The organism is Pseudanabaena sp. PCC 9330, from assembly GCF_055795045.1.
The window spans coordinates 1-44,777 of the sequence record NZ_JAYFES010000081.1; the positions used below are offsets into that span (position 1 = coordinate 1).

Annotated in this window: 37 protein-coding genes and 1 pseudogene; 26 read left to right on the forward strand and 12 right to left on the reverse strand. The window is 52.5% G+C overall.

What is annotated here, in order from left to right; translation table 11 throughout:
* Nucleotides 1-407: 407 nt before the first annotated feature.
* The 3 genes from AC0QKW_RS07065 to nrtS all read right to left on the reverse strand — a co-directional run bounded on the left by AC0QKW_RS07065 (nt 408) and on the right by nrtS (nt 1,724).
* Nucleotides 408-809: a hypothetical protein gene (locus tag AC0QKW_RS07065; RefSeq protein WP_473150358.1), complete on the reverse strand. Its 402-nt coding sequence runs from the start codon at nt 807-809 to the stop codon at nt 408-410.
* A 72-nt stretch (nt 810-881) separates the two neighbouring features.
* On the reverse strand, nt 882-1,394 hold the full coding sequence (locus AC0QKW_RS07070; RefSeq protein ID WP_473150359.1) for a GNAT family N-acetyltransferase: 513 nt from the start codon (nt 1,392-1,394) through the stop codon (nt 882-884).
* A gap of 105 nt (nt 1,395-1,499) precedes the next feature.
* Nucleotides 1,500-1,724 carry a nitrate/nitrite transporter NrtS gene (gene nrtS, locus AC0QKW_RS07075; protein WP_473150360.1) on the reverse strand — a complete coding sequence of 75 codons (225 nt, stop codon included), beginning with the start codon at nt 1,722-1,724 and terminating at the stop codon, nt 1,500-1,502.
* 58 nt (nt 1,725-1,782) lie between these two features.
* Here nrtS and AC0QKW_RS07080 point away from each other — a divergent pair, with 58 nt between their 5' ends.
* The 5 genes from AC0QKW_RS07080 to AC0QKW_RS07100 all read left to right on the forward strand — a co-directional run bounded on the left by AC0QKW_RS07080 (nt 1,783) and on the right by AC0QKW_RS07100 (nt 5,114).
* Entirely contained in the window at nt 1,783-2,682 is a 900-nt protein-coding gene (locus tag AC0QKW_RS07080; RefSeq protein ID WP_473150361.1) for a transglutaminase family protein, read from the forward strand.
* A 367-nt stretch (nt 2,683-3,049) separates the two neighbouring features.
* On the forward strand, nt 3,050-3,523 hold the full coding sequence (locus AC0QKW_RS07085) for a hypothetical protein (RefSeq protein ID WP_473150362.1): 474 nt from the start codon (nt 3,050-3,052) through the stop codon (nt 3,521-3,523).
* A gap of 118 nt (nt 3,524-3,641) precedes the next feature.
* Nucleotides 3,642-3,920 (forward strand): hypothetical protein, encoded by a 279-nt coding sequence (locus AC0QKW_RS07090; protein ID WP_473150363.1) that lies wholly within the window; start codon nt 3,642-3,644, stop codon nt 3,918-3,920.
* A gap of 15 nt (nt 3,921-3,935) precedes the next feature.
* A complete protein-coding gene (locus AC0QKW_RS07095; protein WP_473150364.1) occupies nt 3,936-4,340 on the forward strand; it encodes a type II toxin-antitoxin system VapC family toxin in 405 nt (134 codons plus the stop codon).
* A gap of 126 nt (nt 4,341-4,466) precedes the next feature.
* On the forward strand, nt 4,467-5,114 hold the full coding sequence (locus tag AC0QKW_RS07100) for a hypothetical protein (protein WP_473150365.1): 648 nt from the start codon (nt 4,467-4,469) through the stop codon (nt 5,112-5,114).
* A gap of 132 nt (nt 5,115-5,246) precedes the next feature.
* On the opposite strand, the gene AC0QKW_RS07105 is transcribed toward AC0QKW_RS07100, so the two are convergent.
* On the reverse strand, nt 5,247-6,581 hold the full coding sequence (locus AC0QKW_RS07105; RefSeq protein WP_473150366.1) for a pentapeptide repeat-containing protein: 1,335 nt from the start codon (nt 6,579-6,581) through the stop codon (nt 5,247-5,249).
* 298 nt (nt 6,582-6,879) lie between these two features.
* Here AC0QKW_RS07105 and AC0QKW_RS07110 point away from each other — a divergent pair, with 298 nt between their 5' ends.
* Entirely contained in the window at nt 6,880-8,358 is a 1,479-nt protein-coding gene (locus AC0QKW_RS07110; protein ID WP_473150367.1) for a site-2 protease family protein, read from the forward strand.
* Between the two features lie 30 nt (nt 8,359-8,388).
* On the opposite strand, the gene AC0QKW_RS07115 is transcribed toward AC0QKW_RS07110, so the two are convergent.
* Nucleotides 8,389-9,306 (reverse strand): isopenicillin N synthase family dioxygenase, encoded by a 918-nt coding sequence (locus tag AC0QKW_RS07115; RefSeq protein ID WP_473150368.1) that lies wholly within the window; start codon nt 9,304-9,306, stop codon nt 8,389-8,391.
* Between the two features lie 363 nt (nt 9,307-9,669).
* On the opposite strand from AC0QKW_RS07115, the gene AC0QKW_RS07120 reads away from it, so the two are divergent.
* The 9 genes from AC0QKW_RS07120 to AC0QKW_RS07160 all read left to right on the forward strand — a co-directional run bounded on the left by AC0QKW_RS07120 (nt 9,670) and on the right by AC0QKW_RS07160 (nt 22,121).
* Nucleotides 9,670-10,431 carry a peptidylprolyl isomerase gene (locus AC0QKW_RS07120; protein WP_473150369.1) on the forward strand — a complete coding sequence of 254 codons (762 nt, stop codon included), beginning with the start codon at nt 9,670-9,672 and terminating at the stop codon, nt 10,429-10,431.
* Nucleotides 10,432-10,644: 213 nt separating this feature from the next.
* Complete coding sequence (locus AC0QKW_RS07125; protein WP_473150370.1) at nt 10,645-11,766, forward strand: SLBB domain-containing protein; 1,122 nt, start codon at nt 10,645-10,647, stop codon at nt 11,764-11,766.
* 321 nt (nt 11,767-12,087) lie between these two features.
* Nucleotides 12,088-14,397 (forward strand): GumC family protein, encoded by a 2,310-nt coding sequence (locus tag AC0QKW_RS07130; protein ID WP_473150371.1) that lies wholly within the window; start codon nt 12,088-12,090, stop codon nt 14,395-14,397.
* Nucleotides 14,398-14,467: 70 nt separating this feature from the next.
* Nucleotides 14,468-16,357, forward strand: a complete 1,890-nt coding sequence (locus AC0QKW_RS07135; RefSeq protein ID WP_473150372.1) for a hypothetical protein — start codon at nt 14,468-14,470, stop codon at nt 16,355-16,357.
* 147 nt (nt 16,358-16,504) lie between these two features.
* Nucleotides 16,505-17,386, forward strand: coding sequence for a hypothetical protein (locus tag AC0QKW_RS07140; RefSeq protein WP_473150373.1), 882 nt, complete (start codon nt 16,505-16,507; stop codon nt 17,384-17,386).
* A gap of 681 nt (nt 17,387-18,067) precedes the next feature.
* Nucleotides 18,068-19,378: a glycosyltransferase family 4 protein gene (locus tag AC0QKW_RS07145; RefSeq protein WP_473150374.1), complete on the forward strand. Its 1,311-nt coding sequence runs from the start codon at nt 18,068-18,070 to the stop codon at nt 19,376-19,378.
* Nucleotides 19,379-19,438: 60 nt separating this feature from the next.
* A complete protein-coding gene (locus tag AC0QKW_RS07150) occupies nt 19,439-19,870 on the forward strand; it encodes a hypothetical protein (protein ID WP_473150375.1) in 432 nt (143 codons plus the stop codon).
* A gap of 17 nt (nt 19,871-19,887) precedes the next feature.
* Nucleotides 19,888-21,111, forward strand: coding sequence for a nucleotidyltransferase family protein (locus AC0QKW_RS07155; protein WP_473150376.1), 1,224 nt, complete (start codon nt 19,888-19,890; stop codon nt 21,109-21,111).
* Between the two features lie 26 nt (nt 21,112-21,137).
* On the forward strand, nt 21,138-22,121 hold the full coding sequence (locus tag AC0QKW_RS07160) for a hypothetical protein (RefSeq protein WP_473150377.1): 984 nt from the start codon (nt 21,138-21,140) through the stop codon (nt 22,119-22,121).
* A gap of 12 nt (nt 22,122-22,133) precedes the next feature.
* Here AC0QKW_RS07160 and AC0QKW_RS07165 read toward each other — a convergent pair whose 3' ends face one another.
* The 7 genes from AC0QKW_RS07165 to AC0QKW_RS07195 form a co-directional block, all read right to left on the reverse strand.
* On the reverse strand, nt 22,134-22,613 hold the full coding sequence (locus AC0QKW_RS07165; RefSeq protein ID WP_473150378.1) for a lasso peptide biosynthesis B2 protein: 480 nt from the start codon (nt 22,611-22,613) through the stop codon (nt 22,134-22,136).
* Nucleotides 22,614-22,621: 8 nt separating this feature from the next.
* Nucleotides 22,622-22,903: a PqqD family peptide modification chaperone gene (locus AC0QKW_RS07170; protein WP_473150379.1), complete on the reverse strand. Its 282-nt coding sequence runs from the start codon at nt 22,901-22,903 to the stop codon at nt 22,622-22,624.
* 117 nt (nt 22,904-23,020) lie between these two features.
* On the reverse strand, nt 23,021-24,010 hold the full coding sequence (locus AC0QKW_RS07175) for a 50S ribosomal protein L11 methyltransferase (protein WP_473150380.1): 990 nt from the start codon (nt 24,008-24,010) through the stop codon (nt 23,021-23,023).
* 874 nt (nt 24,011-24,884) lie between these two features.
* Nucleotides 24,885-26,837, reverse strand: a complete 1,953-nt coding sequence (locus AC0QKW_RS07180) for an asparagine synthetase B family protein (RefSeq protein WP_473150381.1) — start codon at nt 26,835-26,837, stop codon at nt 24,885-24,887.
* A 25-nt stretch (nt 26,838-26,862) separates the two neighbouring features.
* Entirely contained in the window at nt 26,863-28,797 is a 1,935-nt protein-coding gene (locus tag AC0QKW_RS07185; protein WP_473150382.1) for an asparagine synthetase B family protein, read from the reverse strand.
* Entirely contained in the window at nt 28,794-30,494 is a 1,701-nt protein-coding gene (locus tag AC0QKW_RS07190) for a cobaltochelatase CobT-related protein (protein WP_473150383.1), read from the reverse strand. The genes AC0QKW_RS07185 and AC0QKW_RS07190 overlap by 4 nt, the downstream gene beginning before the upstream one ends.
* A complete protein-coding gene (locus tag AC0QKW_RS07195; protein ID WP_473150384.1) occupies nt 30,475-31,437 on the reverse strand; it encodes an AAA family ATPase in 963 nt (320 codons plus the stop codon). Before AC0QKW_RS07195 ends, AC0QKW_RS07190 begins: the two co-directional genes overlap by 20 nt.
* A gap of 1,162 nt (nt 31,438-32,599) precedes the next feature.
* On the opposite strand from AC0QKW_RS07195, the gene AC0QKW_RS07200 reads away from it, so the two are divergent.
* The 11 genes and pseudogenes from AC0QKW_RS07200 (at nt 32,600) to AC0QKW_RS07250 (ending at nt 44,450) form a co-directional block, all read left to right on the forward strand.
* The gene (locus AC0QKW_RS07200; RefSeq protein ID WP_473150385.1) at nt 32,600-33,364 is read left to right on the forward strand and encodes an ABC transporter ATP-binding protein; all 765 of its coding nucleotides are present in this window, start codon (nt 32,600-32,602) and stop codon (nt 33,362-33,364) included.
* 39 nt (nt 33,365-33,403) lie between these two features.
* The gene (locus AC0QKW_RS07205; protein ID WP_473150386.1) at nt 33,404-34,702 is read left to right on the forward strand and encodes a cupin domain-containing protein; all 1,299 of its coding nucleotides are present in this window, start codon (nt 33,404-33,406) and stop codon (nt 34,700-34,702) included.
* A 322-nt stretch (nt 34,703-35,024) separates the two neighbouring features.
* Nucleotides 35,025-35,453: pseudogene (locus tag AC0QKW_RS07210) on the forward strand (DUF29 domain-containing protein); the annotation flags it as partial.
* A gap of 190 nt (nt 35,454-35,643) precedes the next feature.
* On the forward strand, nt 35,644-36,510 hold the full coding sequence (locus AC0QKW_RS07215; protein WP_473150387.1) for an ABC transporter permease: 867 nt from the start codon (nt 35,644-35,646) through the stop codon (nt 36,508-36,510).
* Nucleotides 36,511-37,176: 666 nt separating this feature from the next.
* Complete coding sequence (locus AC0QKW_RS07220; protein ID WP_473150388.1) at nt 37,177-38,436, forward strand: ABC transporter ATP-binding protein; 1,260 nt, start codon at nt 37,177-37,179, stop codon at nt 38,434-38,436.
* Nucleotides 38,421-38,987, forward strand: coding sequence for an acyltransferase (locus AC0QKW_RS07225; RefSeq protein WP_473150389.1), 567 nt, complete (start codon nt 38,421-38,423; stop codon nt 38,985-38,987). Before AC0QKW_RS07220 ends, AC0QKW_RS07225 begins: the two co-directional genes overlap by 16 nt.
* A 10-nt stretch (nt 38,988-38,997) precedes the next feature.
* The gene (locus AC0QKW_RS07230) at nt 38,998-39,966 is read left to right on the forward strand and encodes a class I SAM-dependent methyltransferase (RefSeq protein ID WP_473150390.1); all 969 of its coding nucleotides are present in this window, start codon (nt 38,998-39,000) and stop codon (nt 39,964-39,966) included.
* A gap of 149 nt (nt 39,967-40,115) precedes the next feature.
* A complete protein-coding gene (locus AC0QKW_RS07235; RefSeq protein WP_473150391.1) occupies nt 40,116-40,979 on the forward strand; it encodes a class I SAM-dependent methyltransferase in 864 nt (287 codons plus the stop codon).
* A gap of 4 nt (nt 40,980-40,983) precedes the next feature.
* Nucleotides 40,984-41,871: a hypothetical protein gene (locus tag AC0QKW_RS07240; RefSeq protein WP_473150392.1), complete on the forward strand. Its 888-nt coding sequence runs from the start codon at nt 40,984-40,986 to the stop codon at nt 41,869-41,871.
* A 551-nt stretch (nt 41,872-42,422) separates the two neighbouring features.
* A complete protein-coding gene (locus AC0QKW_RS07245; RefSeq protein WP_473150393.1) occupies nt 42,423-43,343 on the forward strand; it encodes a glycosyltransferase family 2 protein in 921 nt (306 codons plus the stop codon).
* A 189-nt stretch (nt 43,344-43,532) separates the two neighbouring features.
* Nucleotides 43,533-44,450, forward strand: a complete 918-nt coding sequence (locus AC0QKW_RS07250; protein ID WP_473150394.1) for a class I SAM-dependent methyltransferase — start codon at nt 43,533-43,535, stop codon at nt 44,448-44,450.
* Nucleotides 44,451-44,777 lie beyond the last annotated feature (327 nt).

Sequence of the window (44,777 nt, forward strand, 5' to 3'; positions counted from 1 at the left end):
CCATGCTCTCCTTCATCCGTCAGGTCGTTGAACGACACTTTCCGCTCGCTCGGGCTGTCTATCTACCTACGGCATCATGAGTTTTCGATCTACTGAGACTGCCTAAGGTTAACGTCTATGGTGGCTTAGACTAACGGGCTGTTCTGTTCTTTTAGCCTATGTTTACAGTTGTCACTTTAGTTGACGGTGGGCAGTGCCCAACCTAGCAGGAGCTTTTTGGGGCCGACACCCCGACATCTACCTCAACGATTCGCCTGCTGGCAAAACATCCCCGCCCGCCTGTGGGGCTACACTTATGACTCAGAGCATATGGTTGGCGATCGCAGCAAATTCTGGATCGAGAACTTCTCCATCAGGCTCGCCAAAAAGCCATCCTCACAAGACGTAGGCTTAAGGGCATTATTCTGCTACGATTTCTGGCCAAATCCCCATGCCTTTTTGGCCCTTTTCGGCTTGCTAGTATCGACAATCTTGACCCCAGTGACTGCAAAAGCGTCATTCACCAGCTCTTTAACCATGCTTGGAAGCAGCATCTCTAGATTGCTCGCATAGTGCGTCTGCCAAATTGCCCTTAGCTCTGCTCTGGCATCTTCATTGACATACACCGTTTTATCGCGGGTAATTAACACCATCGCCACATCGCCGTTGTTCTCTGTCACTACAAAAACAACATCCTCGCGATCGCGTTTAAGCTCCTTATGCCAATAGTCAATGTGTTCTTTTAGCTCATGCTCATACAGAGCCTGGGCCATATCACCCTCTTCAAGCAAGGCCTTTTTCAGCAGTTTGGTGATTTTTGCAGCAGTCATAGGCGCGTCCCAAATATCTCGTTATCCCAAAAAAGTCTTTTAGTGCTAATGCATTTAGGCATCAGAAACCCATCAACACAAATGTAGTGCAAGATATTCCTCATCAAAATAATTGCCATCGATGCAGGTGGCCTCTCGCGCCAGGCCAAACGGCTCAAACCCGCGCGATCGGTAGAGGGCACCCGCCGCCACATTGCCCGCCGTCACACTGAGCGTGAGCTGCTGCAAGCCATCGAGCTGTCGGGCGTGGGCGATCGCACCATCGAGCAGCCTAGCACCCACCCCTTGCCCCCGAAATTCGGGCAACACATACAGGCTCCAGAGCGTAGCAATGTGCCGTCGCTTCAGCCGGGTTTCCCGCGAAAAACCGAGCATACCTGAGAGGTGGTTGCGATCGCCAAAAGCACCAAAAATGCCGCTAGCAGAATCGCCATTGGGGCGCAGCCGGGCGGCAAAATCGCTCAGCGAAAACTGCGCTTCCTGCTCGTAGCTAGAGACAAAAGCCGTTGGTGACTCCCTCAAGGCTTGCAGGCGCAGATCGCGGTAGGCCGCAATATCCTGAGAGCTGAGAAAACGTACGTCCATGGTTACGGGTTAAAAATCTTGCAAAATAGCCTTTTCAGACGTTCATCACTGGTTTAGAGGTCAGCGTTGTCAGTTGCCATGGGTTGAGGCAAAACCGTCTGCGCATTAATCCGATCGCCCCATGCACTGCCCATGAATGCTGACGGCGTAAGGCACCAAATAGGTCAGCCCCGCAGAAATCCACCGCGCCTGGGTCATGGTGCCCGATCGCACCGCTGCTCCATGGTTAATCACAAACAGCAGTGTGCCAATCACCAACGCCACCCGCACCGCTCGCCCTGCCAGGTGCGGTGTTACCAGTGCAGTCAAGTAGCCCTTGATTGCCGTCATAGTGCGTTACTGCAAAACCATAGTAAAAAGGACAAAGCCCCATTCTAGGCCTGCCGCCATGTCCGTCATCTATGAAGTTGAGCACGTTACCACCTACCGCTACGCTAAGCCGGTAACCTTTGGCCCCCACCGGGCCATGTTTTTGCCCCGAGGCAACTACAGCGGGCGGCTGCTGGGCTACTCTCTCGATATCAACGTACCAGCCAAAGTGCACTGGGTCAGCGATACCCTCTCCAACAACGTAGCGGTGATCGACGTGCTCGAACCAGCCCAGGAATTGGCCATTACCTGCCGGTTTCGCGGTGAACACTTTGGCACCCAGGGCATCGACAACTTTCCCCTTGACCCCAGGGCAGAGGAAGTGCCGGTGCAGTACACCCCAGACGAATGGACAGATTTGGCGGTGTACCTGCGCCCCCATGCCGAAGACCCCGATGGGTCGGTGGCGGCCTGGGCCAAGGGCTTTGTCGCTGGTGACCAAGATGCCACCAGCGCCCTGCTGGCGCGCATTATGAATACCATTCGCGATACCTTCACCTACCGATCGCGCGAAGAAGAAGGCACCCAAGCCCCTGGCGAAACCCTGCGGCTGAAATCGGGCACCTGCCGCGACTACGCCTGGCTGATGATGGAAACCCTGCGGCGGCTGGGGCTAGCCTGCCGGTTTGTGTCAGGCTACCTCTACGACTCGGCCCTCGACGGCGGCGACGTGGGCATGACCGGCTCTGGGGCCACCCACGCCTGGCTGCAAGTGTACCTGCCGGGGGCGGGGTGGCTGGTATACGACCCCACCAACCGCATTACCGAAGGGTTTGATTTGATCGCGGTGGCGATCGCCCGTCACCCCGGCCAGGCCATTCCCCTCGCAGGATCGTGGTTCGGCGAGGCGGGTGACTACCTGGGCATGGAGGTATCGGTGGCGGTGCGCAAGCTGGGGGCTACGCCCGAGTTTGAGTAGGGGCAGCTCACCAACCACCCTGGGGAGGAATGGAACTGAATTGTCCTCAATGCCTTTTGAAATGGTTGGTTGAGCCAATAGCAAAGGAAATGGAAGATATGCGGATCTCGCTGCCCAGCTATCCTTGACAGCACTATCATGCAGATTATCCGCCGCCTATCTACGATACAGACTAGCTCGGTCTAATAAGTTGTTAGCTAGCGTAAGCCCCGGTTGTGGCAGGAACCAAAGGACTACTTGTATGTGTCGAGAGTGTGTACCTTTGTGATTTTTCAGATTGAATGTGTAGCTCAGAATTCCTAGCCAGGGTTTGAATGTTAGATTCGCATCAAGATTTTTGACTTCCAAATCGTAGTTTTTCTAATTTATGCCGCTATCTCCCAATCAAATCGAAAAAACCATAGAAGCTATTGACTTTCTAGTTGATCCTTCAAGCGGTCGATATGGGCGGCGGCTGAATTGGCAAAATCCACCTGATCCGTTCTGGCATTACGGGATTGGCTTGTCTGATACTCATATTTTTGATACAGGGCAGGGTTTGTGCCCTTTTGAGCGGGATAAGGCAAGGTTTGTTATTAGCATTGATCATCTTGCCTTTCCACCAGATCAAACCATTAATCGGCTTAAGCACGCTCTTAGTGTTTTTGCAGATTGGGGGTATACCCTACCTGGCTGGAATTGTGAGCATCTTGGTCGATTAATTGCTACCGATCAACCCAGATGTTATCAAAGCAGTCCTATTTGGTGGCTGTGCGACATGACTTCAGAGGGTGATCATAAAACTGCTCAACAGGTTTTCCACAGTTACTTGAGTACGGTTGGTCCTGATCTGATCCGGTAAAAATGCCAATTGCAATTTTAGAGGTGCTGAAGATGCATCCTGCCAAGTTGGCAATTCGGGCATCTTTTGCGGGAGGTTATAATAGCGCTGTGTCGCTCAAGTTGCCTGGAATCCACCTATGAGCCAGCAGTTGACTCTAGAAATCAGTGATGAAGTCTACGCCGACCTACAGCGTAAGGCTAGTGCTGTAGGTATCTCCATAACAGAGTGGATAGTCACCATTCTCAGCAGGCAGGGGGCCGTAGCTAGCAAAGTGGCACTGTCTTCAGAGCAGCAAGAGCAGGCACGGCAGAAGTTTAAAAGTCATGCAGGGGCAATCAGCTTAGGGTACGCAACAGGTATAGACAACGAAGCAATTGACGCAGACCTTGCCAAAGCCTATGCCGATGAGTACTAGCAGCGGAGTGCTTTTGTGCTTTTAGATACATCTGGCTTGCTGTGCTACTTACATCGCGATGAGCCGCAGCATGAAAAAGCTGTTCAACTTGTCAATGATTCAACCAGTGGGCTTTTGACTCACAGCCATGTTCTGGCTGAGTTGGTGGCCCTTGCCCTGGTTCGCCGCTTTCCTCGGGCTAAGGTTTTAGAGTTTGTAGTTGACTTGGTTGATAACCCAGATATCGAAACAGTTTGGGTTGATGAGCAACTGCACCGAGAGGCCATGCAGCTTTTGCTTGCTCGACAGGACAAGGGATATTCCTTGTGCGATGCGGTGAGCTTTATCCTTATGCGCCAGCGAGGGATAACCGATGGATTGACGACAGATCGCCATTTTGAGCAGGAGGGATTTATTAGACTATTACCGCCAGCTAGCTAACACTGCGTTGGTGCGGACGGCGCAGGGGTTATCGGTGAGAGTTGGGGGTTATCTGCCGCGGCACAACTTCACCGTTATGCCGCCTTCATTTGAGTCTGAAAGATTTTGTAGTGGAGAGTGCCGCTAATGAATACTTCGCAGACCCCCGTCACGGCCATTGACATACTGTTGGAGCCGGACGCCACAATGCTGCGCTACGCCCAAGCCAACAACACCCGATTGCTTGAGGCTTTCCCCCAGGGCTTTGCCCTCGATGAGGCGCACCGTCCCCAAATCACCCTGATTCAGTGTTTCGCCCGCACTGAGGATCTTGACAAGGTCTATGCTGCGGCTGGAACGGTCTTTGCCGATGCCGACGTAACCGGCATGACGTTGGAAGCCTTCAAGTACTACTACGTGCCGGGTGGCGGGGTGGGCCTGGCAGGCATCGTCGCTCAGTCAACAACCGACCTGCTCAAACTACAACAGAAAATCGCTACCGCTGTCGCCCCGTTCACGGTGGAGACCGGAGCCATGGAGGCATTTACCGCCAATCACGACGACCCCGCGCTCGACACAGCCCTGATCGACTACGTTTCGACCTTTGTGCCAAAGCACACTGGCGAACACTTTAGCCCTCACGTAACGACCGGCGTTGCGCCTAAGGACTACCTCGACAAAATGCTCACCGAACCGTTTGAGCCGTTCACATTCTCGCTCTTGGGCGGGGCTGTTTACCAGATCGGCCCGTTTGGTACAGCTGCGAAGAAGCTCAAGGAATGGGATTTGAGATAGCCGACAGCGCGCCGAGGAAAACTTAATCGTGGACTTGGGCGATCGCTCCCATTGCTGAATCGTTAATGGAAGCAGGGCAGCCATAGCAGCGATCGCCCCCTGCACCCCAGCCAAAGCTGGCCTAAAACAGCCCTACCGCCCTAGCAAATTGGGCACATCGCCGCAGCCCCCCGGCACCGTGGCGCGGGTGCCTTCGCCACCCCAGGCACAGATGTAGCGGCGCTGCTCTTCAGACAAACGATAAACGCCGCTAAAGTTAGCCCCTTCTACGACAGCCCCCGTGTTTGCTCCGGTGGTGTAGTCAGGGGTGCCGGTGCGAGTGCGGGGGGTGGCGGTTTCGCCATCACCGTAGAAGAGGCGAGCCTCCATCAGGTCGGCCCCGGAGAGGTTGGCCTGGTAGAGAATGGCGCGGGCAAAGTTGGTGCGCACCAGGTCGGCTCGGCGCAGATCGGCGCGAATCAGGTTGGTTTCGCTGAGGTCGGCCCAGCGCAGATCAGTACCCGACAGGTCGGCGGCGGCCAGCATGGCCCCCAGATCGATCACCCGCGTGCCCTGGGGCAGGTCTTCTTCGTAGCCGCCCCGACCGTCGAGAATGGGGCGGCCCAGACGGCTATCGCGACGCAGGGGGGTGAGCAGCTTAGAGCGCGACAAAAAGCGAATCACCTTGGCCTTGCCCCCGGCATCAACGCTGCCCAAAATAGCGGCGGTGCGGGCTTCGGCAATAATCCGTTCCTGGGGCCAGTCTTCGAGCAGACCTTCGTCATCGAGCACCAGCTCTGAAATACCCTGAAAGAAGGCGTCGATGGTCTGCTGCTGGGTGATGAGGTTTTGCTGTTTGGTCAAATCGCGAGAAATCACGTACTGTCGCCAGGCCACAAACAGGGCCAAAAAGGCGATAAAAATCTGCCCGATCGCCCCCATAAAATCGCCCAGGGCACCGAGAATATCCCACCGCAGGTCGAGACTCCAGAGCAAAATGGCGCGGGTGATGCCGGTAATGCTCATCAGCCCCACTAAACCCACCAGTACGCCAGGAATGGCGATCAGCAGCGACTGCTGACGGGGCGACAGCTCCCCCAGCACCTCCTGAAAAAAGGGCCACATCAGGCGAATAGACACTACGGTGGCCACCAGCGAACCTGCTAAGGTAAGCCAAAAGCTGCCGGTGACCAGCCCGAGGCCAATCACCGCCACGGCCACAATGGTCACCGCGCTGGCCGAGGCGATCGCCGGGTCGACCATCAGGGATGGCATATTGGCAGGGTCAGAGGGGTCAAGATCTAGCCGCTGCGGGGCTGGTGCCGCCGCTGCGGGCAGGCTCGTTGGCACCTTGAGAGCCACCGGGGCGGGAGTGACGCCACTGTCTAAGGTAGAACCGTCAGGGTCAAGAACATCAGGGGTAGGAACGTCAGGGGTAGGACTGTCGGGGCTGGTTAGCTGGGTCGGGTCGGGGGGCAGAGAAGTCATAGCGCACAACGGCAGTCGGTGAGGGTAGCCCCTGGGGCCGAGGCCACACCGGGCGGCGAGCCTGGCTTTATTTAAGCATCTCCGCCCAGCAACAGCCGACATTTGCAGGAGCCAGGGGGCCAGTCGCTGGTCTCGGCTCGCCCATCGACGGTAGACTGAGGGAGATTTTGCTCTTTATAACGGGCTAAATCCCAGTCCAGCTTAGGATTTTGTCGTTTTTCCCTCAGGTAAAACTCCACCTCTGGACTGGGATTTGGCTTCGGTAGGATGTCTTGAGGAGGGCGGAGACAGCGGCACTATGGTAATTACTGGGTTGATTTTGCTGGCGGCGATCGCGATTTTAGTCTGGGGCTATCGCCGTGCCCTGCCCTACGGCAATGTGGGGCTTTTGGCCTGGCTCCAGTCTGTGGTGCTGATGGCTCCCTGGCTGCTATTTTTTGGGCTGTTTGCCCTGGGCGTTTACATCAACCTGGCCGGCGTGTTGCTGCTGTTGCTGGTGTCAACGGGGCTGTATATCTACCTGGGGCGGCGACTGCGGGCGTTAGGGCAAGATGCGCTCTCGACCCAGCGCCTAACACCTTTGCCCGTAGCCTCAACGGGAGATAGCGAGGGTGCTCAAACCACCGATCAGCCCATGCCAGCCCCTGGGGCTAGCTCGACGGTGCTCACCATTCCGGCTGAGGATCTAGCGCAGATTGAGGGTATTTTTGGCCTCGACACCTACTTTCGCACCGAGACTATTCCCTACGATCAGGGGGCAATCTTTCGCGGCAACCTGCGCGGCGAGCCCGCCGAAACTCAGCTCAAACTGGCCGCCTTGCTAAAGGAGAGAACGGGCGATCGCTACCGCCTATTTCTGGTCGAAAACCTGGAGCAAAGACCCACGGTTGTGGTGCTACCCGCCACGGCCGACCCAGTCAAAACGACGCCAGCCCAGTGGGCGCTGGCGGGGGTACTGGCGATCGCCACCACCTTTACCGGGCTAGAGGCCGGGGCGATTCTCCAGGGGTTTGATCTGCTGCAAGACGGCTCTCGCTGGCGGGCCGCCCTGCCCTTTCTCATTGCCCTCCTGGTGATTCTCATTGGCCACGAGTTGGGCCACTGGGTCGCCGCCCGCCGCTACGGCATCCGCCTCAGCCCCCCCTTTTTCATTCCCGCCTGGCAGATTGGGGCCTTTGGCAGCCTCACCCGGTTTGAGTCGCTGCTGCCCAACCGCAGCGTGCTGTTCGACATCGCCCTGGCTGGCCCCGCCGCCGGGGGCATTGTTTCCCTGGGTATGCTGGTGGGTGGGCTGCTGCTGTCGCACCCTGGCAGCGCCTTCCAGATTCCCTCCGGGTTCTTTCAGGGGTCGGTGCTGATTGGGGCTCTGGCGCGGGTGGTGCTGGGCAATGCCCTGCAAGAGCCTTTAGTCGATATTCACCCCCTTACCCTCATGGGCTGGTTGGGCCTGGTGATTACGGCTCTTAACCTAATGCCCGCTGGTCAGCTCGACGGGGGCCGCATGGTGCAGGCGATCTACGGTCGCAAAACCGTCAACCGCACCACGATCTTTACCCTGGTGGTGCTGGCGCTGGTGGCGCTGGCTAACCCCCTGGCGCTCTACTGGGCGGGCGTAATCGTAATTTTGCAGCGCACCCTAGAGCGCCCCTGTCTCAACGATATTTCAGAGCCCAATGACGCCCGCGCCGCCCTGGGGCTGCTGGCTCTATTTTTGGCTCTGACGGTGCTGCTGCCGCTAACGCCGAGCTTGGCCGGTCGGTTGGGGATTGGGGCGTAGCTGTGCGCCCCTACCGGATGCTGTGCACCCCTACGCCACCTGAATCTCTCTCAGCCGCTGGGCCAGATAAGCCTCAGCGGTAATTGCTGGAAACTGAGGCACGCCGCCGGTGCGATCGACCAGGCTAGCCACTGGCGAAAGGTCAATCTCAGAGCGGGGGTGCACAAAAAACGGCATCGATAGGCGGGCTTGGCTACCGCTGCGGGGGTTGACAACGCGGTGAGTGGTGCTTTTAAACAGCCCATTGGTGAGGTTTTGCAGCATATCGCCGGTATCGACGACGATCTGGCCGGGGTTGGTTTGTACAGGCAACCACTGCCCCTGCACCAAAATCTCTAGCCCTGGGGCGGTGGCTTCGCAGAGCAGAGTGATCAAATTGATGTCTTCGTGGGGGGCGGCGCGCAGACTGCCAGGGGGCGGGCTGGTCTCCAGGGCTGGATAGTGAGCCAGGCGCAGCACCGTGTTGCCGCCGGTAGCCAGAGACGCCAGCCAGTCCCGAGGTTGCTCCAAGTAGAGGGCACAGGCTTCGAGTAGTGCCTCAGCACAGGCCATGAGCTGTTGGTACAGTCGAGTCATCACGGGGCGAAAGGAGGGCACCTCCTGGGGCCAGAGCGGCTCAGAGCCGACCAAGCTGTGGCGGTTGACGTGCCAAAACTCTTTCAGGTCGGGCAGGGTGTAGCCCTTGGCCTGCTCACTGCCAAAGTTTGAAAAGCCGCCTTCCCCACGCCGTTGGGCGTAGGCGGCCTTGGCGGCGCTCGGCAGGGCAAAAAAATCACCGGCCACCTGGTAGGCGCGCCGCACCACCTCGGGGGCTACGGGGTGCTGTTCAAGAATCAGAAAGCCGACGGTTTCGAGGGCCTGACCGAGGGCGGCGATCGCACGCTGTTGAGCCACTGGCTCACCGATCAGATCGGCGTAGGACACCACGGGAATGATGGGCCGAGTCATGGCGCTACCTAAGGACAAAAAACAGAGATTGGGTGGATTGTAGCAGCCTGGTCAGCTGAGGTTAGGGTTAGCGGGTTATTGAGCCCGTTGGCAATCTTCGCTGGCGGCCCTGGGTCACCCCAAAGCCCTGGCCATAATGCGATAAGGTTGGCTAGGCAATTGATGTTTCCCGTTGTGGTCAGCAATACTAATCCTAAATCCTCCATGGCTACCCCCGATTCAGCAGGGCAAACAACCGTTTGCCCCTACGGTTCGACCTTTTGGGAATCGGGGTTATGGGACTCGGGTTGGGTATAAGGCCACGGGTAGAAGACCACTGCTGGACTCTAGATTTGGTTTAGTTTTGCCGAGAACGTACCCGCTGTGACTAACTCCCTTAGCCAAGACGTTGCCCTAGCTCTCCAGGTGGGCGATCGGGCGATCGCTACCGCTGACCTGGTGCCCCGGCTGCGGGCCTACGGTATGCTACCCGCTCTGCTCAAAGAGCTGGTGATCGACGGGGCGATCGCCCCGATCGCCCTTAGTCCTGAGGATGCGGCGGCAGCGGTAGATCGATTTTTGCAGGCCCACAATATCGCTACCCCCGAGCAGTGCCAGGCATTCCTCACCCAGAGGGGGCTAGGGGAGGCAGACCTCCCCACCCTGGCCGAGCGGCACCAAAAAATACAGCAGTACAAGCTCGACACCTGGGGCAACCAGGTCGAGTCTCACTTTCTTGAACGCAAGGCTAGCCTCGATCGGGTGCTCTACTCCCTGATTCGCACTCAGGATGCGGGGCTGGCCCAGGAGCTGTACTTTCGCGTTGAAGACGACGGGCAACCTTTTGCCGATCTCGCTCGTCAGTACTCTGAAGGTCAAGAGGCCCAAACCGGCGGGCTGATTGGCCCCGTCGAGCTATCGGTGCCCCATCCGGCCCTGGCCCGCATTCTCGCCACCAGCCAGCCGGGACAGCTCTGGCCCCCCACCCGCCTGGGGGAGTGGTTTGTCATGGTTCGCCTAGAGAAGTTTTTTCCAGCCCGATTTGATGAGCCGACCCGCCAGCGCCTGCTGGATGAGTTATTTAACACATGGCTGGTAGAACAGGTTAAGGTGACGCTGCAAGCCAATCTGGCGGCGATGGAGTAACCTTGCTCAGCAGTTGCGTTTTGAGACGTTTGAGCTTAAACATTAGCGATGGTTACGCGCCTAGGACACCGACCTTAGCCATAGTTGAGCCCTCAAACAGCGCAACGACCGACCGTCAGAGCTGCACGAGCAGGCGAAGAATACGTAGAATGTCCTAACCGTTCTGGCGGTGTCTATACGATGAAATGGCTTGCCCGCCTGAGGAGATCAGTGATGCACTACATTTACCCACTGGCCTGGGGGGCTGGGGCTCTACTGGCGATCGCCCCGCTCAGCCTCGACCGGGCCATGGCTCAGACAGACACGCTGCCCCTGGCCCCCGCCGCTGAGCTAGATGCCCCCCCGCCCAGAGAGCAGCCTGTACCTGCTGCGATCGCCAATCCCAGGGCCAGCTTTCCTGAGTCCTACGTGCTGGGACCAGGCGATCGCATCCGCATCGACATCTTCAACATTCCAGAATTTAGCGGTGCCGAAAACGGTGTCCACGAGGTGCTGCTAGACGGCACCCTGGCCCTGCCTCTGGCTGGGGTGGTCGATGTTCAGGGCCGCACCCTAGCCGAAGCCCAAACCGCCCTCACCGCCAGCTATGCCCAGATGCTCGCCCGCCCGCCTCGACTCACTGTCACCCTGCTCTCGGCCCGCCCTGTGCGCGTGGTTGTGGCCGGAGAGGTCAACCGTCCCGGCACCTACATCATTGACCTAGAGACTAGCGACGGCGGCGGCGGGCGGCAGTGGCCCAGCCTCACCCAGGTGATTCAGACGGCTGGAGGCATTACCCAACAGGCCAATATCAAGGAGGTACAGGTACGCCGCCCCCAGCGCCAGGGCGAGGCCGTACTCAACACCAACCTGTGGGATCTGATCCGCACGGGTGACATCAACCAAGATGTGCGCCTGCGAGACGGTGACACTATTTTTGTGCCCCAAGCTGTGGCCATCTCTCCTGAAGAGTCGGTGTCTATCTCCAGCGCCAACTTCTCGCCCATCGACATGCCCGTACAGGTGGTGGGCGAAGTGTCTCAGCCCGGCACCGTCACCCTACCGGCCAACGCTACCCTAAACCAGGCGATCTTAGCCGCCGGTGGCTTTCAAAACAGCCGTGCCCAAGCTGCCACTGTAGAGCTGGTCAGGCTAAACGCCAACGGCAGCGTCGAGCAGCGCACCATAGCGGTAGATCTGTCCGCCTCCGCCAACGAAACCACCAACCCCATTCTTCGACCCAACGATGTCGTCATGGTCGATCGCAATCGGGTGGCTACCGCTGGCGACACCCTCGGCCTCATCCTCAGCCCTCTGACGGCTCTCACCGCCATCTTTCGCCTCTTTGGCTTTTGAGAAAATACGACGCAAAACTTGACTATGCAACCCAGGTCAAATCAACTTCCTTTTCAGGTATTTTTGCAAAATCTACTTCGGTTTTTTAATTGTTTTACGCTATAACTTGGTTGACTCCTGGGGATCGGTACCCAAAGCAGAGGTTAAAGGCTTTACACAGTTTTCCAAAAGGCGCTCAGATGACTCACCTAGGTTAGAGCCTATTGTTTCTGCCAATTTCATGCAGTAGCTCTAGCAACACCCGAGACAAAGCATTGGCTTACCTGCGGTAGGTAGTCATTGCTGAGTCTGCTCTAGACTAACGCCCCCACGATAATCTTCATGCCCTCCTCCAACTCTTCCCTCACCAGCAGCAACGGCAACGGCAACGGCTATGGCCGTACCTCAAATAGCTATATACCCATGCCCCCGCCATCCGTTGTAGAGGCCCAAAGCGACGACTTTGACCTGGCCCAGCTGGCGAATATACTGAAGCGGCGTCTGGGTGTATTTTTGGGCGTTGCAGCTCTGTCCCTGGGTGGCTTAACCTACCGACATCTCAACCAGCCCTCGGTCTATCGCGGCAGCGCCGATCTGCTCGTAGAGCCAGTTACGGCGGTTGCCCCCATCGGATTAGGTACTGTCCTAGAAGGGTCTAGGGCAGGAAATTCTACGCTAGACTACACGAGCCAAATTCGGGTACTGCGTAGTCCTACGGTGCTAGAACCCATCACGGCCAATATTCAACAGCGCTACCCCGAGATCACCTACAGAAAGTTATTGAGTCGGCTTGGCATTGCCCAAGATGGTGACTCTAAGGTACTGCGGGTCAGCTACAGCGACGCTGACCCAGAGGTCGCAGCCTTCGTGCTCGCCCAGGTGGTAGAAGGGTTTATTGCCTACAGCGTCGACGATCGCCAGGGAGAACTGCGGCGAGGGCTGACTTTTTTAGATGAGCAGATTCAGGAGAAATGGCAGGAGGTGGCTGAGATTGAAGACAATCTCAGCCAGTTTCAAAAGGAATATGACCTGGTTAACGTCAATGCCAGCAGCGAGAGCGTCACCCAACGCGTCAACGCCATGCTGGCCAATCAGGAGGCCCTACAGGTAGAGCTGGCGTCGATGGGCTCGCTGTACGACAATCTGCAATCCCAGGTGGGTCTAGATCCCGATACGGCCATTCGGGTGGCCAACCTGAACCAGTCGCCCAACTACCAGGCTCTGCTGGAGGAGCTGCGGCAGCTCGATCAGACCATTGCCACTGAGTCGGCCCGATTTCAAGGCGATACGCCAATGATCGAAGCGCTAGACGATCGACGACAGCAGCTCCTGCCGTTGCTCAATGCCGAGGCTGAGCGGCTAGTCGGGGCCGCGGTAGACACCGATACGCTGGGCTATGAGGGCTCTGTGAGCCTGGGTCTGATGCAGCAGCTCATCGATACCGCCAACCAGATCCAGGTCATGCAAACCCAAGATCAAGCGATTGATCTGGCCGTTCAGCAGCTGCAATCGGAGATTCAGGATCTGGCGGATCTAGCTCGCTTGTACCAGCAGATTACCCGCGAGTTGTCGGTGGCCGAAAGTAGCCTCAACCAGCTGCTAGTTAGCCGTCAAGATATGCGCCTTCAGATGGCGCAGCAGGTGTCACCCTGGGAGCTGATTTCACCTTTAGACCAGGCCACTATTTTTCGCGTCAGCAACCTACCCCGCCAACTGCTGTTCAGTACTGTGGTGAGTTTATTGCTAGGAGGTACGGCGGCTCTGCTGCGCGATCGCATGGATCAGGCTTTTCACAGTGCCGAAGAGCTGGCTCAAATCACCCAGCTGCCTAACCTGGCCCTGGTGCCCAACGCCCCCAGTCTAAACAGTCAGCCACTGCTCATGGATCCAAATCTATCTATGACAGTGAGCGACATGGTCACCGCGCCAGAAAACGCCGATCGGCTCTACAGCTCCTTTAGCTTTGCCGAAGCCTTTTACTCCCTCGATGCCAACCTGCGGCTGCTCAGCTCTGACACTCCCTTGCAGGTGGTGGCCCTGACTTCGTCTGAACCGGGAGAGGGCAAGTCGACCATGTGTGCCCACCTGGCCATCGCCGCCGCCAACATGGGCCGCCGCGTCCTACTAGTCGACGGAGATCTGCGCAAACCCACCCAGCATCTGCTCTTTGGTCTGCCCAACCTAGAAGGCCTCAGCGATCTGATCACCCAAGCGGCCGAGCCTTCTCTTGACATGGTGCGCGAGATACCGGGCAACTCGAACCTACATTTGCTCTCGGCAGGCACCCGGCCACCGGCCCCAGGGCGACTGCTGTCGTCCCGCAAAATGCAGCAGGTGACCGAACAGTTTCGCAACCACTTCGATCTGGTTATCTTTGACACTCCACCCTTGGCAGGCATGATCGATGCCAAGCTGACCGCCGCCAACGTCGATGGCCTGCTGCTGGTGGTTCGCCTACAAAAATCTCTGCGGCCTGAAATTCAGCGGGTGCTAACCGATCTGGGCAATACAGTGCAGGCCCCGCTGCTGGGCGTCGTTGTCAACGGAGTGCCTCAGCGTCGCAGAAATGGAAATTACGATTACTATTACGGCTACGGTGAAGGCGATCGCAGTCAGAAACGGCGAGCCCGAGAGCTTAAAAAAAGCAGCTAGGTTCAAGCAGCAAACCGCCCAGAGCAGAAGTTGACCGGCAGCAACCACCAGGATGTGAGGAGCAAGAGTTATGGACAGTAAGTTAACACTACGTATCGGTGGGGTGCTAAGTCTGGCGGGGCTGGGGCTGCTAGCCCAGGAAGCCCAGGCCAACCCCGAATCGGCTCATCCAGAAATTGATGGGACGGTGACCCTGGCCCCTGATCCTCACCCGACTGTCATCCCCACCCCCTCAGCCCAAACCACTGCCCCCGAGACCGTTGCACCCGAAACCGCTGAGCCCCAAGCCGGCGAGCCAGCTCCTCAGCCCGTCTGGTCTTCTGGCGTCGATGAAGTGGTAATAGCAGCGGCAGCTAAGCCCGACGGTGATGCGATCGCCCCAGCCCCAGCAACACCTCCCCCATCGTCAGCAGAGAGCTCTAAACTCTACCAGGCACCTGAGATAGAAATATCTAAGCCAGGGGAGACAGGGGTCTCAGCTCAGTCAGAAAGCAGTGTAGAAGCGATCGCCCCCATCACGCCCCCAGCGATCGCCCCATCTCCCGTCGCCGCCGAGGCAGTTCCGGATCCCATCGAGCCCTCTGACTCTGGCCTAGAGCTAGTTACGGCTGAACAGCCGAGGGCGGCGATCGCCAGTGCCGCGCAGCCGCCCACCGACAGCGTGGCCGAGCCGCTGGCTGCCGCTCCCGTCGGGGCTCATCCCGCCGCCATGCGCTCTGAGGCTCAGCCTACCGCTCTCCCCGTGGTCGCAGCGACCCCTACCGGGGAAACTCATGCCGCCGCCCCATTGCCTGCCGCCTCTAGCCGTCAGCGCCCCGCCGCCGCTGACGTAGCTGCCCTCAGAGCCCGATCGCAAGCCATTGCCGCCCTATTAGGAGATGTGCGCTCTGCCTCAGGGTTAGAGGCCAGTCCCACCGCCGCCCGCCAGACAACCCAGCCACAGGCGCTCTCCTCAGGCCCCCAGCTACCGCCACTGCCCGGTCAGAGTAGCCTGCTAGCGCCCCACAACGACAGCGCGATCGCCAAACCAGCCCAAGGAGACGCAACACCCTCCCCAAACCGCCGCCTGCCCCAGTTGCCGACCTTGCCCGGCAAGACAGTTTTTCGGGCAACTCCCCAGGCGCCCAATGTAGCCCTAGCGCTGCCCACCGCCCAGCCAGCCATGACCCCAGGAGCTACCGCCCAGGCTGCCCCGGCCACGCCCCCGCCCGCAACTATTGAGCCAGAGAGCGTGCGAAACGATCTGCGCATTGCCCCGCTGACGACCACCGCCAACCCAGCCCGCACCTATGCCCCTGCCCCCAATGCCGGTATTCCCTCGGCCTTTGGTGCCCAGTGGGGAGATGTGTTTGTCAGCGCCTCCCTGGCCGGAGCCGATCGCCTGCGGCCCGAAGCTGACGGCAGTCTTTCCATGGGTTTTGGCCTCGGCGACGCCCGTCAGGCGGTGGGGGTTGAGCTGGCCTACAACCTGCTAAGCGTCCGCGACTTTGGTGCCAACGGCAGCTTTGATGTCAAGGTTCACCGAGAGGTTCACACCAGCGACCAAACCCAGGTGGCCGCCGCCGTAGGCGTCGCCAACGCCCTGCGCTACGGCTCTGATACCGCCACTACGGCAGCGAGTCTCTACGGCATTGTCACTGCTGCTCAACTGCTTCAGCCCGATCATCCATCCAATCGCTTACCGATTACGGCTTCCCTAGGATTAGGCGGTGGCAACTTTGCCGGAGACAACAGCGACGTCGGGGTGATTGCCGGGGTTGGCCTCCAGGTGCACCCACAGTTCTCCATCAACACCGCCTGGAGTGGTGTGGGGGTCAATGTCGGTGCCTCCATCGTGCCAGTATCCCAGATTCCGCTCAGCCTCAATCTGCTCTATGGCGACATCGGCAACAACACCCAGGCGGGCTCTGTGGCGGTGATCAGCATTGGCTATGGCTACAGCTCTGCCCCTCGCTTTTAGCGAGCCTGGGCCCACCGACCTCTCACCCTGATCTCAACCGCTATAAGGAGAGCATCAATGGATAACCTATCCAGCCGTTCCGCACCATACTCTATGCCACTGCTCCTCAATTCCCCAGGCCGACGATGGCAATCGTTTACTGGGCTCATGCTAGCTCTCTTGGTCGGCGGCATGGCCGTGGCCCCAGCTAGTCACAGCGGCTCTGCCCCCACCGGGGCCAGCAGTGGCGTCACCGTCAGTGGTTCGTCGATTTTGCCCCTCGGCGCTTCACCCCTGGGTAGAGAGCGCATCATTGAGTCGACCACCCCCAACGCCACCGTCAACGCCACTACCGGTGAAGTGCTGCTCAGCGCGGCGGCGCAGCAGTCGCTCAATCAGTCGGCCAGCGGCGTTTTGCAGGGGCTGCGGTCTAACCATCCAGCCTTAGCCAGCCTGCTCACCACCCCGGCCACCATTGACCTAGACAGCCCCAATCTAGCGGTGGCCTTAGAGATAATCGATGAGGCCGTTGAAGAAGAGGAAACCATTGGTGAGCTGGCCGCTCGAGCCGCCGCTGCCATCACCACTGGCCGCAGTTGCTTGCTCACCAGTGGGCAGGGTAGCTTGGGTATCGAGCCGCCCACTACCGATCCGGGCAGTACTAGCGCCGTTTTCATCCCCACGGGCGGCACCCCAGTGGTAATTCCGCTTAGCGGCAGTCGAGGTCAAATTTCCAGCGCTGCGGCCTTTCTGACCGCGGCTTTTGCCTCAGGCCTTTCGCCACAGCAGGTCAATCTGTTTACCACCTTTGCCCTGGCTGGGGTCGATCTGCAATCGCTGGTGCCGTTGTTTAATGCCACCGGTGGGCTATTGCCCTCGACCCCAGAGGGTGTTGCCGTCAACGCCACCCAGATGGAAGCAGCGATTCAAGCCTACAACAACATTTTGGCCACCAGCGATGCCGCAGCGCTGTCAGCTCTAGCCCAAAATTCAGACTTTGTCACCCTGGGGCGATCGCTTCAGCAGCTCAGAGCTGCCGTAGATCTATGACAGCCGCAGAGGTCTTAAGGCCGCTGTAGCCAAGTGTAGTTTTAACCAAAACACACTTTCAAGTAACCGTAAAGCGCAACGATTTGTATCAGCAAATACAATCGATTGAAAACCGTTTGACAGCTAACACCCTAAGCATTTGCCGGGTATTTACTCAGCGGCTAGACTCAGTCATCTAGACCCAGCAGACAGCCAAACAAGTTACAAAGTTTTGGCAAACTCTGTAATAAAGTACGGTATGCTCTTGCGTAAGCTAAAAATGCTCAGTTAATGGTGAGTTCAGCCTCGCAACTAAAGCGATTGAGCTGACTTTACTGACATAAATCAGCCTATGAGCTTCGCTTTTCCGGTCATCTGGGTGCCATGATGGGAATTATGACCATGAATAGATCATTTCAAATCACTGTCAGCAGATTACGCTACTTCGCAAGAGCCAACCCTCATCTATGCTGCGGCGAACCTAATTTTTGAAGGGGCTAGGAGGCATCATCCCGGAGACTGATTCGGCTAACTGCTAAGTGCACTAGATTTAGTAGTTAGACCTTTTGAGCTGCTACTTAGGCGGAGATTGTAGGCTGACTGTCTTGGGATAAAGCCTTTGAGCAAAATATTGATGAATGATCGGCTAAAGAACGTTTTTTAAGAAACGTTTAAACGTCGCGTTTTTGCGAGTAGATTCTGATGAGATTAGTGCATTCTGCCTCCAGTGAACCCCTGCAACTTTCAATTTTGACGCAGTTCTTTCCCCCTGACTATGCCCCCACTGGGCAGCTCATGGCTGAGCTGGCGCAGCGATTAACCCGTCAAGGCGTACAAGTGCAGGTGTTTTCGGGGCAGCCGGGCTATGCCTACGATCGCACCCTGGCCCCATCGCCCCCCCAGGAAGTGATCAATGGGGTCACCGTGCGCCGCACTCGCACTGTTCACCTCTGGCCCCAGCGCATTCGCGGGCGGGCCGTGGGGGGTGTGCTCTACTGTCTGCGATCGCTGATCAAGCTGATTCCTGCTGCGCGCCGGGGCGATTTGCTGCTGGTCACCACCGAGCCTCCCTACCTGCCGATTTTGGCCTACCTGCTCCATCTGCTCTTCAGACAGCCCTACCTGTGCGTGGTGTACGACCTCTACCCCGAGGTGGCGATCGCCCTGGGGGTTGTATCTGAAAACCATGCCCTGGCCAAACTGTGGCGATCGCTCAACCGGCTCACCTGGCGTCATGCTGAGGGCATCGTTGTGCTCAGTCAAACCATGGAGCCGCACATCCTGGCCCAGTGTCCTGAGGTCGCCTCCAAGGTCACCGTCATCCACAACTGGGCCGACCCCGATTTGATTGCCCCACGCCCCAAGGCCGACAACTGGTTTGCCCAAAAGCACGGGCTCGACCAGGTGTTTACCGTGCTCTACTCGGGCAACATGGGGCGCTGCCACGACCTCGACACCATTTTGGCCGCAGCCCTAGAGCTGCGCCAAGACCCCGTGCAATTTGTCTTTGTGGGAGCCGGGGCCAAGCGTCAGCCCAGCATCGACTGGGTGCAGGCCCAGGGGCTAACCAACTGTCTGTTTTTGCCCTATCAGCCCAAGGAGACGCTGCCCTTTTCGCTGACCGCCTGCGACCTCAGCCTGGTTAGCCTGGTCGAGGGGGTAGAAGGCCTGGTGGTACCAAGCAAACTGTACGGCAGTCTGGCGGCGGGTCGGCCAGTGGCGGCCATCTGCGAAGCTCACTCTTACTTGCGATCGCTGCTTCGAGACGGCGGCTTTGGCCAGGCCTTTGACAATGGGGATGGGCTAGGCCTAGCTGCCTTTATTCGTCAGCTCATAGTCAACCCCACCCTCGCCGCCCGCATGGGTGCCCAAGGCAGAGACTACATGGAGAAAAAATTTACCCCCGATCACTGCGCCCGGCGATATTTTGAAGTGGTAGACCGCTGCGTACCAGCCGCCCAGCGGCAGCCGACCTATCTGAGTAAGCCGCCCACGGCTTCGTCTCGGCCTTAGGCCCTTTAAATATTTTCTACGCTCAACTTCAAACTAGTTGTTTCACTCTCCCAACCCAACGTGACTGAACGACGCCAGCGCAACCGCAACCGCTCTAAACGACGGGCTATCTACTGCCCTCTCCACAATGACTATATGGAGAGCGTCAGCCAAAAGCACGCCCTCTACGCCAGTAGCGCCGAACACCTTCAGCAGCGCGGTCTGAGTCGCAGGCGCGCCCTTACGGCCATAGCGGGCTATGCCGGGGTGGTGCCGCTGACCGGCGAATGGCTAGAGGCCTTTTGGTGTGACCACTGCCAAGAGAACCGGTGGTACCACGTGCGCAAGCTTGAGACAAATCAGTATGTCGTCACCCCGGCTCCCCAGGCGCTCTGGATGCAGGCCACCGGGGTGATTTTGCCGACGGGCAACCCCTCGGCTAGCGAGTTTACCCGCCGCCAGGCTCGGCAAACCCAGTTCAACGGCATCAAAGACTTTCGGCGTATTGGGTAAGACTCTAGCAACTACCTATGACTACTTCGATTCCAGCTATCGCTATTACTAGTTCAAGACCATGGGATGCTGACGGTGGTCTCAGCCGCGAGTTGCAGCTGCTACTAACTTGTGCTCGGCTAGAGCTTAACCCTTTCCAAACTCAGCAGCTACGTCATCTCTGTGGTGAAATCGTGGATTGGTCAGCCCTGGCAAAACTGGCGGATCACCACTTTATTTTGCCTCTGGTCTATCGCCATTTGACGACCAGTGCTCGTGAGGCTGTGCCTGAATCAGTGCTGACCTCTCTGCATCCTTTCTGCCAGCGCCGTGTGATCGCGATTATGGGGCTGGTTGCCGATCAGCAGCGCCTAGTAGAGCAGGTGCTACAACCCTTAGAGATACCTTACCTGCTGTTTAAGGGGCCGAGCCTCGCTTGTCGCTACTACGGAGAGGTAGGGCTGCGTCAGTGCCGCGATGTTGACGTGCTGATTGCCCCAGATCGTTTATTTGAAGTGGCTGAAACGTTACTTACTCATGGCTATCGCTTAGATCCCGGCCCCTTGGCTGAACGCTATTCGCAAGGGTTAAACCCTGAGGATCTCAGGGCTGCTTGTCGGTACCTCAACGTTGTCACGCTAATCTCCCCTAGAGGCACCCGCTTTGAGCTACATCGATTGCTAGACAGCAACGGCTATATTTTTAGTGGTCACAATCTCTTTGCTAGGGCCGAGACGTTTCAAATTAATAGCGTGAGTTGCCAGGTGATGTGTACCTCGACGCTGTTTACTTACATTTGTTACCACCACTCCCGGCATCAGTGGTCGCGACTGCACTGGCTGGCTGATCTCGATGCGCTGCAACGGCACCCTAGTTTTGACCTCGAAGCAATTCAAAAATTTGCTGAGCCTTTGGGTTTATGGCCTACAGTGAAAGCATCTCTGAGTCTTCACCAAGCCTGTAGTGAATCAAATCCCCATGAGGTGACGCTGCAAACTCCCCAAGCTCAATCCATGCGCGATGCCTGTCTCCGCATGATTACCGCCAAACCCGAGGATGAGGCGGCGCTAATGAAAGAGCGGGCTACCCCAGACTTTAATTTTTCTTGGCAAATTCGCTTTCGGTATCTATGCCACTTAGCATTTCTGCATGTTCGCCCCACATATGCTGACTATAAGGCATGGCCACTACCCATGGTGCTGCATCCGATCTATTATCTAACTCGACCTGTGCGGTTAGTCTGGCGACAAATATCCAGGTGAGACAAAAGCTATTCTTCTAAGTCCTAATGTACATTTATAAAATTTACGGTCTAGTCATAGCCTCTGAACTTGTGCTACCCGAGTTGCTACTTATAGAGGGAGCCAAGGCGGCGGATGTGACCATTAGTCTCAAGCCATTGCCAGAAACGCTAGAAAATGCTGATTCTCCCTACAAAGGCGCTTATTTTCAGGCCGGGGAGGAGACTTGTCAGTTTTTAGCTCAGGGCATTGCCCGCTATCGCATTGAGCAGGGCTGTCGCATTTTTATTGATCGTAATGTCTCACCCGTGTCAGAGCTAGAAGCCACCGACAGCGCCATACGCCTATATTTATTAGGTACAGCGTTAGGTGCATTACTGCATCAGCGTCAATGGTTACCGTTGCATATTAGCGCGCTAGCTACTCCTTCTGGCGTATGGGCGTTTACTGGTCCATCTGGTGCAGGCAAATCGACTCTGGCAGCCTGGTTAAACCACAGCCAAAACTGGCCCCTCATCAGCGATGATGTGGCAGTACTGAAACCAAAAGATGACTTACCCTATCTGTATTCTGGCCCACCAAGACTGAAGCTATGGCAGGATGCTCTGAGCGCGATCGGCATTGAAAAAACTGGTTTAACTCAGGACTTGACCCGCATGGACAAATACCATTTGTACTCACACCAAAAGTTTCAGCAGCAGCCACAGCCCTTGAAAGCGTTGGTCATACTAGATCGAGCGAATGAAGGGGAACCTGCCAACCTAGACTTGATGCAGGGAATGGAAGCCTTTAAAGCCGTGATGGAGTCGATTTATCGTCCAGAGTTGGGCATGCAGCTTAACGATCGCGAACAGTTATTTGCTCAGAGCGCTGGACTGGGGAGAAAAATTACAGTATACCGCTATCGGCGACCGTGGGCCTTAGCCTCAATCGATGCAAATTTACAGCCTCTGATGCAGCAGATGCAACATCCAGTAAGGCTCGAAGAAAAAGTGATAACCCAAACATCTCAGACCTTTACAATGCCGTAGTCTATGGTAACGCTAAGGATTGGCGAATAACTTAGGGGCAACGAAACAGCCGACTACCGTGTAATAACCAAAGCTGCTGCCACCGGTTACCTGTACTCGCCCCGCCGTAACCCAGGCATGAGCTTTAAACTCGCTAGTTTTAGGGTCTCGCATCAAGCCAAAATATAGGGCATAAGGTACACTATATAGTTTTAACAATAGACATGCAACCACAGCCTGGGGAAAGCAATTCGAGTCCCAGGGGGTGTAGCGAGCTGCCACTTTAACAACCCGACTAATTTGATCAGCACGCATTTGCTGACCAGACTCTAGCAGGGGCACCTGAGATTTAAGCCCAACAGTCTTACCTAGGTAGGTCACCAATTGCCGAAAAGGCACTATAAATATTGCCGTTTTGCTAATGCCCAACAAAACCCATACTGAGACAAACCACAGACGGGTGAAACGTGGCTGTCTAAAAAAACTACGGGTTTTGCGTTGAAGTACCTGCACAATGCTAATTAAGCGACTGATACTAGACCTAGCTGGAGCAACTCTTCAACAAAAGTCTGAATATCGGCTTGGCAGGTGGTTTCATCTACGGCAAACTCAGCACAAATATGGCGAGTTATGTCTTCTATGGAGATGGGCCCAACTAGCATTTCCCACACTTGAGGGCCGACTCCAGTAATGCCGTAGTACTCTCCTTGGTCAACGCTCATCATCACGAGATCGTTGTCTATACTGGCGGCAATTAAATCTTGATTGCGCCTAACTAAGGTCTCAGGTGTCAAATCGACCATAGGACTTCACTCAAAGCATCCATAGCATTATAGTAAAAAGCACACAGGAAAGTTGAGCAACGTATCTGTGAGGAATTGCATAATGCCAACACCCTCAAAGGGTAATTTATTATACGGTTAATCCCTTAGATCCGGAAGAGTCCATTGAATTTTCGTGTAGCCCGATTGCCAACTCACTAACATCCGCAGAGGCTGAGTCAGATCAGGGCCATAGCCCGGAACGGATAGATAAAATGATGTCCTCCAACTTCCCTGTGCTGTAGTTGATCCAGCAAGATTGGAGACCGTGTATCCAAAACCCAAATCGGCCTGAAAACCAAGCAAAAAAGCATTTGCCCCTGGAGTCGCTGGCCACTCTACCTCCGCACTATAAGTATAAGTTTGATTGGGGAAGGTAATCTTTGGCAGCAGAATATCAGCACCGCACACAAATTTGGCTACTTGCGCTGGATTGATCTCCTTCCTTACTAATCCTGAATCGCTATGCATATGCTCTAACCATTGAAAATCAATCCCATAGCTTTCGGTCCACTGCTGGCATACCTCAGGCTGATACACCAAGTGCCCAACCCGATCAGACGGGAGCTGAATAGGCTGCAAAATGGGCTGTAGCGTATTGGGTATGAAAATAGCATTGGATGTTGCAAACCGGTTTGCAGCATCGGCAAAGACAGGCAAAATGTTTTCATCAAAAAGATCGTCGCCAATAATCTCGCCGACCACGATCGTGGCCTGCTCTGGCAGGGTGACGAGGGTGGATTTTTCTTGCAGCACTGTAACCCGACTCTGCAACTGGTTTGCCTTTATACCGGCGTCTGCCACAGCAGCCATCGCTGACATCTCGAGGGCATAGACCTGCCGAGCACCAGCGAAACCCGCTGCAAGAGCTAAAACTCCGGTGCCTGTTCCAATATCAACCACCACATCGTCAGGTTTTACCGCAGCGCGTATCGCGTTCAAAAAAGCAGCGGTGCGTGCTTCGTCGTTAAGCATAGCAATATGCGGTGAAGCCATGGCAAAACCAACAGGCTCCTGCACTTTGACCTTGCTGGTTGTCCCCTCCTCAACCAATGCACCGGCCTGAATTAAACCACGAATTGTTTCCATAGTGGCAACCCAGGCAAGGGCTGACCGATGGCGGTTTGTGGAATATTGAGCCACATCGCGAGGGCTCTGAGGCGTCGTAAACTGATCTAAAACCCAGAGGGCATCAGGTACATTAACCCATCCACTCCAAGGGGTCTTGATCTCAAGATCTCCGTCACTCCGGCGCTCTAGCGTAAACTCTTGAGCCTGCACATAGCGAGCATTCCAGAGAGAGTTCGTCTTACTCCGGTTGACTGAATCCTGTGTGCTCATTCCTTTAACCTCGAGATAAATTAGCCAGTATTGCTAGATATCTGAAAAGTTCGAAGGTTGACAAGTTAGTGGCGTCGAACCTTTTGCCTGCCCACCATTTAACCCTAAATATAAAAGCTACTCTGTTTAAATCTGAGTGCACACTCATTAAAAAACCCACATACCAAACAGATTAGGCACGTGGGCAGAGCTTCCAAAAAAGCTCACTTTGATAAAAGTAGCGTGACTCAGCTAAGAACCGGGATCTGGCACAAATTCCTCGGGAATTGTCGTGAGAAATGTTAGGTTGGAAGCATCCGCCCGGGGCTGAATCTTCACCTCTTTGCAAATCTCTGCTGGAGTACCTAGCCGAATAATGGCAGGAGTGACGTACTTACTACGATTATCAGCTTGGTCGACACTTGCTTCAAAGTCAACAAAATTTGACATACCTACAGCCTCACAAGTTTAAAGAAATAACTTCTTAGTAGCAACACGCAAATCTTCACTTAATGACAAAACGCATGAGGGCAATAGCGAACAATGACTTGACGACACACCCTGAGCTTTGCACCAGTAAAATTGATATGTGCTGCAGCTGAAGCAAACAACACTTTTTCACCGATCTAAAAATAGCCAGACTTTAAATAGATCTAGCACAATTAAAATCATACTCTATGAAGGCACTAACGGACAACCCCCACAGTAATTTTTGGCGATAGATTTGGGTATTTTTGCGCTTTTCCCAGCCTGTTTCAGGCCATTCGTCAATTGCTTGCAGCAGGGCTCCTAGATCTACGTAATCATTGGCGCTACTGTGAGCCATCAGGCGGGTTAATTCTGCGCGGATCTGGGGCAGCGATTGACCGACAGTTTTATACCAATCCGCCGCTTGGAGCCCTTTGGTACGGCTATTTAAGATCTCAGGGGGCAGCACATTGCCCATGAGCCGATGCAGCAACCAGCGAGACTGGCCCCTATGCTGGTATTGCGACTCTGGTATAGATAGACAAAATTCAACCAGGCGGCGATCGGCGGTTGGGTCACGACGTTCTACTCCCATAGTGTTGATAGCCACAGTGTAGCCGCCTGTTTCCATCAGCGTGAATGCCGCCGCCCGCATGGCTCTGCCATCGGCCCAGGGAGAATAGCTACTATTGCGGATGATGCGCTCGGCCCGTTCGGCCGTACCCATACGAGCGACAAAAGCCGGGTGAATGGGTGAGTAATCTGTGGGTTGCAAACCATACTTAGGCGGTTTTGGGGCTGTTATTTGTCGAATCGTGCGCATGTAGGGATTGAATGCCTGCCGCAGCCAATGCCGCCTACGAATATGTGGGTTCTGACGTTTTAGACCTTGAATTTCTTGCCACAGTGTCAGCCATCGGCCCCGACCTAGGAGCATTGGTAAATACATATCACCTTTGTAAGAAATGGTGACATTACCTGCTGCGCCTGCCAACAAAACTTTGGCACCCCGCTGGGCTGCATTGGCCTGAATGGCCCGAGTCCAGGCTATATCTAGGCTACTTAAACATGGATGATTTAGGTCTTCGACATCTTGTCGGATACGCTCGAGCAATGTGATCTCAGAGCGAATTTCAGGACGAATCAGGATATGCTCAATATTGTCAAATCGTGTGGCTAATGCCTGCGCACCGGTTGCTTCGTCAATGTGATAACCCTTGGGAGCAGGCCCAGCAAGCCCTTCGCGAGGCACGGCGGTATAGGCCAGCAGTTTTTCATGGCGGGCGGCCAGCTGTTGGGCGGCAACGGCAGTCACGGTGCTGCTATCAAAGCCAGAACTTAACTCGGTTGCGATCAATCCACAGGATCGCAACCGACAGGCCACTGCCCGGTCTAAATGCTCCCGCAACGCCTCTACATAGTCGTCGTCCTTAGCAAATTTAATAGTGCGAGTTGGGTCAAACTGATAGTAGTGGTGGGTAGTGATCTGCCCATGATCTAGCACTAGCATTTGCCCTGGCTCAAGTCGATAGACACTTTGGAAGTAGGTCTCTGCCCCAGGGATAGGCAGCCGGCACAGGTAATCGTGCAAACGTTCTTCATTCAGTATTTTGGGTATGCCTGGTACTGTGAAGAGAGCCTTGGGCATAGTGGCAAAGGCAAAGAAATTGGGGTGCTTGTGCCAAAATAGGGGGCGCACACCGAGGGCATCACGCGTCAGCCAGAGGCGGCGGCGGGGTGCCTGCCAGCAGGCGAGGGCAAAGTCTCCGAGTAGGTGCTCGACGGCCTGGGTATCCCACTTGAGGTAGGCGCGTAGCACAAGATCGCTGTCGGCCATTGAGGTGGCTTCGGCGGCGGCTAACCCCAGGGCAAGGGTTAGTTCATCACGGTTATCGAGGCGGCCGTCAAAGACTAGTGTGGTACCAGAGGCGGCGTGGGCTAGGGGTTGACTATCTAGATGGTCTTCTGGGGTGGTGCGCAGTAGGGTATGCACCATAGCTACCGAGCCATGGTTACAGTAACTTTGTGTATCTTGACCATAGGGCGTTAGAGCTATTTTCATCCGGTCTACGATCGCCTGATCTACCGGACGGTCATCGAGTTGAATTAGGCCTGCGATCGCACTCATGGGGGCTACTGCACTTGGATAGAGTTTAGTTAGAATCGTCTACGTAGCGAATAAAGGCACCGACAGATAGCCCTCGCAGCAGTTTGAGCCGATAGGTTTGCTCATTTTCGCGGCCTTCCCAGCCAGATTTGGGCCAGTCTTCTAGAGACTGCTTTAGATTTTCTAGATCTAGGTAGTTGCTAGCACTTCTATGAGCCATAAGTTCGGTCAACTCTTCTCGTAAGTTAGGCAATGCCTGTTCTACAGACTCGTACCAATCAGCGGCCTGCAGTCCCTTGGTGCGGCATTTCAAAATTTCAGGCGGGAGCAGATTGCCCATCAGTCGGCGCAATAACCAGCGAGATTGGCCTCGATGCCAGTACTGAGCCTCGGGAATGGCGAGGCAAAATTCAACCAGGCGGCGATCGGCGGTGGAATCGCGGAGGTCTAGCCCGATGATGTTGGCGGCGGCAAAATGATCGCCATTGTCCAGATAAGTCAGGGCTGAGATCCGTTGGGCTCGGCTGTTAGTCTTAGGTGTGAAGGAAAAGTCATGACCGCTGCTTCGAGCCCTGTTTGAGGTGCCCATGCGGATCATAAATGCGGCGTCAATCGGCGCATAGTCGGTCAGATTCCACCCTCGGCCTCGACGCTTTTCAAGGGCAGCCCAAACGGGAGCGGGGAGATAGGGAGAGAGTAGATAGGACAATAACCAGCGCCAGGTCATTTTAGGGTATCGGCGCTTGAGGGCCTTAATCTCTCGCCCCAGGGTGATCCATTGCCCACGACCCAGCAGCGATACCATATACTCCGAACCGTCGTAGGAGATGGTGTTGTTGCCCATCGCGCCATTGAGCAGTACCTTGGCACCCCGCTGGACGGCGTCGGTCTGGATGGCGTTCATCCAGACCATGTTGCAGCAGTTGAGGGGAGCTCGATCTAAGCGTTCAACGTTTTCTTTAAGGTGCTCCATCGGTGACGAGCCATCGGAGGGAATGAGAATGTGCTCGATGTTCTCAAATCGTGCGGCCAAAGCCTTGGCCCCTGGCCCTTCGTCGCCATGGTGGCCCTTGGGCACTGGCCCCCTAAAGCTTTCCCGAGGTACCGCCGTAAAGGCTAGCAACCGCCCCTGCTGGGCAGCTAATTGGCGGGCTGCGATCGCCGTCACGGTGCTGCTGTCAAAGCCAGAGCTCAATTCTGAGGCTACCCGCCCGCTGGAGCGCAGGCGGCAGGCTACTGCCCGTTCGAGATGCTCCCCAAAGGCCTCTACATAATCGTTATCACTGGGTAGTTGGATGGTGCGATCGGGGTCAAATCGATAGTAGTACTGGGTCGTGTTATGACCGTTTTCGAGCACGAGTCTTTGGCCTGGTTCAACGCGGTAGACATCTTTAAAGAAGGACTGCGGCCCGGTCATGGGCATGAGGCAGAGATAGTCGTGCAGGCGTTCTTCGCACAAAGCCCTAGGGATACCCGGAATGGCAAACAGCGCCTTGGGCATGGTGGCGAAGGCAAAAAAATCACCCTGTTGATGCCAGAACAGCGGCCTCACCCCCAGGGGATCGCGGGCTAACCACAGGCGGCGATGGGGCGCCTGCCAGCAAGCCAGAGAAAAGTCGCCTAGCAGGTGTTCAACAGCTTGGGTTTCCCAGCGTAGACAAGCACGTAGCACGAGGTCGCTGTCAGCCATCAATGCTATTTCTGCAGCGGTCAGACCAAGGCTGTGGGCTAGTTCTGCGCGGTTATCAATACGACCGTCAAATACAAGAGTAGTGCCACTGGCGGCATGTACCAGGGGTTGACGATCAAAGCTATCTTCTGGAGTGGTGCGTAGTAGTGTACGCACCATGGCAACAGTGCCTTGATGGCTGTGCTGCTGGGTGTCTTTGCCGTAGGGAGTTAAGATCGCCCCCATACGATCTAGGGTGGCTCGGTCTACCGAGTGACCATCAAATCGAATGATCCCTGCAATAGCGCTCATATTTTGTGTGCTCTGGAGTAGGTTTGGGTGAGTAGATCTCCCAAACGGTCAAACAACGTTTCTGCGATCGCATCGGGGCGGCGCACTGCCACCGCCTGACGATAATATCGCCCCACATCCTGACCAGTGCCAATGGCGATCAGCTGTATGGGGCTGGCTTCGACCTCAGCAATCACTGCCCGCAAATGATTTTCTAGCAGACCACGGCCATTGGCCTGGGCCGTCGCTTCATCATAGGGTGCACCGTCAGACAAAACCATCAATATTTTGCGCGACTGGGGCCGCACTATGAGACGGCGAGCAGCCCAGTATAGAGCCTCTCCATCAATGTTTTCATGGCCAAAGCCCTGACGGAGCAAAAGACCCAGTTGTGGACGAGCCCGCCGCCAGGGTTGCTCCGCAGTTTTATAAACAATATGGCGCAGGGCATTGAGTCGCCCGGGTGCCGTAGGACAACCCAGCTGTTGCCATCGCTGGCGGATTGGGTTGTCAGCCCCGAAGCAGGTGGTATAACCCAGGACTTCACAGCGCACCTGGCATAGCTCTAGAGTGTGAACCATTAGGTCAATAGCAAGCACGGCTAGGCGCTGGGCGGTGCCGCGCATCGACCCGGACTGATCGACCAGCAGGGTCACACAGGCCTCGGGAACAGGAGCTTCGTCTTCTACCCGGAAGACATTGTGGCTGGGGTTGCTGCCCACCAATCGCGCTAGTCGGCGATTATCCAAACGTCCGTCGTCTTGGTCAAACGACCAATGCCGTAGACGAGACGCTAGCAGTCGCCGCTGCAAACGATGGGCCAACTGGCGCATTTGGCGGCAATCGAGGTCATGCAGTGCCCGCAGGGCCTCGGCATCCTCAGGCTGGTACCAGTGAGATGCCGGGTGTACTTGATCCCATCCGGTACTGAATACGCCATAGCCTGGAAAACTATCCACAGTAGGGTTGGGTCGATATTGCCCATCTGAACACTCGTTCTTAGCATCTGGATCTTCTTCGTCGGAGGCTGAGTCCCCCTCCGGGGTAGCGCTGTCGTCAGAAGGAATTGGGCTCTGAACGATTGGGCTGGGTAGATCAGCACTGTAGTAATTAGCCAGAGTAGTAATCAATGGATGGAGGGCCTCAGCAAATCGCGCTCCATCCTGCATTAAGAGACTTGCCGATCGCAGCGCTTCACCAATATCGAGATCGCTCCATGGCAAGGGCCGGGGTTTAATCAGAATCAATGGCTGCCAAGGCCAGCGTAAACCTAGCCAGCGAGGATGAGACGCAGCCTTGCCTCGGCTCATGTGCTGGGCAAAGTGAATAGCGACTTGAGTCTGACCGTTAAACATCTGACGAGCAGCCTGGTACAGGTGAGCCATTGCCGGGTTGTCGGGCGACAATACCTCTAAATTGCTAAGATTCCTAGCTATACCGGGCAGATGCTGGCTAGCCAGCGACTCAACTCTAGCCCGCTCTAAGGTGGCATACCAAACCCATTCCGCCATACTAAACTGGGCATCTACTGCTGGGTCATGCCAGCGTTGCCAGGCAGCTTGGACATCGGCCTCGCCGCGGCTAAGGGCGATCGTCCCTAGGGGTGCTATGGGTTCCAGTACCTTTACCGAGGGACGGCCTTGGCTATAGGCCCGGCCCCAAGCACTCATTACCTTTTGAACTCGATAGCAGTCAACATCAGTAGGAAGCTGAAACATAGGGATCTGGGACTAGCTCAGTATCAAAACAACGTTGAAAGAACTCTGCCACCAGGGGCCGCTCGGTCTCATCGCAACGGTTCAAAAAAGCCAACCGAAATGCCTCGGTTGGATCACTCAATAAGTTAATGTTCTCTCCCCAGGTGATGAGCGTACGCAGAGAAATTAAAGACGATAAATCTTGCTGTTGAAAGGCCTGGCGGCAAAGTTCAGCCAAGGCCACCATACGTTTGATTAAATCGGCCTCTAGGTTGGGCAACCGGACTTGCAAAATCGTCTGTTCTTGTTCTGCGGGCATGTAAGACAGCTCAGCGACCACATGCCAACGATCCATCTGGGCTTGGTTGAGCGCTTGGGTGCCAACATACAAGCCAGAGGAATCGCCCTGACCCGCCGTGTTAGCAGTAGCAAACAGGCGAAAGGCAGGATGTGGCACGATTACCCGGTTCTGATCCAACAACGTTAACCGCCCTTGAGACTCAAGCAAACGCTGAATGACAAACATCACATCTGGACGCCCGGCGTCATACTCATCGAACACCAAGGCTACAGGATGCTCTAAAGCCCAGACCAAAATGCCAGGAATGAACTCAGTTACCTGTTGACCGTCGCGCAGCACGACCATATCGCGGCCAATTAAATCAGCTCGGGTCACATGACCATCTAGATTGACGCGAATACAGGGCCAATTTAGCCGTGCCGCCACCTGCTCTATGTGAGAAGACTTGCCGCTACCGTGGGGGCCGTGGAGGTAAACTCGACGGTTGTGGGCGAAGCCCATAAGTATAGCCCGAACAACCCCTGGCACAAAGCAAAAAGCTAGATCTTTTTCTGGCACGTGAGCCTCGGCTAAGCTGAAGGCTGGCACAGGCCAAGGAGTTTCAACCCCAAAAGCCTGCTCTGGATTGCATAGGGTGTTAGGAATTGAAATAGCTTCAGTCATGAGCTCAGCATGTACTTATGGACCTTGTACACTTTAAAATTCATCGATTTGGCCCTCGCGACCTAGCCGCTCAAAAATATTGCCCTTGAACAAGCCTCTGTCAAGCCTTGCCAAAATCACGGCTCCGGTTAAGAGCCTGCACCGCATTCTGCCTTTGCTATGGCAGAGCACTCCACTATGGACCATTGTTACCACTGGCCTAATAGTAAGCGAGGTAGCCTTTAGTGTACTAGCCCTGTTCTTGGTTAAACAGCTAGTGGACGTACTCACCAGCAGCCTGGGGGCAGACGTCGCTGATCTCTCCGGGGCGTTGACCTACGTCGCTCTAGCTGGGGGGGCGACCCTGAGCTATTTAGTAGCCAAATCTTTAGCGACTCTAGCCCGCTCAATCCAGGGGCAAATTGTTGCTGACCACGTGGACGAATTAATTCATGCCAAAGCAGTGGAGGCTGATCTGGCCTTTTATGAAAGTCCTCGCTACTTTGATACTCTGCAGCGGGCTAGGGAAGCAGGCTCCATGCGCCCGTCTGGAGTATCTAACAACCTACTAGATTTAGGTCATAACGGCTTCATGCTATTAGCCATTGGTGGACTGCTAGTTTCTATTCACTGGCTGCTACTACCGGTACTGTTGATAGGAGTAATCCCTGGTCTTTTGGTACGGCTACACTTTACTCAAGTGATGTACAAGTGGCAGCGACACCGTACCCAGATGTATCGAAAGGCCGCCTATCTGAGTGGTCTTATCACCACTGATTTCTATGCCAAAGAAGTGCGTCTAAACCAACTAGGCAATTACCTCCAGGGGGTTCATCAATCAATAAAAGTGCTGATCCGCCAGGAAAATATAAAAATTAGCCAACGGCGCACTGGAGTAGAGTTGATAATAGCCTTGGTAGGCACCCTGGCCCTATTCTTATCCTTAGCTTACCTGGCCTGGCAAACGTCTCTGGGGCTGCTTTCCGTAGGAGATTTGGTATTATTCTTGCTGATATTTCAGCGAGGGCAGGGAACCATACAGTCTCTGCTAAGCAACATTTCAAGAATTTATGAAGATCATCTGTACATTGGCCAACTGTTTGAGTTTTTAGATATACAGCCCGCCTTATCGCAGCCGGCTAAGCCTCTGCCTGTACCCCCAAGCATGATGAAAGGGGTGGCTATGGAAAATGTGACATTTCAATATCCCGGCTCTCCAAGAGTAGCTTTGCGAGATATCTCTTTAACTATTGCTCCAGGGCAGGTGATTGCGTTAGTAGGGGCCAATGGCTCAGGAAAAACGACCTTAATTAAGGTGCTATGCCGTCTCTATGATCCCACTCAGGGCAATGTCCAGCTTGATGGTATTGACGTGAGGCAGTTCGACCTAGACGACTACCGTCGAGCATTTAGCGTAATTTTCCAAGACTATGCCAAGTACTCTTTAACGGTGCGAGACAATATTCGATTTGGGGATATTTCTTTACCAGAAAATTCCCCAGCTATTCTTCAGGCGGCTGTAACATCGGGTGCTGACGAATTTATTCGCCAGCTGCGCTACGGCTACGACACTCAGCTGAGCCGTACCTTTGACGACGGGGAAGAGTTGAGCATTGGCCAATGGCAAAAAATTGCCCTGGCCCGCGCTTTTTTGCATCGGTCTCAGGTGGTGGTGCTCGATGAGCCCACCAGTGCTTTAGATGCCAATGCCGAGTTTGAGCTGTTTCAGAACTTTCGCGATCGCATTGCCCACCGAGCCGCCGTCGTCATCAGCCATCGCCTCTCCACCGTGCGCCAGGCCGACTATATCTATGTGCTCGATCAGGGGCAAATTGCTGAGGCGGGCACTCACGATGACCTGATGCATCACAACGGCATTTACAAACGTATGTTTGAGCGTCAGGGGTTCTATTATCAAGACTCAATTCCTCCAGTCGCCGAGCCCTAGAGGATTCAACGTTAGACCCAAAACGCTCAACGTAAGCAGATGATCACAACCTCAGCCCTCAGCCCCTTGATCGATCAGTTCACTGCTCTGGGAGAACAGGTCGCAACCCAGTATCGACGCTGTAACTACAACGAAGCTGACCTGCCCGCCATTGCCGCCGAGGCCCTGGTATTGTTTGACGGTGAGTTTACCTTTGATGCCGCCGCCATTGCGGCCTTTTTCGTTACCACCTCCATTCCCCAACAGCCGGGGTCGCGCTTTAGCGATTTACCTGTCACGGTTTTTCGTCATCGAGAGTTTTATATCGAAATCTTGATCTGGACTAAATCTACTACGGCAGTACACCAGCACGGCTTTAGCGGTGCCTTTAAGGTACTTCAGGGATCTAGCATCCATACTACCTTTGACTTTCAGCCCCAGCGAGAGATCAGCCCTAACTGCATCCTCGGTGCTGTCACCCCGCAACATACTGAATACCTGCCAAAAGGCTCTGTTCGGCAAATTCAGCCGGGGTCAGAGGGTTTAATCCACAGCCTGTACCACCTTGACAATCCCTCTCTTACTCTAGTGGTTCGCAGCCATGGCCATAAAAAACACCAGCCGCAGTACACTTACTACCGACCCTACTTTGCCATCGATCAGTTTCAGCTTGAAAAAGATGAGCTAGTGGTGATGCACACCAAGCTGCTGCATGCCGCCAATCAGCTCGACCGAGACAGCATGATAGGGGTCTGGCTAGACCACATTGCACAGTTCGACTTTCCACGACTGACCTACCTCTTTTGGAGAAACCTAGGCTATTTTCAGAATGAGACCGAGCGACAGACCTTTCTTGACAAAGCCAGGCAGACCCACGGCGACCTGGTGGACTCGCTACAAGAGGCAGCCCAGTTCAAAGAAAAGCTGGATCATATCAGTCAGTCAAGAACCGTTTTGTCAGATCCAGATCTCCGCTACTTTTTGGCTCTGCTGATGAATGCTAAAGACAAAGCAGCCCTAATGGACATGGTCAAAGTACGCTACCCCGACCAAGACCCGCTAGAGTGCTGCGCCCGCTGGCTGGCCCGTCTAAGCGAGGGCAAGACCGACACCGCCCTGCGGCTAACTCAGATCGTGCAGCAGGCCAATGTGGGGGCACTGCACCTAGGCCGAAAACTGGGGGTGGCTCTTCCCCCCAATGTCGCCAACGAGCAAGCAGCAGCTCTTTTCCTATCTTTTATTCGCCACGGCAACCCGGCCAGCGATGTCGCGGCTCACTTTCCCGATATCGACGCGATCGACCTCCAGCGGTTCTTTGATCGCCTAGGCGATCTTGAAGAGATAGGGTGCCTGCGTTAAGGCCAGCCCTGGGCCCTCAAGTAATGCCCTGGAGAGAATCGTCAGATTACCCTGAGGGGGGTCACAAAAGCTCAGGGTCAATATAAGATGGGGGCGTCTAACCCAGCGGGCTATGTGCCGCCCAGTCAAAACCCCTACATAATCTGTGAAACCCTCTCTGGAGCGGGCTTTGATGGTCATTGTGATCTCAGTTCCTCCTACCGTAGCCCTGGTGCTGACCAACTGGGGCCGTACAACAGAATTACTGTGTCTTAGCTCACGTCTGGGTCGGTTAGGCTAGGGTTACCTTGTGGTGTACCTCATCTGTAATCCAGGGCAAATCATGGCTGATACACTCTACGATCGCGATTTTTACTCCTGGGTGCAACAACAATCTGGTCTGCTCCGCCAGAGGCAGCTCAATCAGCTCGACGTGTCTCACCTGATTGAAGAGCTAGATGACTTGGGCAATCGCCACTACGACCAGCTTGAATCTCACTGGATGCAGTTGACGGCCCACTTGCTTAAATGGCAGGTGCAGCCTTGGACGCAAACCAATAGCTGGCGAGCCACCACTCGATTGCAGCGTACCGCGATCGCCAAGCTGCTGCGCCGTAACCCCGGCTTAAAACCTCGATTAGACGAGGCCATGGCTGAGAGCTGGCTAGAAGCTCGCGATCTGGCGATCGCTGAAACCGACATCCCCGATGATCAGTTTCCCGAGAGCTGCCCCTTCACCGTGGAGCAGGTAATCGGCCCCGACTTTTGGCCCCAGCTTAAGGCTATGGACATTAAGCTAAAATCAGAGGCCACCAACGGCCCAACCGCCACGGAAGAACTGCTTGAACTGCGCCACTACATTGAGGCAAAAAACTACGACCAAGCCTTGAGAGATAACGTAGATTCTGTCCAGATTTTGGCTCAAGCGCTGGGCCTAGTTCAGCCCGATGTAGGTATCCACCATGACCAAGCTCAAAATTAAGCGACGGCCAGCCTCTACAGCCCCCGCAGAGACTGAACTCATTATCGAAGCGGGCCGCACCGAAAAAAACTACTGGCAAGACATCTGGCGCTACCGGGAGCTGTTTTACTTCCTAGCCTGGCGAGATATTTTGGTGCGCTATAAGCAAACCGCCATCGGGGTGGCCTGGGCGCTGATCCGCCCGTTCCTCACTATGGTGGTATTTACGGTGGTGTTTGGTAAGCTGGCCAACCTGCCCTCGGAGGGGGTGCCCTACCCTATTCTGGTGTTTGCCGCTATGCTGCCCTGGCAGCTATTTTCTACGGCACTATCAGAGTGCAGCAACAGTCTGATCAGCAACGCCAATCTGCTATCAAAGGTGTATTTTCCTCGTCTAGTGGTGCCCACGAGTGCGGTGGTAGTGAGCTTTGTCGACTTTGCCATCTCGGGTCTGATCATGGTGGGGCTGATGGTTTGGTTTGCTTTTGTGCCTAGCTGGCATATCGTGACCCTGCCGTTGTTTATTGCGATCGCCCTAGCTGCCTCCATGGGGGTTGGTCTGTGGATGGCCTCGCTCAATGTGCAGTACCGTGATTTTCGCTATATTGTGCCGTTTTTAGTGCAGTTTGGCCTCTACGTATCGCCCGTGGGGTTTAGCAGCAATATTGTGCCCGATCGCTGGCGGCTACTGTACTCCCTCAACCCCATGGTGGGGGTGATTGATGGCTTTCGCTGGGCGCTTTTAGGAGGCGATGCCCAGATCTACTGGCCGGGGTTTGCCCTGTCGCTGAGCCTAGTTGTGCTGCTGCTGGTGTCAGGCCTTTGGTACTTTCGCAAGATGGAGCGCACCTTTGCCGATGTGATTTGACGATAGAGTGACCCGACAAGGTGGGTGTTTAGTCAAACCTCAAAAAGATCCGAAAATCCCCTGAGAGCATTGAGCCGTTCTTAAAAAGCATTAAAGCTTTCTTTGCACGGCTTTAGCCTTGCTTTAAAGCGTTTATAGCTTTCTTTATAACTTAGAAGGCTTCCTTTGCAAGGCCTACTGGTTTCTTTGCAAGGCTTTGGCTCTCTTTTGCAGCGCCTAAGCTATCCAAAGAAATGCTTATAGTTTGCAAAGAAATGTATTAGCATTTAAAGCAATTGCTCAAACCATCCTTTATATCAATGGCAGATTGCAAGCGAGTGAATAGGTTATGAAGGTTTCTCTTGTCTTCTTCATCTAGGGGAGTACAAGAGCAGAGTTTAGAAAGTCAGAAGCTGAGAGGATCTAGAACTCAGTTAATGTGTACCTCAACCAAAGGAAAAACGAGTGCATACTGAGTATGTAAGTTTATTATTCTAACAGCTAGCTGATCCGTCATTCTCGTGCAGAAGAGAATCCACAGCGGCAAACTTGCTCCTGAGTGGATATCCACACAAGCAGGAATGATATAAGAATCTATTTCTGCAAAGTAGAGCGCATCTTTGCAGATGTGATTTAGAACCCTAAGCTTCAGAACTTTTAGAATTTCAATCTCTCACTTATATTTCTATGTCTGACACTGTAATTCGCATTGAAAATCTGGGTAAGCGCTACATTATCGGCCACCAGCAGCAAGAGAGATATACAGCACTTCGAGATGTGCTGGCGAATAAAGCGAAGGGCATCACCAATATCTTTAATCCAAAATTTAAAATCCAAAATCCAAATTTGGAAGAGTTTTGGGCTTTAAAGGATGTCTCATTTGAGGTGAAGCGGGGAGACAGAATTGGCATTATTGGCCGCAACGGAGCTGGCAAGTCTACGCTGCTCAAAATTCTGAGTCGCATTACAGAGCCGACGAAGGGACGGATTAGCATTAAGGGTCGAGTGGCCAGTCTGCTGGAGGTGGGCACGGGGTTTCACCCGGAGCTGACGGGGCGAGAAAATATTTTTCTGAATGGTGCAATCTTGGGGATGAGCAAGGTTGAGATTCACCGTAAGTTTGATGAGATTGTAGCGTTTGCGGAGGTGGAGAAGTTTCTGGATACTCCGGTAAAGCGTTACTCGTCAGGAATGTATGTGCGGCTGGCGTTTGCGGTAGCGGCGCATTTGGAGCCAGAGATTTTGATTGTAGATGAAGTGCTGGCGGTGGGGGATGCGACGTTTCAGAGAAAGTGCCTAGGGAAGATGGAGGAAGTGAGTCGAGAGGGTCGCACAGTTTTGCTTGTTAGCCATAACATGCCTACTATCGAAGCTCTTTGTTCTAAAGTAATATGGCTTATGAATGGTAAAGTTCACTTAAATAATAGAGTTAACCTCGTTATTAACGAATACTACAAAAAGGACTTAGGAGCAACGGAAACACATTTAGATCATCGAGTAGATAGGATTGGCAGTGGAAAAGCTAGGCTGACTGCAATCAATATCTCTAGTTTAGAAAATAGGTCAGGAGCAATTCAATGCGGTGATTTAGTAAAGATTAAAATTGGTTACCGGTCTAAACTCAAATCCTTGGAAAGGTATGCATTTGTGTGCTCCATAGTAGACCAACGTGGAGTATCAGTATATTGGTTAGACAGCCGCTACAATCCAAATTTGTCTACAACCATAGAAAGTATTGGTGAGATGCAATGTATTATTGGACCCTTAAATCTAGTTCCAGGCTCATATTTTATTAACTCAGCTTTGCTAATCAATGGAGAAGTAACTGACCAGGTTGAAATAGTTAGTACTTTCGTAGTAGAACCAAAAGATTTTTATAAAACAGGAAAGCTACCGGAGCAACATCACGGCTTGTGTCTACTTCCACAAATATGGGAGGTAAGTTGAAGTTGAAAAAGACATACTATACCGTGCTTTTTATAAAGCTTTTTAACTTCTTTGGTAAATTCCGTTCTAATTTTGAAAGATCTTCGCTTGGAAAGAAATGTTTAGAGAGTTACAGGCAGGCTTATTGGAATTCTAGATTGGCAAGTATTGGCGAAAATAGTCACGTTTATCCCAACGTAATCATTCATTCTCCAGAAAAAGTTTCATTTGGGAAGAATGTAAATGTTGCTGAGTTTGTTCATATTTGGGGGGGTGGAGGAGTTGAAATAGGAGATAACGTTATCATTGCTTCTCATGCTGCAATTACTTCACAAACTCATGATAAGTATGCAGAAATTTTTAGAGAAAGCCACATAATGGCTAGAATTCACATTGAAGATAACTGTTGGATTGGTGCAGGGGCAATTATTCTACCAGGGATACACATTGGAACAGGAAGCATAATCGGAGCACAAGCTGTTGTAGCCAAAAATGTTGCTCCTCATTCAGTAGTAGCAGGTGTTCCAGCAAGATTACTAGGAACTTTAAGCACTTCAAGCTTAAAACATTGAGTAAAAACAGATGGAGATTGTTAAACAAGAGCCAAGAAACTGGCAAGTCCTGACACTAAAGAATTTTGTTGAGCAGCAACAATGTCCATCTTGTTCTTCATTGAACTATGTTTTACTTCAGGGGCATAAAAACATAGTCTTTGGTCGAAGATTTCCAGCAGGTGCATTTCGTTTTGGGGCAGACTTGCGGACTACTCGTCAACTAAAGCGTTGCCTATCATGCGACTTGATTTATCAGGAATGGATACCTTCTCAAGAACTTTTATTAAATCTATATTCAACCAATCAAGATAGTGCGCCCTGGCCTCCAGATCCACGGAGACTAACTTGGAAACGAGCTAAAAAATATTTACCCAAAAAAGCTGGGAAAATATTAGATGTAGGAGCAAATGATGGTCATTTTCTCTCCTTACTATCTTATGAATGGGAAAAATTTGCATTAGAGCCTACTAACTCTTCTAAAAATGATTTAAGCAGAGTAGTGAAAGGAATCTATGATGGCTTTATGGATGATAAATTTATCCAGCTCCCTGAAAATGAATTCGACGTTGTTTGTTTATTTGATGTCGCCGAACATTTTCGTGATGTAAAAACAGCAATGGCTAATTTATGGCGCTGCTTGCGTCCGGGAGGGATAGCTATATTAGAGACAGGATATACAGATTGTTTTCCTGCTCAAATACAAAAAAGTGCGTGGTGGTATTACGACTACATAGAACATTTTGTGTTCTTTAATAAGAAGTCTCTTCAAGAGGCCTTAGCCAAATCAGGCTTAGAAATTGAGTGTGTGAAGGCAGTAGTTCATACCGCGATGGGAAACTATCTCAGGATGGGTCAAGATGTTCTAAGGATGACACTTCGCTCTCAAGAAATTAAATCTCAACTGGGATTTAAAAATGAAGGAAATTGCATCTATCTTGAAAATCCTCTACGGATTTACTGGCCAGATCACATATTCGTTGTTGCTCGTAAAGGATAAGAGCAATGAGTAGTCTTCCTAAATGTAAAATCTGCAATTCATCTACGATCAGTCTGTATCACGATCTCTTCGATAATCGTCATGGCTACCCAGATTCTTTCAAGATCACTCAATGTACATCTTGTGGGTTTTGTAGAACAGAACCTGCTTTGAAACGAGAAGACTTAGCAGAAGTTTATCAGAAGTATTATCCAAGAAGTAGTTTAACTAAACAGCAAGTAGAAGCTACATTTGCAACGATTCGTCAAAAGAGTAAATTCCAAATTTGGTTAGAAGGTGGTGGAACTGAATGCTATTTGTATATAGAGCCAGATAGCCGAGTACTTGATGTTGGATGTGGTAACTGTGTGTCCTTATTGATGGCAAAAGAATTAGGCGCTCAAGAAGTTCTAGGAGTTGAGGTTGATCCAAATTTATTTGTGATTGCCCAAGCTCTTGCACTTGATCTACACATAGGCCAATTATCAAACCTACCAATTGCAACGGGAAGGTTTGACTTTATTCTAGCAAGACAAGTTTTAGAGCATGAGCCTGAGCCTGAGCTCCTCCTTCAAGAAATGCGAGAACGTTTGGATACACATGGCAAGATAGTGCTGAGTTTTCCTAACGTTAACTCTTTTTACCGCTTTCTGTTTAAAGAAAAGTGGTTAAACTGGCATGTTCCTTATCACGTTAATCACTTTTCAAGACGCAGTATAGAAACTCTTGCAAAAAGTAGCAATCTTAAGATTGAAAGTATTAAGACTGTGACTCCAAACAGCTGGCTGACCTACCAAAAGAGGATTCAAAAAATAAGTATTGAAGCTGGTCAAAGAGATACTTTTTGGGATCCAGATGTTCCCGATAATATTCAAATTCCTGCCCCATTATTTTTCAGATACTTACCAAATAAACTACGAAACAAACTTAACTTCCTTGGAGCCTTATTGGCCACTCCAATAACCTGTTTCGCAAATCGTTCACTCGATTTTTTATCTATGGGAGAGAGCTTTTTAGTCATTTTATCTAAATAGGATTATGATCACATTTTTTACAACCGCAAAGGACTTTGTTGGAAAAAGCAAAATTTCTCAGCTTAATGCTATAAAAAGCTGGAAAAATTCTATAGAAGGGGCTGAAGTAATTCTGTTTGGTAAGTGTGAAGGTGTCGAAGATCTATCTAAGCAGCTAGGGATAACATACGTTCCCGATGTTAGGGCTTCTAATCAAGGAACTCCTTTCATCAATGACATGTTTGAGATAGCTAGCAGTATGGCTAGATATAATATTTGTTGTTTTATTAATGCTGACATTATCGTCTATCATGAATTTTCTCAGAGCCTTTTAAAGATACATGATTTATTAAAAATCAACTATTTAGTAGTGGGGCAAAGAAAAGATTTGACCTTAGATAGAGAAATTGACTTTAGCATTGATTGGGAAAACGATTTGAGAGAGGTTGTTAATGAAAAAGCCTCTACTCATCCACCCAGTGGAAGCGATTTTTTTGCTTTCCCAAAAGGACAATATCAAGTAGGCGATATTCCCAACTTACTCGTAGGTAGACAAGGATGGGATTTATGGATGATTTATAACGGGAGATGCAGGAAAGCTAAGGTTGTTGATTTATCTCAAACTACAATGGTCATCCATCAAAATCATGACTACTCTCATCGAAAAGTTAAAGTTAAGGACTTGACTCTGGAAGAGGAAGCTTTGTCAAATTACAAATACCTACCACTTGGTGAAACATATATATATACTCTGCTCGCCTGTGACTTTTCCTATAAGGATGGCAGGCTAAAGCAAAATTTTGCAAGAGGTGATTTAAAGAGATTTATCACATATGAGCTTAGTTTGAGAAAGCATAAGCTTGGAGTAAAATTCCTCAAAATATTTTTGACAAAGATCCGTTTAGCTCATTAAAAACCAATGACTTCATAAAAGAAAAGGCATTTATTGCTCTTTTTGACTACAGTCGACCCGAACACACTAAAAAAAATCTTAGAAGCACTTTCAAATAATCAGTATGCGAAGGGGTCTGAGTCTCTGCAGCGCTAGCAATGTCCAAATTATTTGGGAAAGGATAAAACTTGGCTTTGCAGCAGGAGCGATACCAGAACTATGTTGCGATCACCTAATTACGGCTAAAAAATCAAATTTTAACTACCTTCGCCGTCTCCATTTTGGCACTGGCTCTAGCTACATTCCAGCATTGCTAGAGTCTTTTTCAAATCATTTTGATCACTCAGCCCCCCTCACTTAACTCAAGTATATAAACATGTGCTCAAAACCTTGTTGAAGATATCATTACGTCGCCAGATACAACTGAAACTAGCCCATGATTTAGGCTTTTTGTATGGGCAAGCCCGAGCCGTTGATGATTCTAATACTATCAGGATAAAACGATTAGCTAGTCAATTAGGCTTTGTCTAAAACTTAATTTTATTTCCACCACTCCTATTTCTGGAAATGCCTTGCATACCCCAATTGTATTTCTCATTTTCCGTCGCCCTGACTTGACAGCCAAGGTCTTTGAGGCAATTCGCCAAGCGCAGCCGACCAAACTGCTTGTAGTAGCCGACGGCCCCCGCAACGAAGAAGAGGCTGTACTATGCCAGCAAGCCAGAGCCATCACAGAAAACATCGACTGGGACTGTGAGTTGTTGCGAAACTACTCAGAGGTTAATCTAGGCTGCCGGGAGCGAGTTTCTTCTGGCATAACTTGGGCCTTTGAGCAGGTAGAAGAAGCAATTATCTTAGAAGATGACTGTCTCCCCCATCATTCATTCTTTTATTACTGCGAAACCTTGATTGAATACTATCGCCACGATGAGCGCATCATGGTGGTCAGTGGCAATAACTTTCAAGACGGGCAGCAGCGGACACGATATAGCTATTACTTCTCGAAGTATAACCATTGCTGGGGTTGGGCAACCTGGCGACGGGCTTGGAAACACTGGGAGTTTGCCCCACTGAGATGGCTAGAATTTCGAGACAGTGGGTTTATGCAGTCGATCTGTGATGACCCCTACGAAGCAAAGTATTGGACTAATATATTCAATACCCTATTTTTAGAAGGTAAACCTAACTCTTGGGCTTATCCGTGGACATTCGCTTGTTGGTCGCAGGGTGGGTTAACGGCTCTGCCTAATGTTAATTTAGTCTCCAATATTGGGTTTGATAGTAGGGCTACCCATACTTGGGGAAAGAGTAAGTTTTCCAAAATGCCTGTAGAAGAAATTACAACTATCTTGCAACCACCTTTTGTGGTTCCGCACAAGGAAGCTGATCTATATACCTTTGATCATCATTTTTGGGGTAAGACAATGCGAGAAACTGATTCGGTCAACTACAGGATAAAATCTAAGCTTGCTTGGCTTAAGAATAAATTTTAACTTGCTTAGTTTAATCCAATAAAGTGTTTTGCAAACTATAAAACGATGGGCTAGCACTACTAGTAGGCGAGAGCTATGCTTGATGGATCTGATTTTTTCATCAGGTATGTCAAGCCAACACGCAAATTTTCTTGCGATTTACCACTAAATAAAGATAGATACAAGAAGTAAGTCTAAATAGCTAAGACAATGAATTGCCAAAGTCCGTTAACTTATAGCAACAACACAGTCTTATTAAAAAAAATACTAGCCAGTCGGTTAATCGATGATTGGAACAACAATTTTGGGATTGATATTTCAACTGATATTGGGAGATGTGAAGAAATTTATTTATATAAATGTAATCAAACTAAATTGCTTTTCTTCATGCCACTTGAGGTTGCTGGTTCTAGCAAACTTTATGAGCGTTTATCAAAAATAGACTGGTACTACATGCCCCAAAAATGGGAGTATGATGTTGCTGTCCAAGGTTTAAAGGATTGCAAAAATGTCTTAGAAATTGGCTGCGGTCAAGGAGCATTTGTCCAACGGCTAATACAAGAGCATTCGCTTTCAGCTATAGGTGTCGAATTCAACAAAAACGCCGTTCAGATTGCGCAAAGTCATAATATTCCAGTATCAGCCGCAACATTGAAAGAGATTGCTTGTGACAAAGCCAAATACTTTGATGCCGTTTGTGCATTTCAGGTTTTAGAACATGTGAATGCCCCACGAAGTTTTCTTGAAGAATCAATTGAATTAATTAAGCCAGGTGGGAAGCTAATAATTTCGGTACCAAATTCTCAATCTTTTGCTAGGCACGCTCATAATGACTTGTTGGATCAACCTCCTCACCACATGCATCGCTGGTGCAAAGAAACTTTCCTGAGCCTGCAAAAGATTCTTCCACTTGATCTAATAAGATTTAAGATTGAGCCTCTTGCTACTTATCATATTAGCTGGTATCTCTCCATTCAAACGTCAAGACTGTCAAATATTAGATTAATTCGAAGTTCTGCTTTTCGTCTTTCAAATTACTTAGTGAAGCCAGCTCTAAAAAAGTCTTCTTTACTCCGGCATCTAATTACAGGTCATACTTTATACGTTGAGTTTCGAGTAAGGAATTGACACTAAAGTTTTACACTATACCAATTCAATTTGGGCTTATAGTTATATCTTCCTTCCCTGAAAGGGTTTCATTCTCCTACTGGGTACAAAAAGTTGGTATTAGCTAAAGGTTGTTATTCAAGGCAGCCTAGCTTTAGCGTAAGCGTTCCTCCAACTATGCTGGTTGAGTTAAGTTGAGCCAAAACTTGCCAAAATGTTTTCTTCGGCTCTGCTCAAGGGACAGTTATGCTTTATAGCGATGGCCATTGCGCTTAGGACATACGCCTCGGCTTCGGTTGAGAACTGGGGCGGCGCAATGGCGTATAGCCATCGCTTCAGGGGTATCGG

Bases quoted from the DNA above. Each gene is read 5' to 3' on its own strand.
- AC0QKW_RS07065 (WP_473150358.1), bottom strand. From the start codon at position 809: ATGACTGCTGCAAAAATCACCAAACTGCTGAAAAAGGCCTTGCTTGAA.
- AC0QKW_RS07070 (WP_473150359.1), bottom strand. From the start codon at position 1,394: ATGGACGTACGTTTTCTCAGCTCTCAGGATATTGCGGCCTACCGCGAT.
- nrtS (WP_473150360.1), bottom strand. From the start codon at position 1,724: ATGACGGCAATCAAGGGCTACTTGACTGCACTGGTAACACCGCACCTG.
- AC0QKW_RS07080 (WP_473150361.1), top strand. From the start codon at position 1,783: ATGTCCGTCATCTATGAAGTTGAGCACGTTACCACCTACCGCTACGCT.
- AC0QKW_RS07085 (WP_473150362.1), top strand. From the start codon at position 3,050: ATGCCGCTATCTCCCAATCAAATCGAAAAAACCATAGAAGCTATTGAC.
- AC0QKW_RS07090 (WP_473150363.1), top strand. From the start codon at position 3,642: ATGAGCCAGCAGTTGACTCTAGAAATCAGTGATGAAGTCTACGCCGAC.
- AC0QKW_RS07100 (WP_473150365.1), top strand. From the start codon at position 4,467: ATGAATACTTCGCAGACCCCCGTCACGGCCATTGACATACTGTTGGAG.
- AC0QKW_RS07105 (WP_473150366.1), bottom strand. From the start codon at position 6,581: ATGACTTCTCTGCCCCCCGACCCGACCCAGCTAACCAGCCCCGACAGT.
- AC0QKW_RS07110 (WP_473150367.1), top strand. From the start codon at position 6,880: ATGGTAATTACTGGGTTGATTTTGCTGGCGGCGATCGCGATTTTAGTC.
- AC0QKW_RS07115 (WP_473150368.1), bottom strand. From the start codon at position 9,306: ATGACTCGGCCCATCATTCCCGTGGTGTCCTACGCCGATCTGATCGGT.
- AC0QKW_RS07125 (WP_473150370.1), top strand. From the start codon at position 10,645: ATGCACTACATTTACCCACTGGCCTGGGGGGCTGGGGCTCTACTGGCG.
- AC0QKW_RS07130 (WP_473150371.1), top strand. From the start codon at position 12,088: ATGCCCTCCTCCAACTCTTCCCTCACCAGCAGCAACGGCAACGGCAAC.
- AC0QKW_RS07135 (WP_473150372.1), top strand. From the start codon at position 14,468: ATGGACAGTAAGTTAACACTACGTATCGGTGGGGTGCTAAGTCTGGCG.
- AC0QKW_RS07140 (WP_473150373.1), top strand. From the start codon at position 16,505: ATGCTAGCTCTCTTGGTCGGCGGCATGGCCGTGGCCCCAGCTAGTCAC.
- AC0QKW_RS07145 (WP_473150374.1), top strand. From the start codon at position 18,068: ATGAGATTAGTGCATTCTGCCTCCAGTGAACCCCTGCAACTTTCAATT.
- AC0QKW_RS07155 (WP_473150376.1), top strand. From the start codon at position 19,888: ATGACTACTTCGATTCCAGCTATCGCTATTACTAGTTCAAGACCATGG.
- AC0QKW_RS07160 (WP_473150377.1), top strand. From the start codon at position 21,138: ATGTACATTTATAAAATTTACGGTCTAGTCATAGCCTCTGAACTTGTG.
- AC0QKW_RS07170 (WP_473150379.1), bottom strand. From the start codon at position 22,903: ATGGTCGATTTGACACCTGAGACCTTAGTTAGGCGCAATCAAGATTTA.
- AC0QKW_RS07175 (WP_473150380.1), bottom strand. From the start codon at position 24,010: ATGGAAACAATTCGTGGTTTAATTCAGGCCGGTGCATTGGTTGAGGAG.
- AC0QKW_RS07180 (WP_473150381.1), bottom strand. From the start codon at position 26,837: ATGAGTGCGATCGCAGGCCTAATTCAACTCGATGACCGTCCGGTAGAT.
- AC0QKW_RS07185 (WP_473150382.1), bottom strand. From the start codon at position 28,797: ATGAGCGCTATTGCAGGGATCATTCGATTTGATGGTCACTCGGTAGAC.
- AC0QKW_RS07190 (WP_473150383.1), bottom strand. From the start codon at position 30,494: ATGTTTCAGCTTCCTACTGATGTTGACTGCTATCGAGTTCAAAAGGTA.
- AC0QKW_RS07195 (WP_473150384.1), bottom strand. From the start codon at position 31,437: ATGACTGAAGCTATTTCAATTCCTAACACCCTATGCAATCCAGAGCAG.
- AC0QKW_RS07200 (WP_473150385.1), top strand. From the start codon at position 32,600: ATGGAAAATGTGACATTTCAATATCCCGGCTCTCCAAGAGTAGCTTTG.
- AC0QKW_RS07205 (WP_473150386.1), top strand. From the start codon at position 33,404: ATGATCACAACCTCAGCCCTCAGCCCCTTGATCGATCAGTTCACTGCT.
- AC0QKW_RS07215 (WP_473150387.1), top strand. From the start codon at position 35,644: ATGACCAAGCTCAAAATTAAGCGACGGCCAGCCTCTACAGCCCCCGCA.
- AC0QKW_RS07220 (WP_473150388.1), top strand. From the start codon at position 37,177: ATGTCTGACACTGTAATTCGCATTGAAAATCTGGGTAAGCGCTACATT.
- AC0QKW_RS07225 (WP_473150389.1), top strand. From the start codon at position 38,421: ATGGGAGGTAAGTTGAAGTTGAAAAAGACATACTATACCGTGCTTTTT.
- AC0QKW_RS07230 (WP_473150390.1), top strand. From the start codon at position 38,998: ATGGAGATTGTTAAACAAGAGCCAAGAAACTGGCAAGTCCTGACACTA.
- AC0QKW_RS07240 (WP_473150392.1), top strand. From the start codon at position 40,984: ATGATCACATTTTTTACAACCGCAAAGGACTTTGTTGGAAAAAGCAAA.
- AC0QKW_RS07250 (WP_473150394.1), top strand. From the start codon at position 43,533: ATGAATTGCCAAAGTCCGTTAACTTATAGCAACAACACAGTCTTATTA.